Origin of the sequence: Streptomyces sp. NPDC055966, assembly GCF_042269865.1 — a bacterium.
Taxonomy (GTDB): domain Bacteria; phylum Actinomycetota; class Actinomycetes; order Streptomycetales; family Streptomycetaceae; genus Streptomyces.
On the sequence record NZ_JBHJYK010000004.1, the window covers coordinates 1 to 56758 of the forward strand.

Here is a 56758-nt window from a genome sequence, read left to right on the forward strand (position 1 = left end):
CTCGATCCGATTTCCTCGGTGCTTTCCAGGTTCCCGCTCCGCTTTCGCTTCGCGTTTCCCTTTCCGGCGGTTCCGACTCTATCAGATCCTTTCGGCGTCTGACTCCCAGTCAGGGGGGCTTGTCTTCCCGGCCGTTGGGCCGTTCCGACGTCTCAAACCCTAGCGGATCCGCTCGGCGATTCCCAATCGGGGCGCCGGGCTTCCATTCGAATTGAATTCGGGCATGCCGAAATCGACCCGGACGGGAGATCGTGCTGATGGTGTGAGGAGGTGCCGCGCGAAGCGGCGGAGTGTTGCCGGAGAACCGTTACGGCTCGGCGGCAACCCGGAGAACTTTACGGATCCGTCAGGCGAGCGTCAACCTTCGCTGTCAAGATCTTTTCCGCGGCCCTGACGGGGCGGCATCAGTCCAGGTCGGTGAGGCGGCCGCCGGCGTCCGGCTGGGCGTGCTCCACCCGGCGCAGCAGACGGGTGAGGACCTCTCCCAGCACCGCGCGCTCCGCGGGAGTGAGGTCCTGGAGCAGGTCCTCCTCGAAGACGGTCGCCAGGCGCATGGCCTCCAGCCACTTCTCGCGGCCCTCGGGGGTCAGCTCGACGATCACCCGGACGCGGTTCGACTCGTCACGCTCCCGGGTGACGAGCCCCTCGGCGACCATGCGGTCGATCCGGTGGGTCATCGCGGCCGGCGTGAGGCCGAGGCGCTTGGCGAGGTCGCTGGGGCCCATGCGATAGGGCACGCCGGAGAGGACGAGGGCCTTGAGGACCTCCCACTCGGCGTTGCTGATGCCGAGGGCCGAGGTCTGGCGGCCGTAAGCGACGTTCATGCGGCGGTTGAGCCGGGACAGTGCCGAGACGATCTTCTCGACCTGGGGGTCGAGGTCGTGGAACTCGCGCTGGTAGGCGGCGATCTGTTCTTCGAGGGTCGGCTCTGTGACGCCGGGGGTGTCGGCCATGGCCGCAGTATCGCACGCAGCTCCTTTGCCTTGAAGTCCTTGATTGTGTAGTCTTTAGCTTCGAAGTCTTCAGATCTAACTTCTTCGGATCTCAGTGGTTGAGAGAGGTGAACGTGACCAGGGCGATGGGCGCAGCGATGCGCCGGATCCACGTGGGTAACGCACTCAGTGCTTTCGGGCTCGGCTTCACGGTCCCGTACCTGTACGTCTATGTGGCGCAGGTGCGGGGCCTCGGGTCGATGACGGCGGGGCTCGTCCTCGCCGTCTTCGCCGTGGCCGCGCTGATAGTGCTGCCGTTCGCCGGCCGGGCGATCGTGCGGCGCGGCCCACTGCCGGTCCTGCTCGCCGCCCTGGTCACCGCCGCGCTCGGCGCACTGAGCCTGGGGCTGGCGGGCAACGCCACGACCGTACTGCTGTCGGCCGCGGCGCTCGGGGCCGGGCAGGCCGTGATGCAGCCGGCGCTGGCGACGATGATCGTGGACTGCTCGACGGCGGACACGCGCTCGCGTGCGTTCGCGATGCAGTTCTTCCTGCAGAACCTGGGGCTGGGTGTCGGTGGTCTGATCGGCGGCCATCTCGTCGACACCACGCGCGTGTCCTCGTTCACGCTGCTGTTCGCGATCGAGGCGGCGATATTCCTGCTGCTGGTCGTGGTGATGGCGACGGTGCGGATGCCGCACGCGCCGCGGCTGACGGACGCGCCCGCGCCGTCGGCGAAGGGCGGCTGGAAGCAGTTGCTCGGGAACCGGGCGATGGTGCAGCTGTGCGTGCTCGGCTTCGTGCTGTTCTTCGCCTGCTACGGCCAGTTCGAGTCCGGTCTGAGCGCGTATGGCGTCGAGGCCGCCGGGATATCCACGTCCGCGCTGGGGACCGCCCTGGCCGCGAACACGCTGATGATCGTGGTCGCCCAGTTCGCCGTGCTGAAGTTCGTCGAGCGGCGTCGGCGCTCGCGCGTGATCGCCGGGGTAGGCCTGATCTGGGCCGTGGCGTGGGTCGCGGCCGGGTACGCGGGGCTGGGGCACAGCAGCCAGGAGATGGCCACGGCCGCGTTCGTCTCGACGTACGCGCTCTTCGGGCTGGGTGAGGCGATGCTGTCGCCGACCGTCGCGCCGCTGGTCGCCGATCTGGCGCCGGAGGGCATGGCCGGGCAGTACAACTCTGCGTTCGCGCTGGTCAAGCAGCTGGCGCTGGCCGTCGGTCCGGCGGTGGGCGGGCCCATGGGTGCCTCGCTGCACGCGCCGTACATCGTGACGTTCCTGCTGTTCTCGCTCGGGATCACCTTCCTGGCGCTGCGGCTCGGGCGGCGGCTCACCACGGTGCAGGACCGGCCGTGGTCGGCGCAGGGCAGCCGGGTGGTCACGCGCGGCGGGGCGCCGGCAGAGCCGGTGGCGGCGGAGGCGTAGCCCCGCGGTCCCGCAGCGGTTCGCGACGGCCGTCGCCTTCGGGTGGCGGCCGTCGCGCGTACCGGTCAGCGGGTTGCCGTCACCAGCGTCACGGTGAAGGGGAGCGTCGCCGTGCCGTCGGGGGCGGTGCGGTCCGCGAGCTGGTCCAGGACCAGGCGGCCCGCGGCGGTGAGGGCCCGCCTGCCGCCGGCCCGGGTGATCAGGCCGCCCCAGAGGGCGGTGAGGTGGCCGGGGGCGTAGGTGTCCAGCGGGGGCAGGGTGATGGCGAAGGTGACCTCGCGGTGGGCCGTGTCGTGGTAGCCGGCCGTGCGGAGGGCCTCGGTGAGCTGGTCGGCGGTGCGGGCGAACGCCCGCGCGAAGTAGCCCGGCGCGTCGGGGCCGCCGTACTCCTCAAGGGCCCGCTGCTGGGCGAGGAAGTAGGGCTGGCGGTCGACGGGGGCCCAGGCGGTCGTGGCGAAACGGCCGGTGGGGCGGGTGACGCGGGCCGTCTCGGCGAAGGCGGCGCCGAGGTCGGGGAAGAACTGGGTGCCCTGCTGGCAGACGACGGCGTCGAAGGCGGCGGTGTCGTAGGGGAGGAGGTCGGCGGGGGCCACCGTGAAGTCGATGTCGGGGTAGAGGCGGGGGTGCTGTTCCCGGGCCACCCGGATCATGCCCTCGTCGATGTCGGCGCCGCAGACGCGGCCGGTGGGGCCGGTGAGGGCGGCGGCCGCGTGGGCGGCGAAGCCGGTGCCGCAGGCGAGGTCGAGGACGGTGGAGCCGGGGCCGAGGTCCACGGCGTCCAGCAGCTCGGCCACGAAGGGGCGCATGATCGGGGCGCTGTAGGCGGCGTACTGCTCCGGGCCGTGGCTCGCGCGGTGTACGTCCGTCAGGGGCGTGTCTGCCATGGGTCAGTGCTTCCCCTGCGTCCCCTGTTTTCCCTTCGGCAGGAGGAATTCGCACCAGACCGCCTTGCCGCCGCCGGGAGTGCGGCGCGAGCCCCAGTTCGAGGCGATCGTCGCGACGATCGCGATGCCGCGGCCGGACTCGTCGGCCGGTTCGGCGCGGCGGCGCCGGGGCAGGTGGTCGTCGCCGTCCGTGACCTCGACGATCAGGCGGCGGTCGGTGCGGCGCAGGCGCAGGCGCATCGGCGGGGTGCCGTGCTGGAGGGAGTTGGCGACCAGTTCGCTGGTGGCGAGGACGCCGAGGTCGTGCAGTTCGGCAGGGAAGCGCCAGCTGGTGAGGACGCCGGAGGCGAAGGCACGCGCGCGTGGGGCCGCTTCCACGCCGCCGAGGAGTTCCAGGGCCGCGTTGCGGAAGAGTTCGCCTGCGGGGCCCGTACGGGCCGGGTGCTGGAGGACGAGGACCGCGACGTCGTCGTCGTGGTCGGCGGTGACGCCGGCCGAGCGGACCAGGCGGTCGCAGACGACCTGCGGGGTGCCGGTGGCGCCCGCGAGGGCGCGTTCGAGTGCCGCGATGCCCTCGTCCAGGTCCTCGTCGCGGCGTTCGACCAGGCCGTCCGTGTAGAGGACGGCCGTCGATCCGGGGCCGAGCGCGATCGAACCCGACGCGTGCATCCAGCCGCCGGTGCCGAGCGGCGGGCCGGTGGGTTCGTCGGCGCGGGAGACCGAGCCGTTCTCGTCGCGGACGAGGATCGGGAGGTGGCCCGCGGAGGCGTACACCAGCCGGCCCTCGTTGGGGTCGTGGACGGCGTAGGCGCAGGTGGCGATCTGGTTGGCGTCGATCTCGGCGGCCAGGCCGTCCAGCAGCTGGAGCACCTCGTGCGGCGGCAGGTCGAGGCGGGCGTACGCCCGGACGGCTGTCCTGAGTTGGCCCATGACCGCCGCCGCGCGCACGCCCCGGCCCATGACGTCGCCGATGACGAGGGCCGTGCGGCCGCCGCCGAGGGTGATGACGTCGTACCAGTCGCCGCCGACCGCGGCCTCGGTGCCGCCGGGCTGGTAGGTGGCGGCGATGCGCAGGTCGTCGGGTTGTTCCAGTTCCTGTGGGAGCAGGGAGCGCTGGAGGGTGACGGCGGTCTCGCGCTGGCGGCGTTCGCTGGCGCGCAGGCGTTCGGCGGCCTCGGCGTGGTCGGTGACGTCGGTGGCGAAGACCAGCACGCCGCCGTCGCGGTCGCCGTCCTCGGCGACGGGGGTGCACGTGAAGGTGTACGACCGGCCGTCGACGGCCTTGCGGGACTTCAGGGTGCGGGGCTTGCCGCTGCGCAGCACCTGGTCGAGGAGCGGGAGCAGGCCCAGCTCGGCCAGCTCCGGCAGCGCCTCCCGCGCGGGCGCGCCCGCCGGTCGTGCGCCGAAGGCCGCGGTGTACGCGCCGTTGACGTACGCGAGGTGGTGGTCCGGGCCGTGCACGAGGGCGACGAGTGCGGGGACGCGGTCGAGGACGTCGCGCGCGGGCAGTTCGTCGACGGCAGGCACCGGGGTTGTGCCGTCGGCCGACTGCTCGGCGCGGGCCGCGGGCACCGAGCCTTCTCCCCGCCGGTCCGTGGGGACCGGGGTCTCGGTCCGCGCGGCGGCGCGGCGCTGCGTTCCGGGGAGCCGGGCGCTCCAGCGCGTGAAGTTCACTGTGGGAAGAGCCTCGTGGGTGCTGTGGGCGGGCGGGTGAACCGTCCGCGGACGTGGGGCAGTCTGGCAGGGTCTTGTCGGGAGCGCAGGGTCTTGCGGGGGCGGGCCGCGGCGACATCCGTCAGACGCCGGAGCGGGCCGTGGAGTTCCTGGGTCCGGTCAGGACGACCCCAACGGGTCGTCCGAGGGATTGTGAGGAGGCTTTCCACCGGCCGCGAGTTCGAACTCCGCTCGGGGATGTTCGAGCGAACCGAGCGAGACGATCTCCCGTTTGAAGAGCCCTGCGAGGGTCCATTCCGCCAGCACGCGGGCCTTTCGGTTGAAGGTGGGCACCCTGCTGAGGTGGTAGACGCGGTGCATGAACCAGGCAGGGTAGCCCTTCAGCCTGCGCCCGTAGACCTGGGCGACGCCCTTGTGGAAGCCGAGGGAGGCGACCGAGCCGACGTACCGGTGCGCGTACGTCTCCAGGGGCTCGCCGCGCAGCGCGTGGGCGATGTTGTCGCCGAGGGTGCGGGCCTGGCGGACGGCGTGCTGGGCGTTGGGGGCGGTGTCGGTGCCGGGTTCGGCGGCGGTGACGTCGGGGACGGCCGCCGCGTCGCCGGCGCCCCAGGCGTGCGCCGCGCCGTCCACGGTCAGCTCGGCCGTGCACTTCAGGCGGCCGCGCGCGGTCAGCGGCAGGTCGGTGGCGGCGAGCACGGGGTGCGGTTTGACGCCGGCGGTCCACACGACCGTACGGGTCGGGAAGCGCTGGCCGTCGCTGAGGACGGCGACGCGGTCGGCGCAGGAGTCCAGGCGGGTTTCGAGCAGCACCTGGATGTTGCGGCGGCGCAGCTGGGTGACGGTGTAGCGGCCCAGCTCGGCGCCGACCTCGGGGAGGACGCGGTCGGAGGCCTCCACGAGGATCCATCTCATGTCCTCGGGGCGGACGTTGTGGTAGTAGCGCACGGCGTAGCGGGCCATGTCCTCCAGTTCGGCGAGCGCCTCGACGCCGGCGTAGCCGCCGCCGAGGAAGACGAAGGTCAGGGCGGCGTCGCGGATCGCGGGGTCGCGGGTGGAGGAGGCGATGTCCAGCTGTTCGAGGACGTGGTTGCGCAGGCCGATGGCCTCTTCGACGGTCTTGAAACCGATGCCGTACTCGGCGAGGCCGGGCACGGGCAGCGTGCGGGAGACGGAACCGGGGGCGAGGACGATCTCGTCGTACGCGAGGAGGTCGGCCGCCGTGCCCTCCTCGGTGGTGGCGGGCGTGGAGACCGCGGCGGTGCGCACCGCGTGGTCGACGGAGATCACCTCGCCGACGACGACATGGCACTGGCGCAGGACGCGGCGCAGCGGTACGACGACATGGCGAGGGGAAATCGAACCGGCGGCCGCTTCGGGGAGGAAGGGCTGGTACGTCATGTAGGGATCGGGCGTGACGACGGTGATCTCGACCTCACCGCGCCTGAGCTCGGCCTTCAGCTTCCGCTGGAGGCGCAGGGCCGTGTACATCCCGACGTAGCCACCGCCGACAACCAGAATGCGCGCACGTTCCTTCACCATCCCATGACGCACCCGGCGCTGTTGTTTGTCCACAGTCCCGGCAATTTGTGTGACCGGCGGGCGCGTGTGCGGTGCGCCGGGGGCGGTCGCCGGGGTGGACGAAAGGGGGCAGGTCAGCGGGGGCGGGTCACAGTGTGCGAAGGTGGGGAATCGGGGCGGATATGACGCGTACTCCGATCGGGGGGCGCGACGAGCGGAACCTGCCCCTTCTGAATTGACTCCCTCTCAACTATGTTCGTGTGTCGACGGGGTGTAGGGAATGTGCTCGAACGGGGCTCGCGACGGGCGGACCCGGTCGAGATCGAAGTGGGTTCCGCGCACTCCGGATGCAGTGACGGGGAGTCTCCGGGGGGAGACGTCATTTACCGGGGGAAAAACATGCATGTTCAGGACACGCATCATTGGTCATCGGCAACCGCAGCCGTCGTCGCACCCGGCGGCGGGGCGGTGAGCGCCGCGGTGGGCAACGGACGCGCGGACGCGTCGCGTACGACACCGCTGCGCGTGGACGCACAGCGCAATCTGGAGCACGTGCTGCGTGCGGCGCGCGAGGTCTTCGGCGAGCTGGGCTACGGCGCGCCGATGGAGGACGTGGCGCGGCGCGCGCGGGTCGGTGTCGGCACGGTGTACCGGCGCTTTCCCAGCAAGGACGTACTGGTCCGGCGGATAGCCGAGGAGGAGACCGCGCGCCTGACCGATCAGGCGCGCACCGCGCTCGGGCAGGAGGACGAGCCGTGGTCGGCGCTGTCCCGCTTCCTGCGGACGTCGGTGGCGTCCGGGGCGGGGCGGCTGCTGCCGCCGCAGGTGCTCGCCGGCTCCGCCGGTTCGGCCGAGGGGGGCGCTTCCGCAGGCCCTGCCGAGGAGCCGCGGGTGCCGCAGCAGCGGGTGCAGCCGGCCTCCGGTGAACTGCGGCTGGTGTCCGGGCAGTCCGCGGGAGCCGGCGGGTCCGACGACGGCGGGGTCGGCGCACTGCTCGACGTGGTCGGCCGGCTGGTCGACCGGGCCCGGGCCGCGGGCGAGCTGCGGGCGGACGTGTCCGTCGGGGACGTACTGCTCGTGATCGCCACGGCGGCACCGTCCCTGCCGGATGCCGCGCAGCAGGCGGCGGCGTCGGCGCGGCTGCTGGACATCCTGCTGGAGGGGCTGCGGTCGCGGCCCGCGTAGATCGGTTGCGTTCGGCCGCCCGCACCCGCCCGTGACGGTTTCACGGGCGGGTGCGGGCGCGTCGGGTTCGCCCGTTCGGATGATGTTCGAGGGGGCGGGTTGACCATGCCCCTCGGATGAGTGGATGCCGTGCACGGGGGTCGTTGAACAAAAGACAGTGTGGCACTCTGTGCCGGTGACGGTTTGGGCTGGGCCGGCGTCGGGGGCTTTCCGCGATGGGCGTTGAGGGGCAGGACGAGTCACGCGGTGACGACGCGGGCGCGGCGGCCGCGGAGACCACTGCGGAGACCCCGCCCCAGGTACCGAGCCAGGGCGGTCCGAGCCGGGGCGGTCGCACCGCCGCCGGGAGCGTGCCGGCCCAGCGTGAGGGCAGCGTCCTGCCGCCGCCCCGGGGGATGCCGCCGGGCGACGCCGAGCTGATCGAGCGGATGCGCGGGGGCGACGACTCCGCGTACGAGGAGCTGTACCGGCGGCACGCCGATGCCGTACGGCGTTACGCGCGGACCTGCTGCCGCGACGGGCACACCGCGGACGACCTCACCGCCGAGGTCTTCGCCCGCATGCTGCAGGCCGTGCGCGGCGGGGCCGGGCCCGAGCACGCCGTACGGGCCTACCTGCTCACCTCCGTACGCCGCGTCGCCGCGAACTGGACCAAGTCCGCCCGGCGTGAGCACCTCGTCGACGACTTCGCCGTCTTCGCCCAGCACGCCTCGCGCGCGTCCGAGGTGCCGGACGACGCCTCGTCCATCGGCTCCTTCGGCGCGGGCCTGGACCTGGGCGCCGACGTGCGCGCCATGCGGGAGGCCGAACAGTCCATGGCCATGCGGGCGTTCCGCTCGCTGCCCGAGCGCTGGCAGGCCGTGCTGTGGCACACCGAGGTGGAGGACGAGTCCCCGAGCGAGGTGGCCGTGCTCTTCGGGCTGGACGCCAACGGCACCCGGGTGCTCGCCAGCCGCGCGCGCGAGGGGCTGAAGCAGGCCTATCTCCAGGCCCACGTCAGCGCCACCCTCGCCGGTGACGAGGAGTGCGCCCGCTACGCCGACCAGCTCGGCACGTACGCCCGCCGCAAGCTGCGCATCCGCGCCGAGCGGGGGCTGCGCAAGCACCTGGAGGAGTGCGCCAAGTGCCGGCTGGCCGCCGCGCAGATCGAAGAGGTCGCGAGCGGCATCCCCGGTGTCGTCCCGGTCGCGGTCATCGGCTGGTTCGCCACCGCCGGGTACGCCAAGGCGCTCGGCATCGTGGCCGGCAGCGCCTCGGCCGGGGCCGCCGGGGTCGCCGCCGCGGCCACCGGCTCGTCCGGCGGGGCGGGCGGCGCGGGCGGGGCCGCGGCGTCGGAGGGGCTCGGGGCGCCGGTGAAGGCGGGGATCGCGGCCGGTGTCGTCGCGGTGGCCGCCGCCGCGGTGGCGCTGGCCCTGGCCAACGACAGCCACCCGCCGACCAAGGAGATCGCGAGACCGGCGCCGTCCGCGCCGGCCGTACGGCCTCCGGCGCCGCGGCCGACCCCGTCGAGGCACACGCCGGCCCCGCCGCCGGTCGTGCCCGCCGCCGAACCGACCCCGACACCGACCCCCACGCCGAAGCCCACGCCCACGCCGGCCCCCAGGCCGAAGCCCACACCGACTCCGACTCCGACGCCTTCGCCGAGGCCCACGCCGACACCGACCCCGACGCCCACTCCACCGCTGGCGCCCACCGTCTACGAGATGAACGAGCTGAGCTACGACGTCGACGGCGACGGCACCCGGCCCGAGATCCGGCTCGGCGAGAGCAGCTGGGTGTGGCAGCGCTACGGCATGTCGATCGGCGGCGTGCGGTACGCGCGCGGGGTCACCGTGAACGGCGAGTCCTCCGTCACCATCACCCTGAACCGGCAGTGCACCGCGTACGACGCGCAGGCCGGTGTGGACGACATGACGCTCGGCCTCGGCAAGGTGTCGTTCTCGGTGTACGCCGACGGGGTCCGGCTGTGGCGGTCCGGCATGGTCAAGGGGCGCGACCAGGCCGTCCCCGTCCATGTGGACCTGACCGGGCGCACAACCGTACGGCTCGTCGTGGAGCCGCACAGCAACGTCTTCGACCAGGCGGCGCTCGCGGACTGGGCACAGTCCCGGTTCACCTGCCGGTAGCCCTGCCCGTCCGCCGGTCGTGGTCCTCAGCGGCTCTCGACCGGCGGCTCCGCGGTGGTCAGTTCGCGCAGCACCTCGGCCACGCCGAGGGACGCGCCCAGGGTGCGCTCTGCCGCGTAGCGGTCGGCGGGCAGGGCCGCGCGGGCGCCGGCGTGCACCCGGGCGGCCTCGATGTGCTCCGGCTCGGGGCGCCGGGTGCCGGCGCGCCAGCGGTCCGCGGCGGCGTACAGCCGGATCGCGCGCGGCAGATCGCCGTGCCGGGCCAGCAGACCGGCGGCGGTGTCGACCAGGCCCGCCGTGATCGCCTCGGCGCACCGCTGGGCCACGGCCTCGCGCAGCGCCTCGGCGAGGATCGGCAGCCCGTGCGCGGGGCCCGACTCGGCGGCGACGACGAGCGCCTCGACCATCCGCAGCCCCGCCGCGAACTGCGGTGGCGGGGTGCCTCCGCGCGCCGCCTCACAGCTCGCCTCGTACAGCGCGCGGCCGCAGGCCGTCTGCCCCTCGCGCAGGGCGATCTGGGCCCGCAGCAGCAGCACGAAGGCCTTCGGCTCGCGCACCGTGTACCGGTCGGCGGCCGCTTCCGCCTCCTCCAGGGCGGTCAGCGCGGTCTTCGGGTCGCCCGAGCGGTAGGCGATCTCGGCGAGCCGCGCCATCAGGAACGGCGCCTCGGCGTGGGCGCCCACCTCGTGGGCGAGGCGCAGCGCCTCCTCGTACTCGCCGCGGGCCTCCTCGAACCGGCCGCGCGCCATGGCCGCCTCGCCCGCCGCGCTGCACACCTGGGCCCGCATCCAGCGGTCCCCGACACGCCGGCTGAGCGTGCGCAGCTCGGCCAGGTCCTCGTCCACGCCCCGCAGGTTGCCCGGGGAGTCGACGGTCACGTGGGTGCGGTACATCAGGGCGACGCCGATCTCCCAGTCGCCGCCGTATCTGCGGCAGTTGGCGACGGCGGCGGCCATGTCCGGGCCGACGTCCGCCGGGCCGCCCAGGTAGTAGGCGGTCAGCGGCCAGACGATGCCGGGGAGCCGCGCCGCCTGGGGGCCGCCGTGCTCGTAGGCGGCCCGTACGCGCGCGACGTACTGCGGGGCGCGCGGGTCCGCCGCGAGGTGGAGCCCCGCACCGGACTCGGAGGTCAGGAACAGGTAGAGCATCCGCAGGTCCGACCGCAGCTCGCGCAGCGGATGCCCGGCCTCGCCGTCCGGGGCGGCGACGAACGCCCCGACCGGGTCGGCCGCCTCCACGAGCCCGGCCAGTGCGCCGCCCGTGCGCGGGGCGTCGGACATGCCGGGCGCCGCGAGGGTGTCCAGGGCCACGCCCAGGCGCAGGACCAGGTGGACCCGGGCGACCGCCTCCTGGCGGTGGTTGCGCAGCCACCAGAACCAGCCCATGGCGAGGGCGATCGCGCCCGCCTCCGCCTCGTCGCCGACGCGCACCGCGCGGTCCAGTGCCGCCCGGACGTTGTCCAGCTCGGTCTCCAGGCGGGAGATCCACGGCAGTTGGGCCGCCGAGCGCAGCAGCGGGTCGGCCTCCTCGACCAGCGCGCGCACCCACGCGCGGTGCCGGCGCTCGGCGGCGGCGCGCAGGCCGGGGACCTCGGCGGCGCGCTCGGTGGCGTACTCGTGGATGGTCTCCAGCATGCGGTAGCGCATGCCGCCGGAGCCGTCGGGGCCGGTGGGCGTGGCCACGACGAGGGACTTGTCCACGAGGGCGCCCGTCAGGTCGGCCGCCGGGCCCGAGCACACCGCCTCGGCCGCCGTGAGGTCCCAGCCGCCGGCGAACACGGACACCTCGCGCAGCAGCGTGCGTTCGCGCTCGTCCAGCAGGTCCCACGACCAGTCGACGACCGCGCGGAGGGTCTGCTGGCGGGGCAGGACCGTACGGCTTCCGGAGGTGAGCAGGCGGAAGCGGTCGTCGAGCCGGTCGGCGATCTGCCGCGGGGACAGCAGCCGCAGCCGGGCCGCGGCCAGCTCGATGGCGAGCGGCAGCCCGTCCAGACGGCGGCAGATCTCCGCCACGGCCCCGGTGTCGGCGAGTGCCGCGTCGGCGTCGGGACGGACGGCCTTCGCGCGCTCGGCGAAGAGGCGGTGCGCCTGCTCCGGGGCGAGGGGCTCGACCGGGCGCACCGACTCGCCGGGGACGCCCAGGGGTTCACGGCTGGTCGCGAGGATCGTGAGCCCGGGGCAGTGGGTGAGGAGGGTCTCGGCGAGGTCCGCCGCCGCGCCGATGACATGCTCGCAGTTGTCAAGGATCAGGAGTCGGCTGCGCTGCGCGCAGTGCTCGATCAGCAGGGCGACAGGGTCGGCCTGCGGGGTCGTCAGCTCGTTGGTCAGCAGCACGGTCTCGCGCAGACCGAGGGCGCTGACCACCGCGCCGGGGACCGCCTCGGGGTGGTCGAGCGGGGCCAGCTCGACCAGCCATGCCTGCGGCAGCCCTGCGGCGGCCTCCTCGGCGAGGCGGGTCTTTCCCGAACCGCCCGGTCCGGTGAGCGTGACCAGGCGGGCCCTGTGCATGTCGGAACGAATGGCCGCGAGTTCTGGTTCCCGCCCGACGAAGGACGTCAGACGGGGGCGGAGGTTGCCGGTGCGCTCAGGGGGCCGGGCAGGGTCGGCCGGCACCGCTGAGGCCGGTGGTGTCTCCGGCTGTTCGAGCAACGAGGCGTGCAGGGACCTGAGTTCGGGGCCCGGGTCGGTGCCGAGGGTGTCGGCCAGGGCGCGGCGGGCGGACTCGTAGGCGGCGAGGGCGTCGGCGGGGCGGCCCGTGTCGCGCAGGGCGCGGACGAGGAGGGCGTGCAGGGGCTCGTCGAGGGGGTGGGCCGTGGTCAGTTCCCGCAGTTCCGGTACGACGTCGGGGGCGCGGCCCAGGTCGAGGGCGGCGGCGGCCCGGGCACGGGTCGCCTCCAGGCGCAGGGCCTCGGGACGGGTGGCCGCGGTGCGGTCGGGGAGGTCGGCGAGCGCGGGGCCGTGCCAGAGGGCGAGGGCCTCGGTGAGGGTGCGGTGGGCGGTGGCCGGGTCGCCCGCGGCGAGGGCCTGGGTGCCGGTACGGGTCAGGCGGGCGAAGACGTGCAGGTCGATGTCGTCCTCGGTGGCTTCGAGGCGGTAGCCGCCCGGGGTGGAGACGACGGTGTGGCGGCCGAGGGCACGGCGGAGGCGGCCGACGAGCGCCTGGAGGGCGGCGGGGGCGTCCTGGGGCGGGTCGTCCGCCCAGATCTCGTCGATCAGGGTCTCGGAGGTGGCGGTGCGGGCGGGGCGCAGCGCGAGGGCGGCGAGCAGCGTGCGCAGACGCCGGCCGCTGAGGGGTACGGGGGTGCCCTGGTCGTCCTCTGCTTGGGTTACGCCCAGGATTCTGTACCGCATCGGGCCATTGTCGCGGGGTCGGGGGACACGGGGCACGGGGGTTTCGCGCGCGGCACGGATCGACTCCCTGCCCCGCGGCTGCCCCGGGGGCGCGGGGAACTGCGCGAACGGCCCCCCACCGGGTCGCAGGCGGCGTACGGCCGGACCACCCCCGGCCCCGCTGCTCAGGCGCCGGAGGCCAAAGCGCCCCTTCTCGGCTGGATCCCGGAGGGCACCGCACGCGCGCGTGCCGGTGTTCCCGTCCAGCAGGTGCCTCGGCGCGACAGCAGGCGGCGGAGCCAGAGTTCCAGGGAGATCAGGTCGGCCAGGCCGTCCAGGGGGAGCGCGGCGCCTGCCGCCGCCGACTGGAGGGCCTCGCGGACCACGCGGGCCTCCACCAGTCCGGCGTCGGCCAGGAGCGGCGTCGCGAAGAGGTCCAGCAGAGGGTCGGCCGCCATGCGCAGGCCCGCGCGGGTGGCCGCCGCCGAGGAGGCGTGGGAGGGGGCACCCCAGCCGGGCGGGAGGTCGGTGACGCCGGCGCCCTCCAGGACGGTGCGCAGGATCGAGGCGCGTGCGCCAGGCTGGACGCGCAGGGCCTCGGGGAGGGCGCGGCAGGCGCGGACCACCTGGTTGTCGAGGAAGGGTGCGTGCAGGCGCTGGGAGCGGATCTCGGCGGCCTGTTCCAGGACGCGCAGGTCGGCGGCGCCGCGGGCGAGCGCGGCACGCGCGCGGTGTTCGCCGGGGCGCAGCGCGCCGGTTCCGGAGCGGTCCGCCTCGGCCTGGAGCAGAACCGATACTTCGGCCAGCGCCTCTCCCGTCAGCCAACGGGCGGCCGGCCCCGGTCTGGCCCAGGTCAGCGCGGCGAGGGACGCGCCGACCGCCCCCTTGGGCTCGTCGAAGCGGCGCCGCATCAGCCGCTCCGCCAGCGCCTCCAGCCCGGCCCGGTAGGGCGTGCGGGCGAGGCGCCGGGCCGCGCCGTACACGCGCGCGGGGACCATCACCGAGCCGTCGGCCCGGGCGAGCGCGGCGACCGGGCGGACCAGATGGCGCCGCTTGCGGTCCATGAGGAGGTCGGCGAGGCGGGCGGGGTGGGCGTCGAGGACCTGCCGGGCGCCGTGTCCGGTGACGTGGTCGGCGCTGCCGGAGGCCAGGCGGGCGCGGTGCCGGGCGGCGGTGACCAGGGCGGGCCCCGGTTCGTCGGTGAGGGGGCCGTCGAGGTCGGCGTACGGCAGGGTCTCCTCGGCGCCGGTGACCACCACGTGGTGCAGGCGGGGGTTCGCGGCGAGGGCCCCGGCGCGTTCCACCTCGGCCTCGCGGCCGCCGACGGCCAGGTCGTTGAAGGTGACGGCGAGGAGCCGTTCGCCGGCGCCGGTGCCGTGTCCGAGCAGTGTGCCGGGGCGGCCGGGCAGCCCGGCGGCCAGCAGGGCGAGGGTGCCGGAGGCCGGGCCGCCGGAGAGGTCGGCGCCGATGCCGGGCACGGGCATCCCGCGCCGGGCCCGCCGCTCGGCCGGGCCCATGCCGGGCACCGGCCCGGGATCGAGGTCGGGCACGTGCCGCGGTGCCGCCAGACGCGCGCGTACCGCCTCGACGAGGGCGTCGCGTACGGCGTCCACGGCGTGGTCGGGGTCGGCGGCGGGCGCGGCCACGGCGAGCGAGGCGACGTGCTCGTACCCGGCGATCTCGCGTGCTCCGGCGCGCAGCACGAGTGCGTGCCCCGGCGGAACACGGCGTACGCCCTCGTACGGGGTGGTGTCGCGCAGTGCGGCCGGTACGTCGGGGGCGGCGAGCAGGGCGGCGAGGTGGCCGAAGTCGAGGTTGGCCTCGATGAGGTCGGCGAGGGGCAGCGCGGCGGTGGCGTAGGCGGTGCCGCCCGCCCAGGGGGTGTGGAAGACCGGGCGCGCGCCCGCGAGGTCGCCGCAGACGGTGATGCGCCGGCCGACCTGGACGACGGCCGTGTAGCTGCCGGGCCAGGCGGTCAGATGCCGGAGTGCGCCCCCGCGCGCGGTGAACAGGGCGCGCCGCAGCTCCTCGTCGGAGGCGCCGCAGATGCCGAGGACGGCGATGCGGTTGTCCGCGTCGGCCTTGACCACGCGCACCTCGTCCGGGCGCCAGTCGCCGACGGCCCACAGCGGATCCGGGTCGCCCCACAGGAGGTGGGAGCCGACCGGGTGCAGGGTCTCGCCGTCGTAACCGGTGGCACCCGCGGAGCCGATTCCGGCGATGCCCGCGGCGGTGCTGCTCCAACCCACCAACCACCGCATCGACGCCTCCACAGGCTGTGGACAACAGTGCACCGTACGAACCGGTCCCCATGCTGCCATGAAGGACGCGCTGTGGAGGGGCGGCGGCACCGGCTTCGATCGAGGGAAACGCGCGCGGAGTTCGGCGGCGGGGCGAGGAAGGGGGGTGGTGAGCTCGACTCGAATGCGCCCCCTGTACGCTCCCCCAAGACGCCCTTCGCGCCCTCAAGTTGCATGGTCGGAGCAGGAATCCACCGCGACGGGCCGGGGCGATTTTCAGCCAAATACGGAGAGCGAAGCCCGAGTTGAGCACGCTCCGTACAGGCGCGCGAAACGGGCGGCGGTGCGGGCACGCGCACAGTCCGGGAGGCGGGCATCGCCTCCCGGACCGGTCCGCCACCCGCGGGGATGAAGGTGGCGGTGTCCCCCAGCCCACTGGATCCAGTACAGCGGGCCGACCCACGCAAGAGCCATGGAACCGCTCCCCCGATGGCCGGAGAAGAGCGCACGGACGGGCGCACGGCCACACACGCGGGGGCACGCGGCGACAGACCGTGCACAGTGCGTGCAGGGCGGCGCTTCCGTACGGACCACAATCCCGCCATCCGGAACAATGCCCCTTAACGCTTGGGATGCGGCGAACTACGCTGGGTTTACGAATGCCGCGTGGTTATGCCAGCGCGGCAGCCGTCTGTGTCGAGGGGTGGCGCATGTCCAGGGAGCAACGCGGGCCGAACGAAAAGCTCGGCGCCGTTCTCGCCCTCGCGGGAATCAGCAACGCAGGACTCGCACGACGCGTCAACGACCTTGGCGCCCAACGCGGGTTGACTCTTCGCTACGACAAGACCTCGGTGGCGCGCTGGGTGTCGAAGGGCATGGTGCCGCAGGGCGCCGCGCCGCACCTCATCGCGGCCGCCATCGGGCAGAAGCTCGGCCGTCCGGTGCCGCTCCACGAGATCGGCCTGGCGGACGCGGATCCCGCTCCCGAAGTCGGCCTCGCCTTCCCCCGGGACGTGGCACAGGCGGTGAAGTCGGCGACGGAGCTGTACCGTCTCGACCTCGCCGGGCGCCGGGCCGGCACCGGCGGCATCTGGCAGTCGCTCGCCGGATCGTTCGCAGTGAGCGCATACGCAACGCCTGCCTCACGATGGCTGATAACCCCCGCCGACACCTCGGTCGCACGCGAGGCGGGCTCCGTCGAGGGCTCCGGCGCACCGATCAAAGTCGGCCACAGCGATGTGCGCAAGCTGCGGGAGGCCGCCGAGGACGCCCGGCGCTGGGACTCCAAGTACGGCGGCGGTGACTGGCGTTCGTCGATGGTGCCGGAGTGCCTGCGGGTGGAGGCGGCGCCGCTGCTGCTCGGCGCCTACTCCGACGAAGTGGGCCGCGCCCTGTTCGGCGCCTCCGCCGAACTGACCCGCCTCGCCGGGTGGATGGCCTTCGACACCGGCCAGCAGGAGGCAGCGCAGCGGTACTACATCCAGGCGCTGCGCCTCGCCCGCGCGGCGGCGGACGTCCCCCTCGGGGGCTACGTCCTCGCCTCCATGTCGCTGCAGGCGACCTACCGCGGCTTCGGCGACGAGGGCGTCGACCTGGCGCAGGCCGCCCTGGAGCGCAACCGGGGGCTGGCGACCGCGCGGACGATGAGCTTCTTCCGGCTGGTCGAGGCGCGGGCCCACGCGCGCGCGGGGGACGCACAGGCCGCGGGGGCGGCGCTGAAGGCGGCGGAGGGATGGCTGGAGCGGTCCCGCGAGGGCGACAACGACCCGTCCTGGCTCGGTTTTTACGGCTATGACCGCTTTGCCGCCGACGCCGCCGAGTGCTACCGCGATCTGAAGGCGCCTCGGCAGGTGCGGCGGTTCACGGAACAGGCCCTGTCGAAGCCGACGGAGGAGTTCGTGCGCTCGCACGGGCTGCGGCTGGTGGTGTCGGCCGTCGCCGAGTTGGAGTCCGGGAACCTCGACGCGGCGTGCGAGCAGGGCGTGCGGGCCGTGGAGGTGGCCGGGCGGATCTCCTCGGCCCGGACGACCGAGTACGTGAAGGATCTGCTGCACCGGCTGGAGCCCTACGGGGACGAGCCGCGGGTGGTGGAGCTGCGGGAGAGGGCCCGGCCCCTGCTGATGGCGCCCGCCTGAGCCGTGACATCGGACACCTGCCGCGTTTGAAGGCATTGTCAGTGGCGCAGTGCACTATCGAGGTGGGAGGTGGTGCAGGTGCCGGTCGGTGCGTACGACTGTGATGTTCTCGTGGTCGGCGGGGGGATCGTCGGGCTGTCGACCGCGTATGCGATCACGCGGGCCGCGCCGGGGACGCGGGTCACCGTGCTGGAGAAGGAGCCGGGCCCGGCCCGGCACCAGACGGGCCGCAACAGCGGGGTGATCCACAGCGGGATCTACTACCGCCCGGGCTCCCTCAAGGCGCGGTACGCGGTGCGGGGCGCGGCCGAGATGGTGAAGTTCTGCGCCGAGTACGGCATCGCGCACGCCGTCACCGGCAAGCTGATCGTCGCCACCGAGCGCGAGGAGCTGCCGCGGCTGCACGCACTCGTGCAGCGCGGCCGGGAGAACGGCATCCCGGTCCGCGAGCTGGGCCCCGCGCAGATCACCGAGTACGAGCCGGAGGTGCGCGGACTCGCCGCCATACACGTCGGTACGACGGGCGTCTGCGACTACGTCGGCGTCGCCCGGCAGCTCGCGCACGCCTCGGGGGCCGAGATCCGCTACGGCGCCCGGGTCGTGCGGGTGGACCGGCGCCCGGAGCGGGGCGTGGCCGTGCTCACGGCGGCCGGCGACGTCGTACGGGCGCGTGTGCTGGTGAACTGCGCCGGACTGCACTGCGACGAGCTGGCCCGGCTGACCGGGGACGAGCCCGAGGTGCGGATCGTGCCGTTCCGCGGGGAGTACTACGAGCTGGCGCGCCCCGAGCTGGTGCGCGGCCTCGTGTACCCGGTGCCGGACCCGGCGTTCCCGTTCCTCGGCGTGCATCTGACCCGGGGCATCGACGGCGGCGTGCACATCGGGCCCAACGCGGTGCCGGCGCTGGCCCGGGAGGGATACGGCTGGGGAGTCGTGCGGCCCCGGGAGCTGGCCGGCACCGTGGCCTGGCCGGGATCGTGGGCGATCGCCCGGCAGCACTGGAGATACGGCGCCGGGGAGCTGCGGCGGTCGGTGTCCAAGGGAGCGTTCCTGGATGCCGTGCGCAGACTGCTGCCCGGGGCGGAGCCCGCGGACCTGGTGCGTGCCCCGGCCGGGGTGCGGGCGCAGGCGGTGCTGCGGGACGGGACGCTGGTCGACGACTTCCTCATCCGCGAGGGCGCGAGGGCCGTCCACGTACTGAACGCACCCTCCCCCGCGGCCACCGCCTCCCTGCCCATCGGCCGGGAAGTGGGACGCCGCGTGCTGGACATGCTCGGCACGGTCGACTGAGCAAACCCCAGGCCGGACGGGAGCCGAGGGCGCTGACCGCCCCAGACGGCCACCTCAACCGGGAAAACACGAGAGCCGCGCACACACCGAACGAGGACGCGCCCGCCGGGCCGGGCGACAGGGCGGGACCCCGGCAGGCTCCTCGGATCCGGGCCGCGGCGGGAGCCGGTGCGCCGGGCCTCGGCGACCGGGGGCGTGCCGGGCGGCCGAGCGGGGAGCCCCGGCGGGAGCCGAGGGTGGCTGCGGAGCGCCGTAAAATCGGTCTTACTGTGTCTGACTCGCTGAACACCCCCGACGCCCCCGCTCCGGCCGACCCCCACGCACCCGGTTCGTCCATCCGGCACACCCGGGCCAAGGGCGAACCGCGGTTTCCCGACGGGCCCAAGGCCGATCCCGCCGGGTCGCACTTCGAGCGGCGGATCCGGAGCTTTCAGCCGCGGCGCAGCCGGGTGACGGCCGGGCAGGCCGACGCGCTCCAGCGGCTGTGGCCCGTGTGGGGGCTCGACATCGACGGGCAGCAGGTCATCGACCTCGGCGAGCTGTTCGGGAACGACCGGCCCGTCGTGCTGGAGATCGGCTTCGGCATGGGCGAGGCCACCGCGCAGATGGCCGCCGGGGACCCGGACACCAACATCCTCGCCGTCGACGTGCACACCCCGGGCCAGGGCAATCTGCTGAACCTCGCCGACCAGGGCGGCATGGCCAACGTCCGGGTGGCCAACGGCGACGCGATCATCCTGCTCCGCGAGATGCTCACGCCCGACGCGCTCGACGGGCTGCGCGTCTACTTCCCGGACCCCTGGCCGAAGAAGCGGCACCACAAGCGGCGGCTCATCCAGCCCGAGTTCCTCACCCTCGCCGCGACGAGGCTGCGCCCCGGCGCGCTCGTGCACTGCGCGACCGACTGGGAGCCGTACGCCGAGCAGATGCTCGACGTCCTCACCGCACACCCGGACTTCGAGAACACGCAGGCGGACGGCGGTTTCGCACCGCGCCCCGCGTTCCGGCCGCTGACCCGTTTCGAGGGGCAGGGACTGGACAAGGGTCATGTGGTGAACGACCTGCTGTTCCGGCGCGTACCGCACAAGAGCGCCTGACCGAGCCGGACCTTCCCGGTCCGGTAATCCGCTCCAGCCCCTCGTCCCGTCACCGTTAGGGTCGATGCCGTGGCCATCAGTCCGACCAGTCCCCCGTATCCCGCGTATCCGCCCGCCCCCGGCGGTCCCGTGCTCCGCCATCCGCACTGGTGGCAGCGCGCATCGGTGCGGTACGGGGCGCTGATCACGCTCCTGGCGCTGTCCGGGCTGGTGATCCTCGCGCTCGTGCGCCGGCAGACCGGTACCGAGGGGTTCCTCGTCGGCCTCGGGCTGGCCGTGCTGCCCGTGCCCTGGCTGACCGCCGCCTTCCGCTGGCTGGACCGGGTGGCGCCGGGCCCCCGGCGCAACCTCGTCTTCGCGTTCGCCTGGGGCGCCTGCGCGGCGGCGCTCATAGCCATCGTCGCCAACAGCTTCGCGACCAGGTGGATAGCCACCGCCACCGCCGATCCGGCCGGCGCCGACACCCTCGGCGCCACCGTGATAGCGCCGATCGTCGAGGAGTCCGCCAAGGCCGCGGCCGTGCTGTTGGTCTTCCTCTTCCGCCGGCGCGACTTCACCGGGATCGTGGACGGGATGGTGATAGCCGGGATCACCGCCACCGGCTTCGCGTTCACCGAGAACATCCTCTACCTCGGCACGGCCTTCGGGGCCGACCAGCTCTCCGGCGACAGCGGCATCGCCTCCGTCACCGCCGCCACCTTCTTCGTGCGCATCGTGATGTCGCCGTTCGCGCACCCCCTGTTCACCACCATGACCGGCCTCGGCTTCGGCCTCTCCGCGTTCTCCGCGCCACGGCAGCGCGCGCGGCGGGTGCTGCTGCCGGTCTGCGGGCTGCTGCTCGCGATGAGCATGCACGCCTTCTGGAACGGCTCCTCGACCTTCGGCGAGTTCGGGTTCTTCGCCGTCTACGGCTGCTTCATGGTGCCCGTGTTCGGACTGCTGACCTGGCTGGCGATCTGGACGCGGCAGCGGGAGCTGCGGACCGTGCGCGCGGAGCTGCCCGTGTACGTGCTGGCCGGGTGGCTGGGGCCGGCCGAGCCGGACGCGCTGGGGTCGATGCGGGCGCGGCGCGCGGCGCGCGACTACGCCCGCCACCACGGCGGGAAGCCGGCGGCGCGGGAGGTGGCGCGCTACGAGGAGTACGCCACGACGCTCGCGCTGCTGCGGCACCGCGGGCGCACGGGGCGGGCCGGGACCGACTTCGTCGTACGGGAGGGCGAGCTGCTGGACGCGCTCTGGCGGCGCAGGGACGCGGCGCGGCCGGCCCTGGAGTACGCCGCCCGGGCCACCGCCCCGGCTCCGGCGCGCTGGGCTCCCCCGCATCCGCAGAACGGGTACCCGTACGGGTATGGGTATCCGGCGGCGCCGTACCCCGCATACCCCGCGTACAACCCGTACCAGTCGTAGGCCGTCGGGCTCGCGCGGGGCCCGGCGCCGCCGGGAGGGATCAGGCCGACGCCGCCGTCAGCTTCGTCAGTTCCTCGTCCGTGAGCTTCAGGTCCGCCACTCCCAGCAGTGCGGGGAGCTGTTCGACCGTGCGGGCCGAGGCGATCGGGGCCGTGACCGTCGGCTGAGCCGCGAGCCAGGCCAGGGCGACCGTGGCGAGCGGGGCCTCGTGGGCGGCGGCGACCTCGTCCAGGGCGGCGAGGACCTTCTGGCCGCGCTCGGAGTCCGCGTACTCCTGCACCCGGCCGGCGCGGGCGCTGTCGACCGTGGTGCCGGGGCGGTACTTGCCGGTGAGGAAGCCCGAGGCGAGCGCGAAGTACGGCACCGCGGCCAGGTTCTCCTTGGCGGCCACCTCCTGCAGCCCGCCCTCGTAGGTGTCGCGGGAGACCAGGTTGTAGTGCGGCTGGAGGGCGACGTACCGGGCCAGGCCCTCGCGCGCGGAGAAGTCGAGGGACTCCTGCAGCCGCTCGGCGCTGATGTTGGAGGCGGCGATGTGCCGGACCTTGCCCGCCCTCACCAGCTCGTCGAGGGCGCCGATGATCTCCTCGACCGGGACCTCGGGCCTGTCGAAGTGGGTGTAGTAGAGGTCGATGTAGTCGGTGTCCAGGCGGCGCAGGGAGGCGTCGGCGGCGGCCTTGATGTTGGCGGCGGACAGGCCCTGGTACTCGGGGTGCTGGCTGACCTTGGTGGCGATGACGACATCGGAGCGGTTGCCGCGGGCCTTGACCCACTTGCCGATGATCGTCTCCGACTCACCGCCCTTGTTGCCCTCGATCCAGGCGGTGTAGGCGTCGGCGGTGTCGATGAAGTTGCCGCCGGCCGCCGCGTAGGCGTCGAGCACGGCGAAGGAGGTCTCCTCGTCGGCGGTCCAGCCGAAGACGTTGCCGCCGAGGGAGAGGGGGAAGACCTGGAGATCCGAACTGCCGAGTGTGCGCAAGGAAGTCATGCTTCACGTCAACGCCGGCGACGGATGATCTCATTCCGCCACCGGCGCCACGATCACCCGGAGGGTCGGACGGGTCAGGGGTTGAGGCCCTTGTCCCGCAGCCACGGCGCCGGGTCGATGGCGGTGGCCTGGCCGTTCGGGTGGACCTCCAGGTGCAGGTGCGGGCCGGTGACGTTGCCGGTGGCGCCGACCCGGCCGATGACGTCGCCGGTCGAGACCTTCTGGCCGACCGAGACGCCGATCGAGGACTGGTGGCAGAACCACAGCTCGGTGCCGTCGTCCAGGGTCAGGACGGTGCGGTAGCCGTAGGCACCGGCCCAGCCGGCCTGGGTGACGGTGCCGCCGTGGACGGCCTTGATGAGGGTGCCGGTGGGGGCGGCGAAGTCGAGACCGGTGTGGTAGCCGGAGGACCACATCGCGCCGGGCTGACCGAAGGTGCCGGTGATCGTGTACGACACGACGGGCAGCGTGTACTGCTTGGCCAGCTCGGCCAGGCGCTTGGCCTCAGCGGCCTTCGCGGCGTCGGCCTCCGCCGTGGCCTTGGCGGCCGTGGCCTTGGCGGCGGCGTCCTTCTCGGCCTTGGCGGCCGCGTCGGCGGTCTGCTGCTCGGCGGTGGCGAGCCTGGCGGCGGTGGCCCGGCTGTCGGCCTTGCTCCGCTGCTGCTCGGCCTGGGCCATGATCCGGTTGCGCAGGGCCTCGCCGGCGTCGCCGTTGCTGCCGCTCTCGGTGTGCATGCCGACGTCGGAGAGCCCGGTGGCGGTGGTGGACTTCGGTGCCTCGGTGGAGCCGCCCTCGAAGAGGTGGCTCACGGAGTCCGGCAGGGAGATGGAGACCGGCGGCTTGCCGGTGTGGGCGCTGGCCATGCCGCCCGCGCCGACGGCGGCGACGACGCCGACGCCGAGGACGGTGGAGCTGCGGGCGAAGCCGCTGCGCTGCTTGGCGACCCGGTGCCGGCCGCGGACCCGGTCGACGGAGTCCTCGGTGGGGTTCCACTCCTCCCACGTGCCCTCTTCGGCGTGGTAGGAGCCGTAGCCGAAGGGTTCGGGCTCGTCGGACGCCGGTATGGACGGGGCTTCGGGGGCAAGCCGGTTGGACGCCACGCGGGCGTACTCCTTTCCTTCCGTCGCCTACCGGGTTAGCTGACGGGTTCGGAGCAGGAAGGTCTCCTACGCGCGTATACCGGGCGTGGACTCAGTGAGTTCACGTCGGCGTCCGCGTGATTCACCCCAAGGTGGTGGTTCCCCGGTTCCCTCGCGGGATTCGGCGCGTGCGCACGGAGCCGCCTCTTGTGACGGCTGGGACGACCGCGCTGCGTTATCGAACGTTAATAGACCCGCGAGGCACTTTCCAAGCCGTTCGGCTTGATCGTTAATGCTTTCCGGCCGGACACATACGCCAATACAAAATCAAATCGGGCGAGTTGGCCACGGTTCAGGGGTCTCGGCGTTTTTGATGGTGTCTCAGATGTTATGCGGACGGCGGTCGCTCGGTCACCGTCGGTGAAGACGTCATGACGGCGGGCCCCGGAATCACCGGGCAGCGGGCCCCGCGATCAAGCGGTGTGCGAGCACCCCTTCGCATGGGGTACTCTTGAGACACAACGACGCGGGGTGGAGCAGCTCGGTAGCTCGCTGGGCTCATAACCCAGAGGTCGCAGGTTCAAATCCTGTCCCCGCTACTGAAGACTCAGGGCCCGGAATCCAGTGGATTCCGGGCCCTGAGTGTTTCGCGCCCCCGAAGGGGCGCGGCGGCTCACCGCAGCAGATGCCCGTTCGGCGCCTTGGCCCGCGCCTCGTACTCCGGCAGTACGACCACCTCGGCCCCGGCCTGCGCCAGAACCCCGCTCCCGTCGGCCGCCTCCACGAACGTGTCCGGCTCGCGCCACGCCGTCACCACCCTGCGCACTCCCGCCCGCAGGATCAGCTCGGCGCACGGCACGGGCCGGGACGCGCGGCGGGCGCACGGCTCCAGGCTGCTGTAGACCGTGGCGGCGGCCAGCCGCGGGTCGGCCGGGTCGATCTTGGCCAGCGCCGCCTCCTCCGCGTGGACCACGGGGTCGCCCCCCTCGCGCGAGTGGCCGCGCGCCAGCTCCGTGCCGTCGGCCGCGACGACCACCGCGCCGACGCTGAACGCCGTTTCCGAGGGCGGGCACAGCGCGGCGAGTTCGCAGGCGATGCGCAGCCAGTGGCGGTCAGCGGCGACCGGGGCGGCTCCGGTGCCGGGAGCGGTGGGCTCGTAGCGCATGAGGACGACGTCCTCGATCCGGCGGGTCTCGGTGAGGCGGAGGCGGCCGGCCTGGTACCCGCCCGGGCCGAACAGGCGCGGGGCGGCCGGGTCACCGACGAGGAGAGGGGCGAGGACCAGCTGGAGTTCGTCGGCGAGGCCCTGCTGGAGGAGCTGGGTGTGGACAGTGCCGCCGCCCTCGACCATCAGGCGCCGCACGCCGTGCACGACGTACAGGTGCTCCAGGAGCGCCGGCCAGTCGAGGCCGGGGCCGAGCGGGACGACCTCGGCGCTGTCGCCGAGGAGCCGTGCGGCGCGCTCGGCACCGGCGTCGGTCGTGTAGACGACCTTCGCGCCGCCGGTGTGCCAGAACCTCGCGGCCGGATCGAGGTCGCCGGAGGCGGTGACGGTCACCTTGAGGGGGTATGCGGGCTTGCCCTCCGCGACCCGGGCGGCGCGGCGCTCGGCCGAGTTGACCAGCAGTCGCGGGTTGTCCGCGCGGATCGTGCCGGCGCCCACGAGGATGGCGTCGGACGCGGCCCGCACCTCGTCGACCCGGTCGAAGTCAGCCGGGCCGGACAGCAGCAGGCGCTCGGGGCCGGTGTCGTCCAGGTAGCCGTCGAGCGAGACGGCGGCGGACAGCAGCACATACGGGTACGACATCGGGCGCACTCTCCCTGCGAGGTCTGCGAGGTCTGCGGAGTCCGGGTCCGCGAAGCCGGGATCTTGGTTCAAGTTTGAAACAAACCTACACTGGCCGCATGACGACCCGCTGGCTCAGCCCCGAGGAGCAGCGCGCCTGGCGCGCGTACATGGCCGCGACCCACCTCCTGGAGGACGCGATGGACCGGCAGCTCCAGCAGGACGCCGGCATGCCCCACCTTTTCTACTCGGTGCTGGCCAACCTCTCCGAGGCACCCGAGCGACGGCTGCGCATGACCGATCTCGCCGAGACGGTGAAGATCACGCGCAGCAGGCTGACGTACGCGGTGACCCGGCTGGAGCGGGACGGGCTGGTGCGCAGGGAGGACTGCCGCTGGGACAGGCGCAGCAGCATCGCCGTACTGACGGACGAGGGGATGGCCGTGCTGGAGCGCGCGGCGCCCGGGCACGTCGAGACCGTGCGCAGCACCCTCTTCGACCGGCTGACGCCCGCGCAGGTGGGGCAGCTGGAGGAGATCTTCACGAGCGTCGCGCGGGGACTGCAGGACGAGGACGCCGAGGCCGGGACGGGGGATGTGCCGTGGCGGCGCCGGTCGTCGTGTTCGTCGTCCCAGCCGCCGCCCGCCTCCTCGTGAATCGCTGGAGTCGCTCCCGAATTCAATTGCTTTAACTTTTAAGCATGGGGTAGGGTCCCCTGTGTACTACTGCTTCAAATCTGAAGCAGCCGCCTCTGGAGGGACCCGCATGCCCGACACCCCCGCCGCCACGCCGCGCGCCCGCGTCCGGGTTCCGCTGCGCTTCCACGACGGCTACAGCGTCGACGCCGAACTCGTCACCTTCCACGGCCTGGCCGACGGCCAGGAACACGTCGCCGCCGTCCTCGGCGACCCGGCCCCGGGCTCCGTACCGCTGGTGCGGCTGCACTCCGAGTGCCTCACCGGCGACGTCTTCGGCTCGGCCCGCTGCGACTGCGGCCCCCAGCTGCGCGAGGCGGTCGAGCGCATCGCCGACCGGGGCGGTGTGCTGCTCTACCTGCGCCAGGAGGGCCGCGGCATCGGCCTCTACAACAAGCTCGACGCCTACGCCCTCCAGGACCAGGGCCTCGACACCTACGAGGCGAACGCCGCGCTCGGCCTGCCGGAGGACGCCCGCGACTACACCGCCGCCGCGCAGATGCTCGCCGCCCTCGGCATCGGCGAACTGGACCTGCTGTCCAACAACCCCGACAAGGCAGAGCAGTTGAGGTCGCTGGGCGTCGTCGTCCGGGACCGGGTGCCGACCGGCGTCTTCACCACCGCCCACAACGTCCGCTACCTGCGCGCGAAGGTCCTCCAGACCCAGCACACGCTGCCGCTGGCCGAGCTGACGGAGCGGACGGGGCTGACGGAGCGGACCGCGGGCTGAGGGAGCGGACCACGGGCCGGCCTCACGCCCGGCGGCGGCCGGGGAGGCGCAGGGCCGGCAGAGCGGAGAGGGCCAGCAGGCCCGCCGCCACCGCGTAGGCGATCCGGAAGCCCGCCGGATCCTGGCCCGCCGCGCCGAGCACCACCGACAGCACCGCCGTGCCCACCGACGCCCCGAGCTGGGAGTTGATGCTGAGCGCGGTGCTCGCCGCGGGCATCCGGTCCACGGGCAGGTCCCGGCTCGCGGTCGCCGTCGTCGGCATCAGCACCATGCCGATGCCGGCGCCCATCACCATGGCCGAGGCGACGAACCGCCAGGTCGCGACCCCCGGCACGCCCGCCTGCCAGGCCAGCAGCGCCATCCCGAGGGCGGCGAGCGCGATGCCGGCCGGGACGAGCCGGCGCGGCGAGGCCCAGTCGACCCACCGCGCCGCGAGCTGCATCGCCGTACCGACGACAAGCCCGGTCGGGGCGCCCAGCAGCCCGGCCGCCGTCGCGCTCAGGCCCCGCTCCTGCTGCCAGTACAGCGGGCCGAGCAGCGCCGAGCCGAAGTAGCCGCAGGTGAACAGCGCGAGTGTGGCGATGCCCGCGGCGAAGGTGCGGTCGCGCAGCAGCCGCAGGTCCAGGAGAGGTGCACTGATCGTCAGCGCCCGGCGGACGAAGGCGGCCGTCAGGGCGGCACCGGCGAGGGCGGGCAGCAGGACGCCGGGGGCGGTGAAGTCGCCGCCCTCGCCGCCCCGGGCCAGGCCGTAGAGCAGCAGGGCGAGACCCGGCGAGAGCATCAGCAGGCCGGGGACGTCCAGGCGGGCGGCGGCACGCGTCGCCGCGTCCGGTTCGTCGCGCGGCAGCAGCCGCAGCGCGAGGGCCAGGGCGACGAGGCCCACGGGCAGGTTCACCAGGAAGATCCAGTGCCAGGACGCCGCGTCGACCAGCCAGCCGCCCAGCATCGGGCCGACGACCGGCCCGACCAGGACGGGCAGTCCGCCGACGGCCATCGCACGGCCGAGCCGGCGCCGGTCGGCGACCCTCAGCACCATCGTCATCGCGACCGGCTGGAGCAGCCCGCCGCCCAGCCCCTGCACCACGCGGAAGGCGATGAGGCTGCCCGCGTCCCAGGCGCAGGCGGCGAGCAGGGAGCCGAGGGTGAACAGGACGAGCGCGGTCGTGTACGTACGCCGGGCGCCGATCCGGGCCATCGCCCAGGCGGCGACCGGGACGACGGCGGCGAGCGCGAGCGCGTAGGCGGTGGCGGTCCACTGGACGGTCTCCAGCGGGGCGCCGAAGGACTCCGAGAGCGAACGCATCGCGACGTTCACGATCGTCACGTCGAGCACGGACATCACCGAGCCGATGACGGTGACGGTGAGCGTGCGGCGCAGGGCGATGGCCGGATCGGGTGCCGGCCGGTACGTCGGTGCCGCGACGGACCGGGTACCGCTGCTGCTCATCTCCGTCCCCGCCCTCAGCCCGCGTAGGGACGCTCGGCGCGCGCGGCCCGCAACGCCCGTCCCCACCAGGCGAGTTGACCGAGCATGCCCTTGGCGGCACCGGTGCAGACGTCGGCGTCGCGCGGGGTGCCGTCCTCGGTGAGGCCGGACCAGGGCCCGTGCAGGCTGACCGAGTCGCGCACGGTCATGGCGTGCAACTCGGCGAAGACCAGCCGAAGTTGCTCGACCGCGCGCAGCCCGCCGCCGAGACCGCCGTACGACACGAAGCCGACCGGCTTGGCCTGCCACTGGGTGTAGTGCCAGTCGACGAAGTTCTTCAGGGACGCCGGGAAGCTGTGGTTGTACTCGGGCGTGACGACGACGAACGCGTCGGCGGCGGCGAGCCGCGGCGAGATGCCGCCCAGTACGGCGGCGGTCTCCGGGCCCGGCCCGCCGCCCCAGCCGGGCAGCACGAGCGGCAGGTCCACCTCGGCGAGGTCGATGACGTCGAGGTGGAGGCCGGCGTCACCGGCGGCGGCGCCGAGGAACCAGTCGGCGACGGCCCGGCCCGCCCGCCCCTCGCGGACGCTGCCGACGACGACGGCGACGCGCAGCGGTGCGTCATGGGCCGGGGATACGGCTTCGTTGCTGGTCACAGACACAGATGTCCCCCATCTTCCGGCGGTGGGCCGCCCGTTGCGGCCTTCCGCTCCAGCAAGGTACAACGTTCGTTGTAACAATTACAACGAGCGTTGTCGGTCGGCTAGAGTGGCGGTCACAGAAGGAGGCGGGCGTGAGCGAAACGAACAAGTCCAGACTGGAACGGGCACGGCGCGAGGTCTCCCCGCGCAGACTGGAGAAGCAGATCGCCATCGCGAGCGCGTCCTGCACGGTCTTCGGGCGCGAGGGTTACGCGCGCGCCTCGGTCGACGCGCTCGCCGCCGAGGCCGGCGTCTCCACGCGCACGCTCTACAACCACTTCCCCGGCGGCAAGGCACAGCTGTTCCAGACCGTGGTGACCTGGACGTCGGGCGAGGTCCGCGACGCCCAACTGGCTCGGCTGCGCGAGATGCTGGACCCGGCGCGGCCCCCGCACGCCGAGGACCTGGAGCGCGATCTGGTCGCCCTGGCCCGCGCGTTCGTCGGCCTCATGACCGAGCACCCGAACCACTTCGCCCTCGTCCGGCACATCCACGCCGAGGCCGACCACGTACCGCCGGAGGTCCTGACGGCCTGGCACGAGGAGGGACCGGCGCCGGTCGGCCGGGCCGTCGCCGAGGCGATGACCCACCTCGCCGGGGCCGGCCTGCTCGACCTGCACGGCGACCCGGCCATGTCCGCCGCCCACTTCATGGCCCTGACGACGCACACGATCACCCAGCTCAGCCACTACGGCGTCCTGCCCCTGCCGCCGGCCGAGACCGACCGCCTGATCGGCGGCGGGGTCGCGGCCTTCCTGCGGGCCTACGGCCGGGCCGGGGCCGGCCCCACCGGCTGAACATCAGCCCGCCGAGCCCCCTCCGCTGCCGGTCCCGGATCTACGCCGGCTCGGCCTCCCCCAACGCGCCCAGACCCACACGGGCGATCGACGTCCCCACCTCCCCCACTCCGGCAACCGGAACCCGGCCACGGCGAACGGCCACCCTTACGGGGCGGCCCCCTGAACTCCGGGAGGAGCGAACCTGGTTCGAAGACCGGCCACCGAAGGCGACGGCTGGGGGCGGCCAGGAGGGGACGGCCGGGGGGCGCGGCCGGGGGATGGCGGCAGCGCCGGGGGCAATGCCGACGGCAGCGCGCGGGGGGCATATCGGCGGCAGCACCAGTGACATGGTGGCGGCAGCGCCGACGGCCGCCTTCGGGTCGATGCCCACCGCGTCGGCAGGCGCGCACGGGCGGACATCCATCGCGCCGACGACCGCGCGGCCGCGTGACAGGCTCACCGGAAGGCGGCCAGGTCGGTCTCCGGCAGCGGAGCCGCGTACGCCCCGCGGAACCGGGTCGGCCCACGCGGGAGCGGGATACGGCCGCCCGGTCGTCACACCCGCACGCGCACCCGCACCCGCACCCGCACCCGCACCCGCACCCGCACCGATCCTTGCCCCGGCCCACCCCGGTCTCCGTGCCGCACAACTCCATACGCAGTACTCTCCCTGGAGTGGTAAGCCGACCCGGTACGGACGTACCCCACACGGGAGCCTGATTTCATGGTGAGACGCAATGACCAGCGGCGGGCCGCGCTCGTCGACGCCGCGATCGAGGTGCTGGCCCGGGAGGGCGCGCGGGGGCTGACCTTCCGTGCGGTCGACGCCGAGGCGGCCGTGCCCACCGGCACGGCGTCCAACTACTTCGGCAGCCGGGACGACCTGCTCACCCAGGCCGGCGCCCGCGTCTACGAGCGGCTCCAGCCCGACGAGGCGACGATCGACCGCCAGCGCACGGCCGGCCGCGACCGGGAGACGTACGCGCTGCTGATGCGCGAACTCGTCGGCCGGATCGCCTCCTTCCGCACCGGCTACCTCGCGCTGCTGGAACTCCGCCTGGAGGCCACCCGCCGCCCCGAACTGCGCGCGGTGCTCACCGAGCGCGTGCGCGCCGACCTCGCCGCCAACGTCGCTTACCACGAGTCCTCCGGCCTGCCCGGCGACGCCACGGCCGTAAAACTGCTCTATCTCTCGCTGAACTGGCTGATCGTCGAACAGCTCACCCTGCCGGACGTCCTGTCGGAGACGGAACGGGACGAGCTGGTGACCGCCGCCGTCGAACGGATCGTCATCTCGGACTAGGCCGGAAGAGAGGGCGGACTAGGCCAGAAGCGGGGCATCCCCGCTATATTCACGGAATGCAATTTCCTGCCCACTCACATTTTCGCCAATTGCTTCATTAGGCCCACAGGGCACACTTTCGAGTTACAGAAATACCCGAATGCCCGACACCCGCGCCTCATGAGGGGCTCGTTAGGCGGTCGTGACACGCACCGAAAGGCATGCAGCCGGCAACCTTCACGGGACCATCACACTCCAGCTGGACTCCAGCGACCGTGACGGGTTCCTCGACGGGCTCATCGACGGTTGTTCGGATCTTCTCGATGATTTCCTGAGAAGGATCAGCCAGCTGGAAAGTGATTACTCGCGGGCGATGGTGGGGCTGTAGGACTTATCTGATGGACAGGATTCACAATGAAGACATCTTCTGTGACGCCGAGTTCAGCACGATCGAGATGCAGTGGGATCCGGTCGAGGAGCTGGCCCAGATGCTGTCGGGAGCGGCCACCACGGCCACACCCGACGAGGCTCCGCCGGCCGGACGCTCCAGTCACCGGCGCAACCGGCGGCGGGTCCACGCGGATTCCCGCTGGATGCGCGACAGCCAGCGCGGGGCACACGTCACGATCCTGATCGCCACCATCTCGGTGTGCGCGGTGTGCATGCTGGGCTGGTCTTTTTCCTATTCCTATGCACAGCTCCGTGCCACCGCGTCCGGCGTATTGCCGATGCACTTGGCACGGTGGTGGCCGCTGACGGTGTACGGACCGTGGCTCGTGGCTGCCCTCTCCATTCTGCGGGCCACCGTGCAGAATCGGAGCGCGCGGCGGTCCTGGTGCGTTCTGCTGGGCGCCTCCGCGATGGCCGTCGCCCTGTGCGTCAGCCATTCATCACATTCACTGCTTTCACTGATCATCTTCGGAATTCCGCCGATCACCGCACTGGTGTGTTTCTGGGAGATCGTCGGCCAGGTCTCGTCCAAGGTGACCAGACCCCGGCACGCCGCGCACGACCGGCGCGGCACCAAACCGCAGGGGCCGTACGACAGCCTGTGAGACGGGGGCACCGGCAGGGCCGCCGTACCCGAACCTGACCCGCCGGTGCCCCACCGGTGCCCCACCGGTGCCTCACCGGTGGTGGCCGTGGTGCGGGCCGGGTGTGCGGCACAGCGCGATGACCGCCGCGTCGTCGTCGAGGCGGCCGCCGACGTGCGCGAGCAGATCGCGCCGGAGCGAGTGCACCAGCTTCTCGGGGCTCTGTCCGGCCCACAGCACGGCCCGCTCGGCGAGCGGATAGAAGGCACCCGAGGTGTCCCGGGCCTCGATGACGCCGTCGGTGTAGAGCAGGAGCGTGTCGCCGGGCTCGAAGGAGAGCACGTCGACGGTGTACGTGCTCGGCGCCAGCCGGCCGATCCCCAGCGGGGGCGCCGGGTGCAGGGGAACCGTGACCGCGCTGTCCGGGCCGAGCAGCAGCGGTGGGGGGTGCCCGCAGCTGATGATCCGGGTGACGCGGTCGTCGTCGGGGACCTCCAGCAGCAGCGCGGTGGCGAACTGCTCCCCGCTCTCCCCGGTGGGCGCCAGCTGGGCCAGGTTCCGGGTCACGCTCTGTTCCAGCGCGGCGGCCAGCGCCGGCAGACCGGCGTGCTGGTGGGCGGCCTCCCGGAAGGCCCCGATCAGCAGGGCGGCCTCGCCGATGGCCGGCAGGCCCTTGCCGCGCACGTCTCCGATCATGATCCGGACACCGCCGTCGACGGGGGTGGCCGCGTACAGGTCGCCGCCGATCTGGGCCTCGTCCTCGGCCGCCATGTACAGCACGGCGACCCGCACACAGCCGAGCTGGTCGGGCAGCGGCCACAGCAGCACGTGCTGCGTGGCCTCGGCGACCGTACGTACCCGGGCCAGCTGGCGGCGGTGCCGCTCACGCAGCACGCAGAAGACCACGACCAGGGCCGACAGCACCGCCAGGGCGAGGATCTGCACCAGCACGTTGCGGGTGAGCAGCACGCCGAAGTGCCAGCCGATGTACGCCTGCGCCGCCACGGTCAGCAGCCCGACCAGCGCGGTCAGCCAGGGGCCTGCGAAGTAGGCGGTGATCGCGGGGGCGATGACCAGCAACGGCCCCAGATGGATGTCCTCCGGGACGAGTTGGTCCACCGCCGTGATCACCACGATGATCGTGACCGGAACCGCCAGCAGCGCATGGCCCGACCGCCATGGCCGCCGCCCGGCGGCCCCGCCCTGCCGGAGATGCATGTATCCACACTGCACTGCGCCGCAGCGGCTGACGACCGGAAGCACCCACGCGCGGGATCCGGCCGCCCGCCCCGGAAACACCACGGCGCCCGGACCGGCCGAAGCCGGTCCGGGCGCCGCGTGGCGAGCCGAAGGGGAAGATCCCCCGCCCGCCGTCCGTAGGCCCTGTGGGACTCGAACCCACAACCAATGGATTAAAAGTCCTGGTCGGGGTGTGCCGGGTGGTTCCGGACGCTGCTTGGGTGTCCGGAACCACCTGGTCAGAGCATGTGCGGTGTGATGCGCGGTGCACCTCATGACGGCTCGTGCCACGCCGTCCGCTCACGCATCGCTCACGCAGACCATGGGTTTGACCAGCACAGATACGCGCCCCGAAGCAGGACTCCACCGCGCAGGAGCGCCGACGTCGAGTCCGCGGCAGCAGCGGATGTCGGTTGTCGTGACGGCGAGCCCTGAGTGACGCGGTCTGTCGCGTCATGAGATGAACTTCACCTCCGGGAAGGCCGGGGATGGGCCGTCGAGCAGGTGCCCCCGGTGCCGCAGGTGCAGGTCGAAGAAGGCGAGCGGGTACGCCTGCTGGATCCGCACCGCCCGGGCCGGATCGAGGGTGCCGATCCAGCCCTGAAGGTCCGCGTCGCTCATCCCGACGGCCTGTGCAAGCTGTGGGATCAAGAACTGGACGTCGCAGTACGACGAGTGAACCGCGCCCTCCGCCTGGACGTTGAGCCGCCACCCCCGCAGGTGCGACCAGAACTCGGCGACGCTCGGCTGCGTGGCCCGGGGGTACTCGGCGGTCATCAGCATGAACGGCCGGTCCAGGTCGGTGGTGACCGTCGGCTGCATCGGCCCGTCGAAGCTCAGCCCGGCCCGGACACGCGGGTCCTCGCTCATCACGAACGCCGTCGCCGACGCGCCCTTCGACCAGCCGAACATGCCGATGCGCTGCGGATCGGGGGCGCCGAGCAGGCCGGCCGGCGGCAGTCGTTGTTCGGCGTCGGGGTTGCGCCCGGCGGCGAGGTCCTCGACGCGGTCGAGCACGAACCGTATGTCGGTGGCGAAGTCTCGTGGTGTCAGGTTGGGTATGTCGAGCGGGACCGTGAGCCGGCCGTCGGGGAACACGCTGAACGCGTCGTACGTGTGGTCCACCGTGACCACCACATATCCGTGGCTGGCGAGCTCCTGCACCACGATGGTGGCGTCCGCACGGTGATCGTGCGCGCCGTGCGAGAAGACGACGACGGGCAGTCGGCGGCCTGTTCGCAGTACCGGGGCGCCCTCGTGGCCTGCCGTGAGCGGTGCCACCGCGACATCGGCCGGAAAGCCCTGCGCCGTGAGGAGTGCCCGCACCACGGCGGGGGACGTCCAGGGGGCCAATGGGCCCCGTTTGACGCCCCGGGCGGGGTACCAGACGGCGGCCATCAGCTCGCGGTGATGCCCGGGGCCGGCCACGGGATCCGGACGTGAAGTGTCGACGAGGTGCAGGGGCACCGTGCCGACCGGGTACGGTCCGGTGGGCACGGGCAGGGTGAGCTGCACCGGGCCCGGGGCGTTCGAAGCTGCCCACGCTGGGCGGGCGATGCCCATCGGCATGGCGGCCCCGACTGCCAGCGCGGCTCCGAGCATGCGGCGGCGCGTCATTCCTTCTCGGTTCATGAACGGCGTGGTTGTCATGGACCCTCCCTGGGTTCTGGGCAGCAGTGAGCTACGCGCGGCGCCTGGGCCGTCGGCCCCAGGCGGCACTGTTCCGGTCTTGATCAGCTCAGTGGCTCGGTGGAGTGCGGCCGTCCCCCGGCGCGGACATGAGGTAGGCGAGTACGGCCAACACCCGGCGGTTGTCGTCGTCAGAAGGGGCGAGCTCCAGCTTGGTGAAGATGCTCGTGCTGTGCTTGGACACGGCCTTCTCGCTGATGAAGAGCCGGTTCGCGATGGCGCTGTTGGAGCGTCCCTCGGCCATGAGCTCCAGCACCTGGCCTTCCCGTTCGGTAAGCCTGGAGAGGGGTTCGAGTTCGCCACGGCTGCGGCGGCCGAGCAGCTTGGTGACCACTTCGGGGTCCATGACCGTGCCGCCCGCGGCGACCGTACGGATCACGTCGACGAACTGGTCGTCGCTGAAGACCCGGTCCTTGAGCAGGTAGCCGACCCCTCCGGCCTGGTCGGCGAGCAGCTCCTCGGCGTAGATCTGCTCGACGTACTGCGAGAGCAGCAGGATCGGCAGCCCGGGTATCCGTTCCCGGGCGGACAGCGCCGCACGGAGTCCGTCATCGGTGTGGGTGGGCGGCAGCCTGATGTCCACGATCGCCAGGTCCGGCCGGAACTCCAGCAGCGCACCGAGCAGACCCGGCGCGCTGTCGGTGGCCGCCACGATCTCGAACCCACGTGCCTTGAGGAGCCGGACCAGCCCCTCCCGGAGCAGGAAGAGATCCTCCGCGACGACTACGCGCACGGCACCTCCATGACCACGATCGTCGGCCCACCAGGCGGGCTGCTGACCGCCAGGATGCCGTCGAAGGCCGCCAGCCGTCGCTCCACCCCGGCCAGCCCGGTGCCCCGGGCGGGATCCGCGCCCCCCACCCCGTCGTCGACCACCTCGATGCGCAGCAGCCCGCCCGTCCGGGCCATGCGGATCTGCAGGCCGTGCGCCGAGGCGTGCCGGACGGCGTTGGTGACCACCTCGGCGACGGCGAAGTAGCAGGCCGACTCCAGCGGGGCGGCGAGCCGCCCGGGCAGCTCGATCTCGGTCTCACACGGCAGGGGCAGGTCCAGCGCGAGCGCCCGGACCGCCTCCCCCAGACCCCGGTCGGCCAGCATCGGCGGGTGCATCCCTCTGATCAGGCCGCGCAGTTCCTCCAGTGCCGCCGCAGAGGCGACGCGGGCCTCCACGACGAGAGCGGCGGCCTCGTGCGGATCGCTGTGGATCATCTCCTCCGCGACCCGGAGGTTCATCCCGATGGTGACCAGCCGCCCCTGGGCGCCGTCGTGCAGGTCTCGCTCGATCCTGCGCAGCTCCGCGGCCGCGGAGCCGACCGCCTCGGCCCGCGTCTCGGTCAGCTCCCGCACCCGCCGGGCCAGCGCCGGGTCAGGGCCCCGACCGAGCAGCCGTCCGGCATCCGCCAGCACGGTCCTCGGCAGCAGCCACAACCCAAGGGCCAGCAGCACGGCCCCCTGGATGCCGCCGAGGACCGACGCATGGTGAGCCACCATCTCAAAGTTGAGGGACGGCGCCGGCATGCCTGGGGAGCCGAACTTCCGTACTTCCACCAGGTGTTGCCCGAACCCGCTCTGTGCGATGTCGTACACCCCGATCCCCACCAGCCCCAGGACAGCCAGGTTCGCCGCCGCCCTCGGCCACCGCACCAGCCCGGCCACGACGGCCGCCAGCAGTGCCAGCCCGACCAGGTAACTCACCACTGCCGGTCCGATCCCGGTGCCCGGCGGCGCGGACTGCCACAGATCGAGGCCGAACAGGTTGCCGGTCATCACAACGATGGCGGGCAGCAGCAGGGCCCAGCGCGCGGACCTGAGCGCATCGGCTCCGGCAAGGCGCTCGGGCCTACCGTTCGCCGGCCGGCGCAGAGCCGCACCGGCGAAGGCGGCGAGCACCGGGATGCTCACACAGCCCACCAGGATATTCAGGGGTGTCAGGCCGTAGGAAACAGAGGAACGCGTGACCGCATGAGTGAGCCAGTACGTCCATTCCAGCAGTTCGCCGGTCACCGCCGCGACCACGGGCAGTACCCACCGCCTGGGCACGCGCGCCGAGGAGAGCAGCGTGGTGGCCAGTAGGCCGGCCATCAGCAGCGCCGACGCGAGCAGCCCGTCGGGCTGGAGATCTGGCACGGTGACGACGCCGCCCGTTCCTTCGGTGTTGTGCAGGGCAAGCACCAGAGCCGGCACACTGCCGTACGCGGCCGTACCCACCAACCCCGCCACGACCGGCCAGCCGATCCGCCCAACCGGTCGCGCGCCACGCGTCGGCCGGTCCCACACCTGCTCCGCCCTGAAGGCCAGCACGACACAGACCGTGGTCAACGCCACGAGCACGCCCCCCGGCCAGGGCGCCCCGTTCACCGGAACCGGAAACGGCCACATATTTGCCCCTCGTCTCGTCTTCCTGGCCACGCGCTGCGGCCTGGAGATCATGCTGCTGCGAGGGGTTCGGCAAGCACCATGGGCCGAAACCTACTTCCGGGGTAGGCAAACACCTACTCCGGCCGGGAAGCCTCTGCGGAAGTGTCGGCAGGGAAAGAGACAGACGGGACGTGCGGGGAGTGCTCTGCGTACCAAGGTGAGCTCCGCCTGCCTGCGCCACTCTTGCCGCCTGCCGTAGGTAGTCGCAGCGAGCGGCGACTTGAGGCAGGCGCACCTATGCACTTGAAGTGCGAGCACCATCACGCCCAATCACTTGATTCCCACACAGAATTGGTGGCTGGAAATCGCTCTGCAGCAGGCAGTGAGTGAGCTCCAGCAGGTGCTGGAGATCGTCCGGGACGTCGCGCGCGAGGTATACGCGACCAATGCCGACCGTCATGACCCGTCACACGGGGACGACAACGGCACCTTCGCTCAGCTGGTCTGGCGGAACATCGCCAACCTCTCCTTCCAGAGGCTCAACCAAGCAGGGATTCCGGTCCGAAGGGTGGCCGGTGGGGCCATCGAGGTCATCTCCGGGTCGTGGGTCGTGAGGATCTACAAGTTCCCGCTGACCGCACCTGACAAGGTGCGGGACAAGCTCGAACAGCTCAGCTGGGACGGCAGTGCCGCTCGGCTCCGAGGTGCCGTGCTGAACAGCTCGATGAAGGGGCAGCTGGCGTTCGACCATGACCCGGACTGGGCTGACAGCTTCGCTGAAGTTGTTCGGCAGGGGCATGTTCGGATCATGCACACGGGTGACCCGGAGACGGGAAACTGCGTCATCGAAGTGGGCCTTCCGCGCGACAACCGAGAAGGCGGTTCGCCTTGGCTTGATGGCACACTCGAGATCCATAATGATCTCCAGCTGAGCCTCCCGGCTCCGCGGTCGGCAAAGGACGCACTCGTCTACCAGGTCGGTCTGCCCTCAGCGGGACTTCCGGATCGAGACGGCGAGCTGCCGTCTGCAACGGATTCCAACGAGGGTCGGCCCGTTACAGGGAAGGCGCCGAAGGCTCTGGACTACACCGACCTCGAAGAGAACGAGCTGCCGCTTCGCCGGCGCACTGACGAGACGCGCGACTTGCGCGAGAACACAGACTGAGAAATCCATGCCGACACCGCTTCGAGGATCGAGAGGCGCTGAATTCGCCTCCCGCTCCTTCGAACCTGAAGCTCTGACCACAGCCCGTCAGCTTCGGGGACTCCGGAAGAACGAGCTCGCCAGGAAGGTTGGGCTTACACCAGCAGCGGTCAGCCAGTACGAGCTGGGCCAGAGTCGGCCTTCAGCCTCGGTCGTTGCGCAGCTGGCCATTGCTTTGGGTGTGCCGGCCACGTTCTTCGCTACGGGGCACCCGCATCCAACGATGCCCAGCGCCGCCCACTTCCGAAGCCTCAGGGCGACGACACAGCTGCAACGGGATCAGGCTGTCGCATTCGGCAAGATCGTCTGGCGGCTCGTTACGACGGTCGAGCACTACGTGGAGCTTCCCCCTGCAAGACTGCCGCGCCTGGCCCTGCCGGCCGAGCCGAGCAGGGCTGACATCGCGGCCATAGCTCGCGATGCTCGCGATGCCATGGGCGTTCCTAGTGGACCGATCCCCCATGTGGCCCGACTACTCGAAGCCCATGGCGTCGTGGTCCTGGAGCTACCGGCCATGTCCAAACGGGTGGATGCCTTCTCCCATTGGTACGGGAGCAGGCCGCTGATCTTCCGGAATCCTGCCAAGAACGACAAGGCTCGGTCGCGATTCGACGCAGCTCACGAGGCCGGACACTTGGTCATGCACCTTGATGCTGAGCCTGGAAGCCGCATCGTCGAGAACCAGGCGCATGACTTCGCCGCCGAGTTCTTGATGCCAGGCGCCGAGGTCCTTGAGGAACTGCCGCAGAGACTCGACTGGGAAGCGCTCTACGCGCTGAAGCGACGCTGGGGTACTTCCCTTAAAGCCCTCGTCTACCGTGCCCATGCCCTCGGTGCTTTCCGGGAGACAACGTACAAGCGAGCCATGATGATGCTGTCTCAGCACGGCGATCCGGAGCCGTGTGACCTCGGCCCTCGCGAAGCGCCACTCTTGCTTGAGAAGGCGGTCCGCCTCTGCGAGGAGACAGGCGTTTCGTTCGATGAACTTGTCTCCCGCTCGGGCTTGCCCTTCGAGCTGGCGAACGAGGTCTACGCCACCGCGACCATGACGAGGCCGCGTCTTGCACTGGATGCATCCGACGAGAGCGAAAAGCCGACCGCCCCCGAGGTGCTGACGCTGTTCCCCAGCTGACCGTCGTAGTCACAGCAGTTGCGCGTCCCCCACTCCAGCTCACTCCTGGCCGGCCTGTTCCGGGTCGCATGGCCACGGTGACGCCGTGCTGGTCCCTACTTCCACCCGTCCAGCGATACCTGGGGGCCGCCGGTGAGATATCGGCGGAGGGCACTGGCAGTGGTGTCCACGAAGTCTTCCGGGATGGCGTCGGCGTCCGTCCAGCAAACCTGTGCGTGCTTCCGTGGCTCGCGGTTCTCCGGTTCACCGGTCCATTCATGGGCGGCGAAGACAACGGTGAGGAACCCGTTGGGAGCTTCGACACCCCAGGCGCCGTGGATGATGTGGGCGACCTTCAGGGACTCAGGCTTCACTGTCAGGCCGGTTTCCTCGTACAGCTCGCGCACGGCGGTCTCGGTGATCGGCTCGCCCGGCTCGCTCTTGCCGACGGGCAGGTCCCACATGCCCTTGGCGAACTTGGCGTTCTGGCTGCGCTGGAGGAGGACGACGCGGTTGGTGGCCTTGTCGTGGACGATGACGGCGGCGACGAGGAGAGTCATGGATTCGAGGGCGGGCATGAGGGCTTTGGGCTGGTCGTCAGTTGTCCGCTGAGCCACGGTTGTGTCCCTTCGTCGGCCGGTTGGTGGGCAGCTTAGGCCAGTACTTCGCGTGCACGACGGGCGAGTTCGGCGGCTCCGGGCACTCTGCGCCGCATCCTCGCCACGACCGACCTGCCGCCCATCACCCTGCGGGACCTGCGCCACGTGGCCGCGACGCTCACGCACGGAGGCGGCGGCGACATCCACACGGTGAAGGAGACCCTCCGGCACTCCACCATCACGCTGACCTCGGACACGTACACGAGCCTGCTCCCGGAGCTCGACCGCGAAATCGCTGAGAAGGCAGCGAAGCTGATCCCGCGGTCTCGTCCGGCAGCCGCCGAACCGTCCGCCCCGGCAGCGTTCGATCCGCAGGCCGCCAGCCCATCCGCGCACGCGTCACTCGGGGATTGAAGTCCCGGCCCGACAAGCGGCGGCCGGGCGTTGAGTTCGTGTCACTCGCTCTGCCTGGAGCCACTCCACTCCTCTTCCTCCTCCATGAACCGGATGCCGTCATGGGACAGTGAGACGGTGGCGGGCGTCTTGTGCGACGTCCATTCAACGGTGATCAGGCCCTCGTCGGCCAGGTAGGCGCAGGCTGCGGACAGGTCGTCGTCGGGCAGCCGGAGCGCCTCGCGCAGTGCCGCCCCGCTGACCTCAGGTCGGTTGCGTTCCATGGCTCCGTAGAGTTGCCGGAGGATGGCCTTGCGGTAGGTCTTGCGTTCACGGAGTGTCGTCATGGCTGGCGCTCTCAGGCTGGTCTCCGAGGCTGCTGATGCCGACAGGCAGCCGACCCTACGGCCTCGCACACAGCCTCCGCCGCCCGGGTGCCCCGCTGCGTAGCTCCTCATGCGGCTTGCCCTGGCTGTATGCGGGCGTCCCGGCGATTCCCGGCGACGCCGATGCTCGCGGTGATGGGGAGTAGCGTGGTCAGAAGCGAGGCGGATCCCGTGTTCGCACCGGATCCCGGACAGGTGGTCCTCCATGACCGGCTCCGACACATCCCCTGGTTCCAGGCACCTGCCGAGCGGTGTGCACCATGCCGTGCGGCCGGGGAGTGCACTGCTCCGGCTGGAGACGACGGCATCACGCGAAGGCGTCCTCGACGGGGCGTGGTGGCCGCGGTCGCGCGACATCGGTGCCGAGCTGCCCGCGCTGCTGAGCGCCCTCACCGAGCACCTGGGCCCCCTGACCCGCGTCGGGCTGGATGCCACGGCCTGGGAGGGGCTGCCGACCCGGATCGTCGTCGGCGACCACGTGGTACACGTGGACTCCTTCCCGGTGGGTGACGACACGGTCCTGATCACCCGGGGCGACCGGGACCTCTTCTCGCTGCTGGTGGTCCCACCGGACACGCCGCCCGAGGCCGCCCGCGCGGCGATGGCACAGGCCGTCCTGGCCGGCAACGTCAGCGAGGCGGAGCAGATCCTCATCGACACGGGAAGCGGGCAGAGGCCGTCCGGCTGAGCCCTGTCGTGGCCGGTGGTGCGGTCAGCCGCGCCACTCCACGAGGAGCAGCGTCGCGTCGTCCGTCGTGTGTCCGCCCCGCGCCCGCTTGAGGGTGTGCGACAGGGAGCGCGCCACCGCCCGGACCCCGCGACCGGTCCTCTCCAGCCGGTTCACCCAGTCGATCAGCTGGTCCTCACCGAACTGCTCCTCACCCACGGCGTGTTCCTCGATCAGTCCGTCCGTGAAGCAGAGGACGCGGTCTCCGCGCTCCAGGTCCAGCTCGCCGACCTCTGGCTCCGCGCCGCCCATGCCGACCGGGAGGGTCGTGGGGACGTCCAGCCGACACATGACGCGGTGATCGCGCACGAGTACCGGTGGCGGGTGTCCCGCATTGACCCAGTGCATCCGCCCCGTGGCCGTGTCCAGCCGCATCATCTGGGCGGTGACGAAGTGGTCCGGGCCGAACTGGTGTACCACGGCGACGTCCATGGCGGCGTAGATCTCCGACAGGCCGGTGCCGAGGCGGCGGGCGTGACGGTAGGCGCCGATGGCCACGGTGGCCATGGTGGCCGCGCCCAGGCCGTGCCCCATCGCGTCGATCATGGCCACGTGGAGGATGTCACCGTTGAGCGCGTAGTCGAAGCTGTCCCCCGCCACGTCGTAGGCGGGCTCCAGGATCCCGGCCACGGCGACCCGCGGCATGACCATGGCCAGAGGCGGCAGCAGGGACCACTGGATCTCGGCGGCGACGCTCATCGGCTCACCGCGGCGGGTGGAGAAGAACAGGTCGGAGTAGCCGTGCTTGGTCACCAGCAGGTCGGCAACCAGGCCGGAGAGCCTGGCCAGCAGCCGCCGGTCGTCGTCATCGACCCGGTCCAGCGTCACGGCCATGACGCCCACCTGGTCGCCGCCGTCCAGCAGCGGCAGGTGGACCCGTACGCCGTCGGCCTCGGGCACCTCGACGGGCTGGGCATCGAGAAAGCACCGGCCCGCGACGGAAGCGTCGATGTCCTGCGGATCCCCGCCCGTGAGGCCCTCACCGCGCAGAGGTACGAGCAGCAACTGGCCGTAGTCCTGGAGCAGCACCTGCGGACGGCGGCCGCCGAGCCGCTCCACCACGTCGGCGACCAGCGGTCCGATGAGGTGGGGCGGGAGCTCGTGCGCCCGGTCGAGAACCGCCCCCAGAAGCGCTTCCCCGAAGCTCTCGGAGCGGTCCGTGCCCGGTTCGGCCGTCATCAGCTCACCCACCGTGATCCACACGGACACCGGCGGCGGGGTCGACCGGCGAAAGGACTACCCGTCCCATCACTCCATCATGGGCCGTGCTGTTCCCCTGCGCCCTCCCGGCCGAAGCCGTCCTCGACATGTGCCAAGGTGCGCTGAGCCGACAGCGGATTCCACGGATCGGCGGCGGCGGTCAGCAGGCGTTCGGCGGTTCCGGCCGGCTCGTCGGGCGGGACGACCAGCAGCTCCCAGCGCCCCAGGGTGCCGCAGTCCAGGGTGATGGCATGCTCCTCGGCGGTGGCGTCGCTCAGGACGACCTCGATCACGTGGTCCGGCGCCGACACGGTCAGTGGCGCGTCAGGCCAGGCCGCAGCGCCGACCGTGACGCGGGTGACCGTGCCAAGGCCGGGGTCGAGCGAGCCCACGAGCGCGGGCAGCTCCAGTTCCAGGGCGTCGCAACGCGGCCACCACGCTCCGTCCAGCGGGCCGTGGCTGGCCTCCGGCGTGAGCCTCAGCCGGGCCAGCGGCATCCTGTACGTGTGCGCGTCACTCGGCGGCCGGTCTCCTGCGGGCGGTGTGGGGGAGTCCATCGTGCGATCCCGTCCGGGCGGCCTGGAGCTGCCCTCGTTCGCCACTCGCCGGGAACGGCGCTGTCCTGATCATGCGCCCGACATGCTCTCGGTGTCTTCAAGGCTACGCCCGGCTTGGAACGGCGGCCCGAGGCGCAGGCAGCGAAGATCCGCTCTCCCGGAACAGGGTCAGCACGCAAGGAGCGCCCCGACCGGGCAGCCCGACCATCTCCCCGTGGTTCCGCCAGCCCCACGAGTCGTAGGCGGCTTGTCCGGCCCGGTCGGCAGGAATCAGCAAGGCCACTCCGAGCTCGGTGCGCTCATCGGCCAGCAGACGCTGTTGCAGACGGCGGCCGATGTCGCGGCGCTGTGGGTGCTGGTGCGCCACGACCTGAGTGAGGAGCAGGAACCGGGCACAGCCGGTGAGCCGTTGGACGCTCTCCTGCAACCCCTGCTCGGACCGGCTGACGGGACTCACCGGAAACCCGAAGACGCACCCCACCAACACCGTCGTCTCGGCCACCAGCAGCGCGAAGCCAGGCCGTCGGGCGCTGACGGCAAGCCGCCGCAGGAAGTCGTCCCGCATGAAGGGGCCGGCCACGGCCAGGTCGGCGATGTCCTCGCTCATCCCCTCCACCTGCCGGCGAGTCAGTCTGCGCAGGCGGATCCCGTCCTTGACGACCGGCGCACCGGCGCGGTCGCCGGACGTCTGCGTCCCGCCGGCCGACGGACCCGCCGCGGACGTGTCCAGCAGATCGCGGAGCAGGGGCGCGGAGCCGGTGAAGGCGAGGAGCCGGGTGATCTGCGCGCACGGATGGTGCAGGTGCAGGCAGGCGTGCACGCGGCCGGCATGCCGTGACGCCGTCAGGAAGACGTCCAGGCCCTTGGCGTCACAGGAGCCGACCGTGGTGAGATCGACGTCGATGGCTGTCATGCCGTCGCGCAGGCACTGCTCCAGCGCGGCCCGCAGCAGGGGCGCCGAGGCCGGCCAGATGTCGCCGACGAGCGTGACGAGGGCCCGCTCCCCCCGGTCACGCCGGTGGATGTCCAGGCGCTGCACGGCCATCACCCCGCCCTTCGGCAGGGAAACGCAACGACCAGGGAAGGGTGCGGAGTTGTTGTGATCGCGGCGGGCATGATTGCCGACCCGTCTCCGCACCGCCGCTCGGACGGCCCGGGGTTCGTCTCTCGCCGAGGACGACCCGGCAGGACGGCCGGAGTGCGTGATGCCCTCGGTATCTCCACCGTACGCCGCCGGCCGACTCGACCCGCAGCACCGGACGGGCTCACCCGTAAGGCCCGTAAGGAGCGCACCGCCTGCCGAGGCTCATGGAGACATCCGGGGCAGACGGCCCACTCGTGGGGCACACTGCCGTACCTCACGCCCGCCGGGTATCCGCTGAGGGCGGTCTCACACAAAACCGCCGCAGGTGGCCGCGCTTCCCGCTCACGCATCGCTCACGCAGGAGCCCGGAAACGAAGCAGCGTCCGAGCCAGCTGACGCCGACTCGGACGCTGCGTAGCAGGTCAGGGGCCATATCCCCCGCCTACCAGCCGTAGGCCCTGTGGGACTCGAACCCACAACCAATGGATTAAAAGTCCACTGCTCTGCCAATTGAGCTAAGGGCCCAGGCGATGTTGCCTGTCCGAGCATAGCCGGACGCGGCCGTGTCTCCGATCGGGTATCGGTGGACCGGCCGCGTCGCGGGGGGAGGAAGGGGCGGGATGGTCACTTTTCGGCCGTCTGCGGGGCGGGAACGCGGTCCGGGGTGAGGAACCAGCGGCGGGCCGAGGCGAGCCACCAGGCCGCGGCGAAGCCGAGGACGACCAGGACGGCGACGGGGGCGTAGTTGAAGGTCTTCCAGGTGACCGGGGAGACCTGCGGGAGCATGAAGAGGATCGTGATCGCCACGACCCAGAGGACCGACACGACTCCGATCGCCCCCGACCAGCGGCCCAGGTGCCACGGCCCGCGTTCGAAGGCGGCGCCCTTGCGGACGCGCAGGAAGGTCGGGATGACGTACGCGATGTACAGGCCGATCACCGCGATCGACGTGACCGCCGCGTACGCCGTCGAGTTGATCAGGTAGGGCAGGCCCAGGGCGAGAGCGGCCAGGGCGGCCAGCCAGACGGCGGCGACGGGGGTGCGCGAGCGCGGGCTGACCGTGTGCCAGAGGCGCGAGAAGGGCAGCGCGCCGTCGCGCGAAAAGGCGTAGATCATGCGGCTGTTGGCGGTCACCGAGGCCATTCCGCAGAAGAGCTGGGCGCCGATCACGACGAGGAGCAGGAGCTTGCCCGTCGTGGCTCCCAGGGCGTCCAGGAGGATCTGCGCCGGGGGCGCGCCGGTCGGGGAGGCCAGCTCCTTGTCGTAGGACTGGATCGCGAAGGTGAAGCCGAGGAGGAGCACGAAGCCGGCGATCCAGGACGTCCAGATGGAGCGGACGATGCCCTTCGGACCGGCCGTGGACGCGTCGTGGGTCTCCTCCGTCATGTGCGCGGAGGCGTCGTAGCCGGTGAAGGTGTACTGCGCCATCAGGAGGCCGAGGAGGACCACGTACGGGCCGCTGCCCCAGCCGGTCTCGTTCACGAACTTCGTGAACACGAAGGACGCCGTCTGGTGGTGGTCGGGGACGAAGGTCAGCGCGCCGACGATGACGGCCACGCCGAGCACGTGCCACCACACGCTCACGTCGTTCAGGAACGCGACGATCCGCACGCCGAAGGTGTTCAGCAGGCCGTGCAGGACGAGGATCGCGGCGAAGAGGAGGACCGTGCGGCCCGGGGTCACCCCGAAGCCGAACTGGAGGTTCAGGTACGCGCCGAGGAAGGAGGCCGCGCCGAAGTCGATGCCGGCCGTCACCGCGACCTGGCCCAGCACGTTGAACCAGCCCGTGAACCACGCCCAGGCCGCCGCCGAGCGGGGCGGCGCGAGGCGGTGGGCCCAGAAGTAGAGGCCGGCCGAGGTCGGGTACGCCGAGCAGATCTCGGCCATCGACAGGCCCACGAACAGGGTCATCAGGCCGACGGCCACCCAGCCCCAGGTGATCACCGCCGGGCCGCCGGTGGTCATGCCGAAGAGATAGAGCGTCAGGCAGCCGGACAGCACCGAGATGATCGTGAAGGACACGGCGTAGTTCGAGAACGCCGACATCCGGCGGGCGAGGACCTGGGTGTAGCCGAGCTGGGCCAGTCGTTCCTCGTCCGACAGGCCGTGCGCCCCGTTCGCTCTCGCGTCTTCTGTCATGCCCCCAGCAATTCCCCCACCCGAGGGGTGACATGCGTCACGCTATGGCCAAAAAAGGCCCGTACGACGGTGTCGTACGGGCCCTTCTCAGGTTACTCGGCCAGGCTCACCCGGCGTCAGCCGTTGCGCTTCCAGCGGGGCTTGTCCTCGCGGCGGCCGAAGGAGCCGGTGCCGCGGTGGTCGTCACGGCGGCCGAAGGGGCGGTCGTGACCGGCGGAGCGGAAGCCGGGACGGTCGTCACGGCGGTCGCGGTTGAACGGACGGTCGCTGCCCCGGTGCCCGCCGCGCTCGTCCCGGCGGAAGCCGCCGCGGTCGTCACGGCGCTCGAAGGAACGGCCGCCCCGGTCACGGTCGTTGCGGTCGTTGCGGTCGTTGCGGTCGTTGCGGTCCCGGTCGAACGGACGACGGTCGTCGCGGCGCTCGAAGCCACGGCCACCACGGTCGTCACGGCGCTCGAAGGAACGGCCACCACGGTCGCCGCCCCGGTCGAAGCCCCGGTCACGGTCGTTGCGGTCGTTGCGGTCCCGGTCGAACGGACGACGGTCGTCGCGGCGCTCGAAACCACGGCCACCACGGTCGTCACGGCGCTCGTCACGGTCCCGGTCGAAGCTGCGCCGCTCCCGGCGCTCGTACGGCGCCGAGGCCGCCGGGCGCTCCTCGCGCTCTGCCCGCGGCTCGGCGGCGGCAGCGGCCTGCGCCTCAGCGACCGCGAGCTCCTCCGCGGCCGTCGCCTGGGCCTCGGCCACCGCGGCCTCCGGGTCCTCGCCGCGCTCGCGGGCGACCCGGGCGACCAGCCGGTCGGACTCCTCGCGCAGCTCGGCCGCGCGGCGCTGGGCGCGCTCCAGCTGCTTGGTGAGCTGGGCGACCTCGCGCTCCGCCTGCTGCGCGGCGTTGTTCGCGGACTCGGCCTGGACCTCGGTCATGGAGCGGGCGCCGGTGATCTCGGCGACCTCCGGGTCGAAGGCGCCGGCGCCCTGGATGATGTGGCGCGCGGCGTCGACGCCGGCGTCCTCCATCAGCCGGAAGATCTGACGGCGCTGGTGCGGCAGGGACAGGGAGACGACCGTGCCCGTGCGGCCCGCGCGAGCGGTGCGGCCGGCGCGGTGCAGGTAGTCCTTGTGGTCGCCGGCCGGGTCCACGTTCAGGACCAGGTCGATGCCGTCGACGTGGATGCCGCGGGCGGCGACGTCGGTGGCGACCAGGACGTTGACGTAGCCGTCCTTGAAGTCGGCCAGGGTGCGGGTGCGCGCGCCCTGGGTCATGCCGCCGTGCAGCGCGTCGGCCTTCGCGCCCGCCTCGCGCAGCTGCTCGGCGACGCGGTCGGCGCCCAGCTGGGTGCGGACGAAGATGATCGTGCGGCCCTTGCGGGAGGCGATGGCGGCGGTGACCGGCGCCTTGTCCTTGGGCTTCACGATGAGGATGTGGTGGGACATGGTCGTCACCGCGCCCTGGGCCGCGTCCACCTCGTGGGAGACGGGGTTGTTCAGGTAGCGGTCGACGAGGGTCTGGATCTCGTTCTCCATCGTGGCGGAGAAGAGCATGCGCTGGCCGCCGGCCGGGACCTGGTCGAGCAGCTCGGTGACCTCGGGCAGGAAGCCCAGGTCGGACATCTGGTCGGCCTCGTCGAGGACGGCGATCTGGGTGTCCTCCAGCGAGCAGGCGCCGCGGTTGATGATGTCGCGCAGCCGGCCCGGGGTGGCGACGAGGATGTCGACGCCGCGCTCCAGGGCGTAGATCTGGTTGCCCATCGAGGTGCCGCCGCAGACGACCTTCATCTTCAGGCCGAGGACGTCGCCGTACGGCTGGAGGGCGTCGGCGACCTGCATGGCCAGCTCGCGGGTCGGGGTGAGGATGACCGCGCGGGGCTTGTGCTTCTGGGTGCGGCCGCCGGCCAGCGTGGCCAGGGTCGGCAGACCGAAGGAGAGGGTCTTGCCGGAGCCGGTGCGGCCACGGCCGAGGATGTCCTTGCCGGCCAGGGCGTCCGGGATGGTCGCGGCCTGGATCGGGAAGGGGGTCGTCACGCCGTTCTGCGCAAGCTTGCGCACGATGCCCTCGGGGAGGCCGAGGTCGGCGAAGGTGGTCTGGGGGGTGGTGTCAGCGGCCTCGTCGGCCTCGGTGATCTCGTTCGTCTCGTCGACGAGTTCGTTCTCAAGCTCGCTGAGCTCGTTCTCGGACACGACAAACTGATCAGTACTGGACACGGACATGCGAATGCGAAACCTTCCGGAGTCTCGTCGGCACGCGCCCGTCAACTCCGTGATTCGCTCACGACCGCCTCAATGCGGTCCGCCACGGCAAGGGAGAGTACGCGCCACACGGCGCGCTCTGTGATGGCGCCGGGCAAATGGGATCAAACGATCTACCACCATACGCACCCATCCCCCCTGAAGGCAAACCGGTCCTTGAAACCGCAGGTCGGACCCGGTCGCAGCCTCACGCCGGCACACCCGCCGTAGGGGCGGGCTCACGCTGGGCCAGCTGCGTTCCGGTGCCCTCGTGCGCCGAGGAGGACGGCTCGGCCGTCGGGGGCTCGGAGGTGGCCGCGGGCGGGGTGGAGGCCGGGGGCTGGGGTGGTGCGGAAGTGACCGGCGGGGCCGGTGGGGCCTTGGTCGGCGCCGGGTCCCCGGGTTCGACCGACTTCCCGGGCCTGGCGGGCTTGCCGGACGGTGCGGGGGTCGGGGACGCGCCGGCCGCGCCGGACGACGGGGTGACCGAGGCGCTGGGCGACTCCCCCGGCTTCGCCCCGCCGCCCTTGCCGTGCTTGCCGTCGGCCCGCGGGCCTCCGTGTCCCTGGCCCCCGACACCGTCCACCGGACCGCCGTCGGGCGCCGCACCGCCGTGCTGCCCGGCCGAGTGCGAGGGCCGGGCCCGGCCGGCGTCGTCACCCACGTTCACGCAGCCGGCCGCCGCCGCGCTGACGGCCAGCACGGTGACGGCGAGCCGGACGGGTACGTACAAGGGGCGCACGGCGGCCACCTCCGGGGGCAAGGGAAAGGAGTCAACCTCCCCAACTCCCGCCGCCCGCAAGAGGACACGCGCCCCGCACGCGCAGCCCGCACTCAGCCGTAGCCGAGGGCGTGCAGCCGTGCGTCGTCCATCCCGAAGTGATGGGCGATCTCGTGCACCACGGTCACCTCGGTCTCCGCGACGACGTCCTCGCGGGTCGCGCACATCCGCAGCGTCGGCCCCCGGTAGATCGTGATCCGGTCCGGCAGCACACCGGCGTACCACTCGCCCCGGTCGGTCAGCGGGGTGCCCTCGTACAGGCCGAGCAGCTCGGGGTCGCCGGCGGGCGGTTCGTCCTCCACGAACACCGCCACGTTGTCCATGAGCCGCGTCAGCTCCGGCGGGATCCGGTCGAGCGCCTCGGCGACCAGCTCCTCGAACTCCTCGCGCGTCATCTCCAGCACACGGTCATTGTCCGGTACGAGAGCTTCGTACGAGAGTGGCGCGGCGCCGCACATCCGCAGCCGTACGCCGCATATCCACATCCGTACATGGGCATACGGGACCAATGGCCCGCGTCCCCGTCGCAGCCCTCCGCACGCTGACGAACCGCGTACGCCCGCGCCCCGCCCGCAGGGGCACCCGCACGCTCCCCGCCCCGCGCCCGGACGCGCGTCCGGGCCGCCCCTGGCTGAGCGCCCTCGGGCTCACCGCCGTCGTGCTCTTCGGCGCCTGGCTGGGCCTGCTGGTCGTCGGCAACGTCCGGGCGCCGGTCGGCCCGATGAACACGACGATGGCGCTGCGCCCCTCGCTGAGCGGCGGCACGAAGATCAACATCTCTCCGCTGGGCGCGCTCACCCTGGACAGCCATGTCGCCCCGGTCCGCCTCGACGTCAACGTCGACCAGCTCGACCCGCTGCGCTCCCAGGCCCTGGTCGACCACCCGGAGCGGATCTCCGGCCTCCAGCAGGAGGTCGCCCAGGACGTCGAGCACGGCACGCTGGACCTGGCCGTGCGCTCCTGTGTCGCCGTGGTCGCCGGGGCCACCGCCCTCGGCCTCGCCGTCTACCGCCGCCCGCGCCGGGCCCTCGCGGCCGGCGGACTGGCCCTGACGCTGCTCGCCGCCTCGGGCGCGTCGGCGTACGCCACCTGGAACCCGAGGTCGGTGCTGGAGCCGAAGTACTCGGGCCTGCTGTCCTCGGCACCGTCCGTGGTCGGCAACGCGCGCAACATCGTCACCGAGTTCGACGTCTACCAGAAGGAACTGGCCCGCCTGGTGACGAACGTGACGAAGCTCTACGACGTCACCTCCACGCTCCCGGCCTACCAGCCGGACCCCTCCACCATCCGGGTCCTGCACGTGTCGGACATCCATCTCAACCCCGCGAGCTGGAAGATCATCGCCTCGCTGGTGGAGCAGTACGACGTGAACGTGATCGTCGACTCCGGCGACACGATGGACCACGGCATCGCGGCCGAGAACGGCTTCCTGGACCCGGTCAGGGACCTGGGCGTGCCGTACGTCTGGGTGCGCGGCAACCACGACTCGCGGATCACCCAGCGCTACCTGGGGCGCATGAAGAACGTGCACGTCCTGGACGACGGGCACGCGCAGACGGTCGCGGGACTGCGTTTCGCGGGCATCGGCGATCCGCAGTTCACCCCGGACCGCTCGGCGGTGCCCGGCGGCGACGCGGCCGAGCAGCTGGCCGGCGACCGGCTGGCCGCCGACCTGCGCGACCAGAAGGCCCGGCACACCCCGGTCGACGTCGCCGTCGCCCATGAGCCGGCGGCGGCCCGCGAGACGGACGGCGAGGTGCCGCTGGTGCTGTGCGGCCATCTGCACCACGAGGGGGACGAGATCCTCCCCTACGGCACCCGGCTGCGGATGGAGGGCTCCACGGGCGGCAGCGGGCTGCGCGCGGTCGAGGGCGCGTACCCGGCCCCGATCGAGGCCTCGATCCTCTACTTCGACCGGGACAGCCGCCGCCTGCAGGCCTGGGACGCGATCAGGCTGGGCGGGCTGGGCGAGGCGACAGCCGAGGTCAGCCGCCATCTGGCCACCCCCGTCAAGCCCGGTCCCGCGCCTTCCGCCACGGGCACACCGTCGCCCTCCACCCCGTCGCCGTAAACCGTTTTGGCGATAGCCCTCGGCATCCCATATGCTTCTCACGTCCCCGACGCGCTGAGAAGCGCCCAGGCGGGCCGATAGCCCTCATCGTCTAGCGGCCTAGGACGCCGCCCTTTCAAGGCGGTAGCACGGGTTCGAATCCCGTTGGGGGCACGCAAGATCGTGTGCGACACTGTTGCACGCACAAGCTTGGTCCTGTGGAGCAGTTTGGAGTGCTCGCCACCCTGTCAAGGTGGAGGCCGCGGGTTCAAATCCCGTCAGGACCGCTGGTGTTTCACGTGAAACACCGTGGCTGGGTAGCTCAGTTGGTACGAGCGATCGCCTGAAAAGCGATAGGTCGCCGGTTCGACCCCGGCCCCAGCCACAACCAGAAGGCCCCGTTCGTCGAACGGGGCCTTCGTCGTCAGGGGATCGGGGAGATGAGCCAGCACCAGTCCGTCGCCATGACAGCGGACAACCAGCTGGAGAGGATCCGGGCGCGGTACGGGCTGCTCGCGATCATCGCCGGCAATCTCGCGATCGTCGTCGTCGCGATCGTGGGTGTGTGGCGGCTCCACGGGGACAAGGCGGTGATCGTCGGCATCCTGACCGCCGCGTTCACCGCGGTGAGCAGCATGACCACGGCCTACCTGGGCATCAAGGCCATCTCCAACACGGCGAAGTCGCTCGCGCAGAGTGCCGCGCAGGCCTCGGCGCCGGCCGCCTCCGCCCCGGCGCAGCGCGGCTCCTGAACAGCGCACGCAAATCATTCGCGTGATTTTCGGCCGGGGTGAGATCCTGGACCGCGTATGTCTACGCATCCCGCCCCCGCCCTCGGCACCCTCGCCCCCCGTCTGACCGAGCTGTCGCTGCGTGACGCGCACCAGCTCGGCCGGCGGCTTGAGGGCGCGCGCAAGATCCGTAAGCCGGAGGCCCGCGCCGCCGTCCTCGCCGAGATCGAGGCGGAGGTCGACAAGGCCGAGGCCCGGATCGGTGAACGGCGTGCCCGTGTGCCCGCCGTCACCTACCCCGAGCAGCTGCCCGTCAGCCAGAAGAAGGACGAGATCGCGGACGCCATCCGTGATCACCAGGTCGTCATCGTCGCCGGTGAGACCGGCTCCGGCAAGACCACGCAGATCCCGAAGATCTGTATGGAGCTGGGCCGGGGCGTGCGCGGCATGATCGGGCACACCCAGCCCCGCCGTATCGCCGCCCGGACCGTCGCCGAACGCGTGGCGGAGGAGCTGCGGACGCCCCTCGGCGAGGCCGTCGGCTGGAAGGTCCGCTTCACCGACCAGGTGAGCCCGGACGCCACCTTCGTCAAGCTGATGACGGACGGCATCCTGCTCGCCGAGATCCAGACCGACCGCGAGCTGCGCGCCTACGACACGATCATCATCGACGAGGCCCACGAGCGGTCCCTCAACATCGACTTCCTGCTCGGGTATCTGGCCCAGCTGCTGCCGAGGCGGCCGGACCTGAAGATCGTCATCACCTCCGCCACCATCGACCCCGAGCGCTTCTCGCGGCACTTCGGCGACGCGCCGATCATCGAGGTCAGCGGGCGGACGTACCCGGTCGAGGTGCGCTACCGGCCGCTGCTGGAGGACGATTCCGAGGACTCCGACCGGGACCAGATCACCGCGATCTGCGACGCGGTCGAGGAACTCCAGGCCGAGGGCCGGGGCGACATCCTCGTCTTCCTCTCCGGCGAGCGCGAGATCCGGGACACGGCGGACGCGCTGGAGAGGAAGAAGTACAGATTCACGGAGATCCTGCCGCTGTACGCCCGGCTGTCGCACGCCGAGCAGCACCGGGTGTTCCAGCCGCACACCGGGCGCAGGATCGTTCTCGCGACCAACGTCGCCGAGACCTCGCTGACCGTCCCCGGCATCAAGTACGTCATCGACCCCGGCTTCGCCCGGATCAGCCGCTACAGCCATCGCACCAAGGTCCAGCGGCTGCCCATCGAGCCCGTCTCGCAGGCCAGCGCCAACCAGCGCAAGGGCCGCTGCGGCCGTACGTCCGACGGCATCTGCATCCGGCTCTACAGCGAGGACGACTTCCTCGCCCGGCCGGAGTTCACGGACGCCGAGATCCTGCGGACGAACCTGGCCTCCGTCATCCTCCAGATGACCGCCGCGGGCCTCGGCGACATCGAGAAGTTCCCCTTCATCGACCCGCCGGACCACCGCAACATCCGCGACGGCGTCCAGCTGCTCCAGGAGCTGCACGCGCTGGACCCGGCCCAGAAGGACCCCCGCAAGCGGCTCACCGACACCGGCCGCAAGCTGGCCCAGCTGCCGGTCGACCCGCGCCTGGCCCGCATGGTGCTGGAGGCCGACAAGAACGGCTGTGTCCGCGAGGTCATGGTCATCGCCGCCGCGCTGTCCATCCAGGACCCGCGCGAGCGCCCGGCCGACAAGCAGGCCCAGGCAGACCAGCAGCACGCCCGCTTCAAGGACGAGACCAGCGACTTCCTCGCCTATCTGAACCTGTGGCGGTACGTCCGCGAGCAGCAGAAGGAACGCGGCTCCAGCTCCTTCCGGCGCATGTGCAAGCAGGAGTACCTGAACTTCCTGCGCATCCGCGAGTGGCAGGACATCTACATCCAGTTGCGGACGGTCGCCAAGCAGATGGGCATCCACCTCAACGAGGAGGACGCCCCCGGCGACCGCGTCCACATCTCCCTCCTCGCCGGCCTCCTCTCCCACGTCGGGATGAAGGACGTGAAGGACGGCAACAAGAACGAGTACCTGGGCGCCCGCAGCGCCAAGTTCGCGATCTTCCCGGGCTCGTCGCTGTTCAAGAAGCAGCCGAAGTTCATGATGTCGGCGGAGCTGGTGGAGACCTCCCGGCTCTGGGCCCGGGTCAACGCGAAGATCGAGCCCGAGTGGGTCGAACCGCTCGCGGAGCACCTGCTGAAGCGGACCTACAGCGAACCGCACTGGGAGAAGGACCAGGCGGCCGTGATGGCGTACGAGAAGGTCACGCTGTACGGCGTCCCGATCGTCGCCCAGCGGAAGGTGAACTACGGCCGGATCGACCCGGAGACGAGTCGCGAGCTGTTCATCCGCAACGCGCTCGTGGAGGGCGACTGGCGCACCCACCACAAGTTCTTCGCCGACAACCGCAGGCTCCTCAGCGAGGTCGCCGAGCTGGAGAACCGGGCGCGGCGCCGGGACATCGTGGTCGACGACGACACCCTCTTCGACTTCTACGACCAGCGCGTCCCCGAACACGTCGTGTCGGGCGCCCACTTCGACTCCTGGTGGAAGCACAAGCGGCACGAGCAGCCGGAGTTCCTGGACTTCGAGCGGGAGATGCTCATCCGGGAGTCGGCGGAGGCGGTGACGAAGGCCGACTATCCGGACTCCTGGCGGCAGGGGCAGCTGAAGTTCCGGGTGACGTACCAGTTCGAGCCGGGCGCGGACGCCGACGGCGTCACGGTCCACGTCCCGCTCCAGGTGCTCAACCAGGTCACCGACGAGGGCTTCGACTGGCAGATCCCCGGCCTGCGCGAGGAGGTCGTGACGGAGCTGATCCGCTCCCTGCCGAAGCCGATCCGCCGCAACTACGTGCCCGCCCCGAACTACGCGAGGGCGTTCCTGGAGAGGGCCGTGCCCTTGCAGGAGCCGCTGACCGTGACGATGGCGCGCGAGCTGAAGCGCATGGTCGGCGTCCCCTTCGAGGCGGAGGACTTCGACTGGTCGAAGGTCCCCGAGCATCTGAAGATCACGTTCCGGATCGTCGACGAGCGGCGCCGCAAGCTCGCCGAGGACAAGGACCTGGAGACGCTGAGGCTCCAGCTGAAGCCGGAGGCACGCAAGGCCCTGTCGCAGGCGGCCGCGGCGACCGCGTCCCGCGAGGGCGGGGAGTCCCTGGAGCGCAAGGGGCTGACCGACTGGACGATCGGCACGCTGACCCGGGTCTTCGAGACCCGCCGGGCCGGCCAGCCGGTGAAGGCGTACCCGGCGCTGGTGGACGACGGCGACACGGTGTCCGTACGGCTCTTCGACACGGAGGCCGAGCAGGCGGAGGCCATGTGGAAGGGCACCCGGCGCCTGATCCTGCGGAACATCCCGGTGAACCCGGCGAAGTTCGCCTCGGACAAGCTGACGAACGCCCAGAAGCTCGCCCTGTCGGCGAACCCGCACGGCTCCGTCCAGGCCCTCTTCGAGGACTGCGCGACGGCCGCGGCGGACAAGCTGATCGCGGACTTCGGCGGGCCGGTGTGGGACGAGGCGTCGTACCGGAAGCTGTACGACAAGGTCCGCGCGGAGATCGTCGACACGACGGTCCGTACGGTCGCGCAGGTGCAGCAGGTCCTCGCGGCCTGGCAGGCCACCGAACGCCGGCTGAAGGCCGTGCGGAGCACGGCGCTGCTCGCGAACCTGACGGACGTCCGCGGACAGCTGGACGCCCTCGTGAAGCCGGGCTTCGTGACCTGGGCCGGCATACGCCGGCTGCCCGACCTGGTGCGCTACCTGGTGGCCGCGGACCGGCGGCTGCAGCAGATGCCGACGGGCGCGCAGCGGGACACCACGCGCATGCAGAAGGTCCACGAGATGCAGGACGAGTACGCCTGGCTCCTGGAACAGCTCCCGCAGGGCCGCCCCGTCCCGCAGGCCGTCCTGGACATCCGCTGGATGCTGGAGGAGCTGAGGGTCAGCTATTTCGCCCACGCGCTCGGCACCGCGTACCCCGTCTCCGACAAGCGGATCGTGAAGGCGATCGACGCGATCGTGGCGTAGTCGCACGTGTACAGGGGGTGAGTTCGACCAGGCGGCCCCACCTCCTGTACAGTCTCATCTCGCAGCGCAACGCACTGAGCAAGGCGCCGCGAAACCTGGTCCTGTGGAGCAGTTTGGAGTGCTCGCCACCCTGTCAAGGTGGAGGCCGCGGGTTCAAATCCCGTCAGGACCGCATCGAAGAAGGCCCCCGTCCCACCCGGACGGGGGCCTTCGGCATGCGGGGCCCGCGCCCGCGGCGGCAGTCGCGATCAGACGCAGCACATCCCGTCGGGACCGCGTCGCGCGCCGGTGTCCGTTCCGCCCGCTCCCTTGACGGCGTCACATTCCCTCGGTACCCAGAAGACAGGGCCTGCTTTCCCGCTGTGGCCCCTGGAGGTGGGTATGGGGGCATCGGCCAGGCACGAGACGCGGGCGCTGTTGAGGGCGCATCTGGCAGCCGCGTCGCCCTACCGGCACCTCACCCGCCACTGCCCCGTCTGCCATCACCTCCTGCGACTGGCGATGGACGCCGGCTCACGGGGGCA

Annotated in this window: 44 protein-coding genes, 6 tRNA genes, 2 pseudogenes and 1 riboswitch (1 of these 53 cut by a window edge); of the genes and pseudogenes, 27 read left to right on the forward strand and 25 right to left on the reverse strand. The window is 72.0% G+C overall.

The window, feature by feature from the left end; all coding sequences use genetic code 11:
• Positions 1-404: 404 nt before the first annotated feature.
• Positions 405-953 carry a MarR family transcriptional regulator gene (locus ACFC8N_RS09690; protein WP_356029965.1) on the reverse strand — a complete coding sequence of 183 codons (549 nt, stop codon included), beginning with the start codon at positions 951-953 and terminating at the stop codon, positions 405-407.
• Between the two features lie 113 nt (positions 954-1066).
• On the opposite strand from ACFC8N_RS09690, the gene ACFC8N_RS09695 reads away from it, so the two are divergent.
• Entirely contained in the window at positions 1067-2356 is a 1290-nt protein-coding gene (locus tag ACFC8N_RS09695) for an MFS transporter (RefSeq protein WP_356029964.1), read from the forward strand.
• A 65-nt stretch (positions 2357-2421) separates the two neighbouring features.
• Here ACFC8N_RS09695 and ACFC8N_RS09700 read toward each other — a convergent pair whose 3' ends face one another.
• From ACFC8N_RS09700 to ACFC8N_RS09710, 3 genes are all read right to left on the reverse strand, one after another.
• Positions 2422-3240: a class I SAM-dependent methyltransferase gene (locus tag ACFC8N_RS09700; protein ID WP_376287761.1), complete on the reverse strand. Its 819-nt coding sequence runs from the start codon at positions 3238-3240 to the stop codon at positions 2422-2424.
• Positions 3241-3243: 3 nt separating this feature from the next.
• A complete protein-coding gene (locus tag ACFC8N_RS09705) occupies positions 3244-4914 on the reverse strand; it encodes a SpoIIE family protein phosphatase (protein ID WP_376287763.1) in 1671 nt (556 codons plus the stop codon).
• A 159-nt stretch (positions 4915-5073) separates the two neighbouring features.
• Positions 5074-6453, reverse strand: coding sequence for an NAD(P)/FAD-dependent oxidoreductase (locus ACFC8N_RS09710; RefSeq protein WP_376287765.1), 1380 nt, complete (start codon positions 6451-6453; stop codon positions 5074-5076).
• Positions 6454-6831: 378 nt separating this feature from the next.
• Here ACFC8N_RS09710 and ACFC8N_RS09715 point away from each other — a divergent pair, with 378 nt between their 5' ends.
• Together ACFC8N_RS09715 and ACFC8N_RS09720 are read left to right on the forward strand one after the other, a co-directional pair.
• Positions 6832-7617 (forward strand): helix-turn-helix domain-containing protein, encoded by a 786-nt coding sequence (locus ACFC8N_RS09715; RefSeq protein WP_362823521.1) that lies wholly within the window; start codon positions 6832-6834, stop codon positions 7615-7617.
• 215 nt (positions 7618-7832) lie between these two features.
• A complete protein-coding gene (locus tag ACFC8N_RS09720; protein ID WP_376287767.1) occupies positions 7833-9743 on the forward strand; it encodes a sigma-70 family RNA polymerase sigma factor in 1911 nt (636 codons plus the stop codon).
• Positions 9744-9769: 26 nt separating this feature from the next.
• Here ACFC8N_RS09720 and ACFC8N_RS09725 read toward each other — a convergent pair whose 3' ends face one another.
• On the reverse strand, positions 9770-13093 hold the full coding sequence (locus tag ACFC8N_RS09725) for a BTAD domain-containing putative transcriptional regulator (protein WP_376287769.1): 3324 nt from the start codon (positions 13091-13093) through the stop codon (positions 9770-9772).
• Between the two features lie 164 nt (positions 13094-13257).
• Positions 13258-15333 (reverse strand): asparagine synthase-related protein, encoded by a 2076-nt coding sequence (locus tag ACFC8N_RS09730; RefSeq protein ID WP_356029957.1) that lies wholly within the window; start codon positions 15331-15333, stop codon positions 13258-13260.
• 689 nt (positions 15334-16022) lie between these two features.
• Here ACFC8N_RS09730 and ACFC8N_RS09735 point away from each other — a divergent pair.
• From ACFC8N_RS09735 to ACFC8N_RS09750, 4 genes are all read left to right on the forward strand, one after another.
• Positions 16023-17447, forward strand: coding sequence for an MFS transporter (locus ACFC8N_RS09735; RefSeq protein ID WP_356029956.1), 1425 nt, complete (start codon positions 16023-16025; stop codon positions 17445-17447).
• 69 nt (positions 17448-17516) lie between these two features.
• Entirely contained in the window at positions 17517-18737 is a 1221-nt protein-coding gene (gene lhgO, locus ACFC8N_RS09740; protein ID WP_356029955.1) for an L-2-hydroxyglutarate oxidase, read from the forward strand.
• A 269-nt stretch (positions 18738-19006) separates the two neighbouring features.
• Positions 19007-19834, forward strand: a complete 828-nt coding sequence (trmB, locus tag ACFC8N_RS09745) for a tRNA (guanosine(46)-N7)-methyltransferase TrmB (RefSeq protein WP_362823524.1) — start codon at positions 19007-19009, stop codon at positions 19832-19834.
• A 69-nt stretch (positions 19835-19903) separates the two neighbouring features.
• Positions 19904-21241 carry a PrsW family intramembrane metalloprotease gene (locus ACFC8N_RS09750; protein WP_376287772.1) on the forward strand — a complete coding sequence of 446 codons (1338 nt, stop codon included), beginning with the start codon at positions 19904-19906 and terminating at the stop codon, positions 21239-21241.
• Between the two features lie 40 nt (positions 21242-21281).
• Here the strand turns inward: ACFC8N_RS09750 and ACFC8N_RS09755 are convergent, their stop codons facing one another.
• Positions 21282-22226: an aldo/keto reductase gene (locus tag ACFC8N_RS09755; RefSeq protein WP_356029953.1), complete on the reverse strand. Its 945-nt coding sequence runs from the start codon at positions 22224-22226 to the stop codon at positions 21282-21284.
• Positions 22227-22300: 74 nt separating this feature from the next.
• A complete protein-coding gene (locus ACFC8N_RS09760) occupies positions 22301-23326 on the reverse strand; it encodes a M23 family metallopeptidase (RefSeq protein WP_356029952.1) in 1026 nt (341 codons plus the stop codon).
• A 7-nt stretch (positions 23327-23333) separates the two neighbouring features.
• Positions 23334-23502: riboswitch (cyclic di-AMP (ydaO/yuaA leader) on the reverse strand.
• Between the two features lie 328 nt (positions 23503-23830).
• On the opposite strand from ACFC8N_RS09760, the gene ACFC8N_RS09765 reads away from it, so the two are divergent.
• A tRNA-Met gene (locus ACFC8N_RS09765) sits at positions 23831-23904 on the forward strand.
• Between the two features lie 74 nt (positions 23905-23978).
• Here ACFC8N_RS09765 and ACFC8N_RS09770 read toward each other — a convergent pair.
• Complete coding sequence (locus tag ACFC8N_RS09770) at positions 23979-25112, reverse strand: dihydrofolate reductase family protein (protein ID WP_376287774.1); 1134 nt, start codon at positions 25110-25112, stop codon at positions 23979-23981.
• 98 nt (positions 25113-25210) lie between these two features.
• Between ACFC8N_RS09770 and ACFC8N_RS09775 the strand changes: the two genes are divergently transcribed.
• Both ACFC8N_RS09775 and ribA read left to right on the forward strand, forming a co-directional pair.
• On the forward strand, positions 25211-25747 hold the full coding sequence (locus ACFC8N_RS09775) for a MarR family transcriptional regulator (protein WP_362823527.1): 537 nt from the start codon (positions 25211-25213) through the stop codon (positions 25745-25747).
• 109 nt (positions 25748-25856) lie between these two features.
• Positions 25857-26516 (forward strand): GTP cyclohydrolase II, encoded by a 660-nt coding sequence (gene ribA, locus ACFC8N_RS09780; protein WP_356029949.1) that lies wholly within the window; start codon positions 25857-25859, stop codon positions 26514-26516.
• Between the two features lie 22 nt (positions 26517-26538).
• On the opposite strand, the gene ACFC8N_RS09785 is transcribed toward ribA, so the two are convergent.
• On the reverse strand, positions 26539-27963 hold the full coding sequence (locus ACFC8N_RS09785) for a DHA2 family efflux MFS transporter permease subunit (protein ID WP_376287777.1): 1425 nt from the start codon (positions 27961-27963) through the stop codon (positions 26539-26541).
• Positions 27964-27977: 14 nt separating this feature from the next.
• Positions 27978-28598, reverse strand: a complete 621-nt coding sequence (locus ACFC8N_RS09790; RefSeq protein ID WP_362823529.1) for an NAD(P)H-dependent oxidoreductase — start codon at positions 28596-28598, stop codon at positions 27978-27980.
• A 137-nt stretch (positions 28599-28735) separates the two neighbouring features.
• On the opposite strand from ACFC8N_RS09790, the gene ACFC8N_RS09795 reads away from it, so the two are divergent.
• From ACFC8N_RS09795 to ACFC8N_RS09810, 4 genes are all read left to right on the forward strand, one after another.
• Positions 28736-29440, forward strand: a complete 705-nt coding sequence (locus tag ACFC8N_RS09795; protein WP_376287779.1) for a TetR/AcrR family transcriptional regulator — start codon at positions 28736-28738, stop codon at positions 29438-29440.
• Between the two features lie 706 nt (positions 29441-30146).
• Positions 30147-30725, forward strand: coding sequence for a TetR family transcriptional regulator (locus ACFC8N_RS09800; protein WP_356029945.1), 579 nt, complete (start codon positions 30147-30149; stop codon positions 30723-30725).
• A 181-nt stretch (positions 30726-30906) separates the two neighbouring features.
• Complete coding sequence (locus ACFC8N_RS09805; protein ID WP_356029944.1) at positions 30907-31092, forward strand: hypothetical protein; 186 nt, start codon at positions 30907-30909, stop codon at positions 31090-31092.
• A 10-nt stretch (positions 31093-31102) separates the two neighbouring features.
• The gene (locus tag ACFC8N_RS09810) at positions 31103-31759 is read left to right on the forward strand and encodes a DUF2637 domain-containing protein (protein ID WP_356029943.1); all 657 of its coding nucleotides are present in this window, start codon (positions 31103-31105) and stop codon (positions 31757-31759) included.
• A gap of 72 nt (positions 31760-31831) precedes the next feature.
• On the opposite strand, the gene ACFC8N_RS09815 is transcribed toward ACFC8N_RS09810, so the two are convergent.
• The 4 genes from ACFC8N_RS09815 to ACFC8N_RS09830 all read right to left on the reverse strand — a co-directional run bounded on the left by ACFC8N_RS09815 (position 31832) and on the right by ACFC8N_RS09830 (position 36967).
• The gene (locus tag ACFC8N_RS09815; RefSeq protein ID WP_356029942.1) at positions 31832-32956 is read right to left on the reverse strand and encodes a PP2C family protein-serine/threonine phosphatase; all 1125 of its coding nucleotides are present in this window, start codon (positions 32954-32956) and stop codon (positions 31832-31834) included.
• Positions 32957-33430: 474 nt separating this feature from the next.
• Positions 33431-34627, reverse strand: coding sequence for an alpha/beta hydrolase family protein (locus tag ACFC8N_RS09820; protein WP_376287782.1), 1197 nt, complete (start codon positions 34625-34627; stop codon positions 33431-33433).
• Positions 34628-34715: 88 nt separating this feature from the next.
• Positions 34716-35399 carry a LuxR C-terminal-related transcriptional regulator gene (locus tag ACFC8N_RS09825; protein WP_376287784.1) on the reverse strand — a complete coding sequence of 228 codons (684 nt, stop codon included), beginning with the start codon at positions 35397-35399 and terminating at the stop codon, positions 34716-34718.
• Positions 35390-36967 carry a sensor histidine kinase gene (locus tag ACFC8N_RS09830; protein WP_376287786.1) on the reverse strand — a complete coding sequence of 526 codons (1578 nt, stop codon included), beginning with the start codon at positions 36965-36967 and terminating at the stop codon, positions 35390-35392. Before ACFC8N_RS09830 ends, ACFC8N_RS09825 begins: the two co-directional genes overlap by 10 nt.
• Positions 36968-37358: 391 nt before the next feature.
• On the opposite strand from ACFC8N_RS09830, the gene ACFC8N_RS09835 reads away from it, so the two are divergent.
• The 3 genes and pseudogenes from ACFC8N_RS09835 (at position 37359) to ACFC8N_RS09845 (ending at position 39360) form a co-directional block, all read left to right on the forward strand.
• Positions 37359-38189: a hypothetical protein gene (locus ACFC8N_RS09835; protein WP_376287788.1), complete on the forward strand. Its 831-nt coding sequence runs from the start codon at positions 37359-37361 to the stop codon at positions 38187-38189.
• 7 nt (positions 38190-38196) lie between these two features.
• Positions 38197-38412: pseudogene (locus ACFC8N_RS09840) on the forward strand (helix-turn-helix domain-containing protein); the annotation flags it as partial.
• 39 nt (positions 38413-38451) lie between these two features.
• Entirely contained in the window at positions 38452-39360 is a 909-nt protein-coding gene (locus tag ACFC8N_RS09845) for an ImmA/IrrE family metallo-endopeptidase (protein ID WP_376288033.1), read from the forward strand.
• Positions 39361-39455: 95 nt separating this feature from the next.
• Here the strand turns inward: ACFC8N_RS09845 and ACFC8N_RS09850 are convergent, their stop codons facing one another.
• Positions 39456-39956, reverse strand: coding sequence for an NUDIX domain-containing protein (locus tag ACFC8N_RS09850; protein ID WP_376287789.1), 501 nt, complete (start codon positions 39954-39956; stop codon positions 39456-39458).
• A gap of 84 nt (positions 39957-40040) precedes the next feature.
• Here ACFC8N_RS09850 and ACFC8N_RS09855 point away from each other — a divergent pair.
• Positions 40041-40352: pseudogene (locus ACFC8N_RS09855) on the forward strand (site-specific integrase); the annotation flags it as partial.
• Positions 40353-40393: 41 nt separating this feature from the next.
• Here ACFC8N_RS09855 and ACFC8N_RS09860 read toward each other — a convergent pair.
• Entirely contained in the window at positions 40394-40678 is a 285-nt protein-coding gene (locus tag ACFC8N_RS09860; RefSeq protein WP_376287791.1) for a hypothetical protein, read from the reverse strand.
• A 244-nt stretch (positions 40679-40922) separates the two neighbouring features.
• On the opposite strand from ACFC8N_RS09860, the gene ACFC8N_RS09865 reads away from it, so the two are divergent.
• Positions 40923-41405 (forward strand): DUF5994 family protein, encoded by a 483-nt coding sequence (locus ACFC8N_RS09865; RefSeq protein ID WP_150944920.1) that lies wholly within the window; start codon positions 40923-40925, stop codon positions 41403-41405.
• A gap of 24 nt (positions 41406-41429) precedes the next feature.
• Here the strand turns inward: ACFC8N_RS09865 and ACFC8N_RS09870 are convergent, their stop codons facing one another.
• From ACFC8N_RS09870 to ACFC8N_RS09905, 8 genes are all read right to left on the reverse strand, one after another.
• Positions 41430-42623 carry a PP2C family protein-serine/threonine phosphatase gene (locus tag ACFC8N_RS09870; protein WP_376288034.1) on the reverse strand — a complete coding sequence of 398 codons (1194 nt, stop codon included), beginning with the start codon at positions 42621-42623 and terminating at the stop codon, positions 41430-41432.
• 77 nt (positions 42624-42700) lie between these two features.
• A complete protein-coding gene (locus ACFC8N_RS09875; protein WP_225320532.1) occupies positions 42701-43201 on the reverse strand; it encodes a DUF5994 family protein in 501 nt (166 codons plus the stop codon).
• A 103-nt stretch (positions 43202-43304) separates the two neighbouring features.
• Positions 43305-44246: an STAS domain-containing protein gene (locus tag ACFC8N_RS09880; protein ID WP_376287794.1), complete on the reverse strand. Its 942-nt coding sequence runs from the start codon at positions 44244-44246 to the stop codon at positions 43305-43307.
• Between the two features lie 491 nt (positions 44247-44737).
• Positions 44738-44810 (reverse strand) — tRNA-Lys (locus ACFC8N_RS09885).
• A 99-nt stretch (positions 44811-44909) separates the two neighbouring features.
• A complete protein-coding gene (locus ACFC8N_RS09890) occupies positions 44910-46424 on the reverse strand; it encodes an amino acid permease (RefSeq protein WP_362823032.1) in 1515 nt (504 codons plus the stop codon).
• 116 nt (positions 46425-46540) lie between these two features.
• The gene (locus ACFC8N_RS09895; RefSeq protein ID WP_376287796.1) at positions 46541-48631 is read right to left on the reverse strand and encodes a DEAD/DEAH box helicase; all 2091 of its coding nucleotides are present in this window, start codon (positions 48629-48631) and stop codon (positions 46541-46543) included.
• A 226-nt stretch (positions 48632-48857) separates the two neighbouring features.
• Positions 48858-49391 (reverse strand): hypothetical protein, encoded by a 534-nt coding sequence (locus ACFC8N_RS09900; RefSeq protein WP_376287798.1) that lies wholly within the window; start codon positions 49389-49391, stop codon positions 48858-48860.
• A gap of 92 nt (positions 49392-49483) precedes the next feature.
• Complete coding sequence (locus tag ACFC8N_RS09905) at positions 49484-49834, reverse strand: metallopeptidase family protein (RefSeq protein ID WP_356029938.1); 351 nt, start codon at positions 49832-49834, stop codon at positions 49484-49486.
• A gap of 104 nt (positions 49835-49938) precedes the next feature.
• Between ACFC8N_RS09905 and ACFC8N_RS09910 the strand changes: the two genes are divergently transcribed.
• The 8 genes from ACFC8N_RS09910 to ACFC8N_RS09945 all read left to right on the forward strand — a co-directional run.
• Positions 49939-51501 (forward strand): metallophosphoesterase, encoded by a 1563-nt coding sequence (locus tag ACFC8N_RS09910; protein ID WP_376287799.1) that lies wholly within the window; start codon positions 49939-49941, stop codon positions 51499-51501.
• A gap of 80 nt (positions 51502-51581) precedes the next feature.
• Positions 51582-51654 (forward strand) — tRNA-Glu (locus ACFC8N_RS09915).
• Positions 51655-51692: 38 nt separating this feature from the next.
• Positions 51693-51767, forward strand: a tRNA-Asp gene (locus ACFC8N_RS09920).
• 24 nt (positions 51768-51791) lie between these two features.
• A tRNA-Phe gene (locus ACFC8N_RS09925) sits at positions 51792-51865 on the forward strand.
• A 55-nt stretch (positions 51866-51920) separates the two neighbouring features.
• Entirely contained in the window at positions 51921-52232 is a 312-nt protein-coding gene (locus ACFC8N_RS09930; protein WP_356029936.1) for a hypothetical protein, read from the forward strand.
• Between the two features lie 57 nt (positions 52233-52289).
• Positions 52290-56234 carry an ATP-dependent RNA helicase HrpA gene (gene hrpA / locus ACFC8N_RS09935; protein ID WP_376287802.1) on the forward strand — a complete coding sequence of 1315 codons (3945 nt, stop codon included), beginning with the start codon at positions 52290-52292 and terminating at the stop codon, positions 56232-56234.
• 97 nt (positions 56235-56331) lie between these two features.
• Positions 56332-56406 (forward strand) — tRNA-Asp (locus tag ACFC8N_RS09940).
• 209 nt (positions 56407-56615) lie between these two features.
• Positions 56616-56758, forward strand: partial view of a DUF6274 family protein gene (locus ACFC8N_RS09945; protein WP_356029934.1) — the 5' portion only. 100 nt of this gene lie beyond the right edge of the window; the window shows 143 of its 243 coding nt (coding positions 1-143); its start codon is at positions 56616-56618; its stop codon lies beyond the right edge, outside the window.

Excerpts from the sequence above, each read along its gene's own strand:
- ACFC8N_RS09690 (WP_356029965.1), bottom strand. The coding sequence starts at position 953 with ATGGCCGACACCCCCGGCGTCACAGAGCCGACCCTCGAAGAACAGATC.
- ACFC8N_RS09700 (WP_376287761.1), bottom strand. The coding sequence starts at position 3,240 with ATGGCAGACACGCCCCTGACGGACGTACACCGCGCGAGCCACGGCCCG.
- ACFC8N_RS09710 (WP_376287765.1), bottom strand. The coding sequence starts at position 6,453 with ATGGTGAAGGAACGTGCGCGCATTCTGGTTGTCGGCGGTGGCTACGTC.
- ACFC8N_RS09715 (WP_362823521.1), top strand. The coding sequence starts at position 6,832 with ATGCATGTTCAGGACACGCATCATTGGTCATCGGCAACCGCAGCCGTC.
- ACFC8N_RS09720 (WP_376287767.1), top strand. The coding sequence starts at position 7,833 with ATGGGCGTTGAGGGGCAGGACGAGTCACGCGGTGACGACGCGGGCGCG.
- ACFC8N_RS09725 (WP_376287769.1), bottom strand. The coding sequence starts at position 13,093 with ATGCGGTACAGAATCCTGGGCGTAACCCAAGCAGAGGACGACCAGGGC.
- ACFC8N_RS09730 (WP_356029957.1), bottom strand. The coding sequence starts at position 15,333 with ATGCGGTGGTTGGTGGGTTGGAGCAGCACCGCCGCGGGCATCGCCGGA.
- ACFC8N_RS09735 (WP_356029956.1), top strand. The coding sequence starts at position 16,023 with ATGTCCAGGGAGCAACGCGGGCCGAACGAAAAGCTCGGCGCCGTTCTC.
- ACFC8N_RS09755 (WP_356029953.1), bottom strand. The coding sequence starts at position 22,226 with ATGACTTCCTTGCGCACACTCGGCAGTTCGGATCTCCAGGTCTTCCCC.
- ACFC8N_RS09770 (WP_376287774.1), bottom strand. The coding sequence starts at position 25,112 with ATGTCGTACCCGTATGTGCTGCTGTCCGCCGCCGTCTCGCTCGACGGC.
- ACFC8N_RS09775 (WP_362823527.1), top strand. The coding sequence starts at position 25,211 with ATGACGACCCGCTGGCTCAGCCCCGAGGAGCAGCGCGCCTGGCGCGCG.
- ribA (WP_356029949.1), top strand. The coding sequence starts at position 25,857 with ATGCCCGACACCCCCGCCGCCACGCCGCGCGCCCGCGTCCGGGTTCCG.
- ACFC8N_RS09785 (WP_376287777.1), bottom strand. The coding sequence starts at position 27,963 with ATGAGCAGCAGCGGTACCCGGTCCGTCGCGGCACCGACGTACCGGCCG.
- ACFC8N_RS09800 (WP_356029945.1), top strand. The coding sequence starts at position 30,147 with ATGGTGAGACGCAATGACCAGCGGCGGGCCGCGCTCGTCGACGCCGCG.
- ACFC8N_RS09810 (WP_356029943.1), top strand. The coding sequence starts at position 31,103 with ATGGACAGGATTCACAATGAAGACATCTTCTGTGACGCCGAGTTCAGC.
- ACFC8N_RS09815 (WP_356029942.1), bottom strand. The coding sequence starts at position 32,956 with ATGCATCTCCGGCAGGGCGGGGCCGCCGGGCGGCGGCCATGGCGGTCG.
- ACFC8N_RS09820 (WP_376287782.1), bottom strand. The coding sequence starts at position 34,627 with ATGACAACCACGCCGTTCATGAACCGAGAAGGAATGACGCGCCGCCGC.
- ACFC8N_RS09845 (WP_376288033.1), top strand. The coding sequence starts at position 38,452 with ATGCCCAGCGCCGCCCACTTCCGAAGCCTCAGGGCGACGACACAGCTG.
- ACFC8N_RS09860 (WP_376287791.1), bottom strand. The coding sequence starts at position 40,678 with ATGACGACACTCCGTGAACGCAAGACCTACCGCAAGGCCATCCTCCGG.
- ACFC8N_RS09865 (WP_150944920.1), top strand. The coding sequence starts at position 40,923 with ATGACCGGCTCCGACACATCCCCTGGTTCCAGGCACCTGCCGAGCGGT.
- ACFC8N_RS09870 (WP_376288034.1), bottom strand. The coding sequence starts at position 42,623 with ATGACGGCCGAACCGGGCACGGACCGCTCCGAGAGCTTCGGGGAAGCG.
- ACFC8N_RS09875 (WP_225320532.1), bottom strand. The coding sequence starts at position 43,201 with ATGGACTCCCCCACACCGCCCGCAGGAGACCGGCCGCCGAGTGACGCG.
- ACFC8N_RS09880 (WP_376287794.1), bottom strand. The coding sequence starts at position 44,246 with ATGGCCGTGCAGCGCCTGGACATCCACCGGCGTGACCGGGGGGAGCGG.
- ACFC8N_RS09890 (WP_362823032.1), bottom strand. The coding sequence starts at position 46,424 with ATGACAGAAGACGCGAGAGCGAACGGGGCGCACGGCCTGTCGGACGAG.
- ACFC8N_RS09895 (WP_376287796.1), bottom strand. The coding sequence starts at position 48,631 with ATGTCCGTGTCCAGTACTGATCAGTTTGTCGTGTCCGAGAACGAGCTC.
- ACFC8N_RS09910 (WP_376287799.1), top strand. The coding sequence starts at position 49,939 with ATGGCCCGCGTCCCCGTCGCAGCCCTCCGCACGCTGACGAACCGCGTA.
- ACFC8N_RS09930 (WP_356029936.1), top strand. The coding sequence starts at position 51,921 with ATGAGCCAGCACCAGTCCGTCGCCATGACAGCGGACAACCAGCTGGAG.
- hrpA (WP_376287802.1), top strand. The coding sequence starts at position 52,290 with ATGTCTACGCATCCCGCCCCCGCCCTCGGCACCCTCGCCCCCCGTCTG.